This is a genomic window from Pseudomonas sp. RA_15y_Pfl2_54 (assembly GCF_963971015.1).
Lineage (GTDB): Bacteria > Pseudomonadota > Gammaproteobacteria > Pseudomonadales > Pseudomonadaceae > Aquipseudomonas > Aquipseudomonas baetica_A.
In genome coordinates this window covers 1-55,210 of the sequence record NZ_CAXAPN010000002.1, presented here as the reverse complement: position 1 = coordinate 55,210, position 55,210 = coordinate 1, and the positions used below count along the sequence as shown (strand labels likewise).

The following is a 55,210-nucleotide window of genomic DNA, read 5'->3' as shown; positions in this document are numbered from 1 at the left end:
TGGCGATCAGGGCGTTGACGATCATCACGCAGGTCGAGGTGGCGACGGCGATGTGCATGGCCGATTGGCCGACGGGGTCATCGGCGCCGTGGCTGGCGGTGAGCAGGCGATAGAGCAGCGGCACGACCACGAAGCCGCCGCCGAAGCCGAAGAGCACGGCGGTGATGCCGGTCAGGCAGCCGAATAGGGTCAATAAGAGATAGAGCATGGAGGCGTCGTCCGTTGGTGAGGAGCGGTCGACGATAGAGCGACAGGTCTTGGCCTGCCTCAGCAAGCCGGCCAATAATGTTTGCGTTTACGCCAATGGTTGAGATCCCTCAATGCGCAATGTTTCGATTAATCTGCTGGATGACACGCCGCGCCCGGTGGTGGCGATCGGTACGGATTATTCCCACGGTCATCTGTTGCCGTTTCATACGCATCGGCGCGCGCAATTGTTGTACGGCGCGACCGGGGTGATGCAGGTCAGCACCCATGACGGTAACTGGGTGGTGCCGCCGCAGCGCGCGGTGTGGATTGCGCCGGGGGTGGCGCACGAGGTGTTGATGCTCGGCGTGAGCACGCGCAGTTTGTACATCGAACCGGGCGCGGTGGACTTGGGTGGCCGCTGTCAGGTGGTCAGTGTGTCGCCGCTGATGCGGCATTTGCTGATGGAGGCGGTCGACGTGCCGCTGACCTATGACCTGAGCGGCCGCGACGGCGCGTTGATCGATCTGTTGCTGCATGAACTGACGCGCAGTGCGCCATTGCCCTTACACATTCCCTTGCCGACTGAGGGAAAACTGCTCGCGCTGTGTCAGAACTTTCTGCATCAACCGTACGCCCATCAATCACCAAAGGAATGGGCGGACCAGTTACACATAAGCTTGCGTACCTTCAACAGAATGTTTCGGCAACAGACCGGGTTGAGCTTCAGTCAATGGCGACAACAAGCCTGCGTGATACAGGCATTGGCGCGGCTGGCGTCGGGTGAAGCGGTCACGCGGATTGCCCTGGATTTTGGCTACCAGAGCCCGGCAGCGTTCTCGACGATGTTCCGGCGCATTCTCGGTCAGGCACCGTCCGTCTGGTTGGAGGCGGCTAATTGAGGCAAATCAAAAATTGCGTTTGATCCCGGCCAAAAACAACTGTACAAAAACACAGTGTATTTTCAATCAGCACTCTTGAGCCCGGAGCACACCATGGCCTCTCTTGCGATGAACCATATCCTCGAACGCATTGCCCTTTTCCAGTTCACCCCGACTCACTGCGTCCAGGCCCGAGCGATGCTGGGCTGGAGCGTGGAGCAGTTGTCGCTGGAAGCTGAAGTTTCGGTAGCCGACATTCAACGGTTCGAGGCGCAGCAAGAGCTCGCCGATGCGGCGCGCCTGGCGCTGGCGTATCGGTTTGAGGCGCAGGGGTTGGTGTTCTTCCCCGGGTTTGCGCCGGGGCGCAGTGCGAGTTTGGCGGGGATGGCTGTGGAATCGGCGGGGCGTGGGGGTTATGCGATGGCTGATTAAAAGTACACGTTGATTTTTATCCCCATATAGGTATATTCCGCATGAGTGCAAGGAAGCCGCTCTTGTGGGTCTGCAGTAGTAAAAAAGATCTCAAGCAGATGCCCACTGAGGTACAGGACGTTTTTGGTCATGCACTGGATTTAGCCCAAAGTGGCTTGAAGTACCCAGATGCAAAACCCCTGAAAGGTTTCGGAGGTGCGGGTGTCCTAGAGTTGATCGAAGACTACGACACCAACACTTACCGCGCCATTTACACAGTTCGTTTCGGCAGTGCCATTTACGTTTTGCACTGTTTTCAGAAGAAGTCGACAAGCGGAGTTAAAACCGCCCGGTCCGACATCGACCTGATCAGAAATAGACTTCGAGCCGCTCAGGATCATGCGAAAGGATCAGAAAATGATAGAAATTGAAGAAAGCAGCGGGAACGTCTATCAAGATCTGGAGTTGCCCAATGCCAGTGAAATGCAGGTTAAGTCGCAGCTCGCAGCAAAAATCGGCGAGATCATCAAGGCGCGCCATCTCACCCAAATTCAGGCTTCGGAGATTCTGGGGCTTTCACAACCCAAACTTTCAGAGATGCTGCGAGGAAAATTCCGCGGTATCAGTGAAGCGAAAATGATGGAATGCCTTTCACACTTGGGACGAGACGTACAGATCGTAGTGAAATCGGCCCCCCGTTCACGGAAAGAGGGACGTATTGAAGTGGTGTTCGCTTAACACGAACGCCTATCACGCATTCTGGACCATGGCCTCACGCTCCTCCTCAACCCCCAACCACCACGCATTCCCACGCTGCGGCTGAGCGATGTTAAACGCCTCGCCCATTTGCGGGGTGGTGATCGAAATACTGCGTTCCCAGGCCAGTGACAGGATGCGGTCGAAAGGTTCATGCCAGGCATGCATCGCCAAATCGAACGTGCCGTTGTGGATGGGAAACAGCCAGCGCCCCTTGAGGTCGATGTGCGCTTGCAGGGTTTGTTCCGGCTGCATGTGTACATGTGGCCATTCGACGTTGTAAGCACCGGTTTCCATCAGGGTCAGGTCGAACGGGCCGTACTGTTCGCCGATGCGCTTGAAGCCGTCGAAGTAACCGCTGTCGCCGCTGAAGAAGATCCGCGTGTCGGCGTCGATCATCACCCATGACGCCCACAGCGTGCTGTTGCCGTCGAACAGGCCACGGCCGGAGAAGTGCTGCGACGGCGTAGCGATGAAGCGGATGCCGGCGATTTCGGTGCCTTGCCACCAGTCGAACTGACGAACTTTGTTGGCATCAATGCCCCACTTGATCAGGGTATCGCCGACGCCCAACGGGGTCAGGAACAGGTTGGTTTTGGCGGCCAGCCTGAGTACCGCCTCGTAATCGAGGTGGTCGTAGTGGTTGTGGGACAGAATCACCGCTTCAATCGGCGGTAATTCGCTGATGCTGATCGGTGGCTGGTGAAAACGTTTCGGGCCAGCCCATTGCACCGGCGATGCGCGCTCGGCGAAGACCGGGTCAGTGATCCAGAATTTATCCTGCATCTTGAGCAGCAAGGTCGAGTGACCGAGGCGATAAATACTTTGGTTTGGTGCGGCCAGCAGGTCTTCACGGGTCAGCGGCTGTACCGGAATGGCAGCGGCGGGACGGGTGTTGTGCGGTTTGTGGAAGATCATATTCCATATAATCCGCAGCGTTTTACGAAAACCTTCGCGCTGCACCGGCGCATGATTGCGAAACAGCCCCTGATCCTGTCGAGAGGCGTCAGGCGTGGAATTTTTAGCCGGGAGCGAATCTGGATTGGCCATGACTGAATGACTCCAGAAAACCGCGTCATTCGCGGTTTTCCACGGTGGGACGATAAATGGCCAAGCTGCACGCCTAGGCCGAACTGTCTGGTTTTTAGGCTGCGTGGATTAACGCAACATTACACTGATCGGTGTAGTTTCTAGGTTGCATGAAAGCGCATGGCAAGTAAACTGCCAAGTGTAATTTCATCTCCTCCTTGCCGAAGCGTATCTATGACTGCTCCACAGCGCCTCACCGACCGTAAACGCGAAGCCATTATTCAAGCGGCGATTGCCGAATTCCGCGCCAACGGTTTCGAGATCACCAGCATGGACAAGATCGCCGCCACCGCAGGTGTGTCCAAGCGCACGGTGTACAACCATTTCCTCAGCAAAGAAGCGCTTTTCGCCGAAATTCTCAACCAGTTATGGGCACGAATCAGCGACGAGCCGTCGGTCATTTATCGCCCCGATCAGCCGTTGAGCGATCAGTTGCGGCAAATATTGCAGGCCAAGGTGCAGATGATGGCGGACGAGAACTTCCTCACGTTGGCGCGGGTGGCAATTGCCGCGACCGTTCATTCCCCGGAGCGCGCGCAAAACATGGTCGAGCGCATGGGTGAACACGAGGGAAGTCTGACTGTGTGGATTCGTGCCGCGCAGGCCGATGGCCGACTGAAACCGGTTGACCCGGAGTTCGCCACGCACCAGGTGCAGGGGCTGCTCAAAGCCTTTGGCTTCTGGCCACAAATGTCGATGGGCCGCGCTGCTCTCGATGCCGACATGCAGAACACCGTCGCCGAATCGGCACTGGAAATGTTTCTGGCCCGTTATCAACGCTGACTCATCTCTCGTCACCCATCCTGCGCTGTTGAGTGAGCCTGAGTATCGGTTTGACGCGGCCTAAAAACTTGTACAAGGTCGCCCGCAACTGAAAACGGATCCAAAAAAGCGCTAAACGCCTTTAAATTAAAGCTTCACAGCGCCATCAGCGTCGCCTTCACTTGCTTGAAAGCTTGCCACATTGCCCCTTAAAAACTTATACAAGATTGTATAAAAATTACTTTCTTGTACAAGTTTATGAAGTTTTGTATAAGTAGCGAGCTGTCAGTCATGGAATGCTGGCATTGAGCCGCCAACGCCGAATGCCGCCCGCGCATTCGGCCTGCCAGCGCGGGAATAAGGACTGAATCCTTGACCCAACCTATTTCCAGAGTACTGCGAGCATGTTTTTCAATCGCCAGAAGTCCGTCATCGACGATCTCCAGCAAACCCTCACCGAGCAAGCCGGCCTGCTCGATGCGATCAATCGCTCGATGGCGGTGATCGAATTCGACCTTGAGGGCGTGGTGTTGCGTGCCAACGACAACTTTCTCAAGACCATGGGTTACACGCCCGAGCAGGCTATCGGCCAGCCACATCGACGTTTCTGCACGCCGGAGTTCGGCCGCAGTGCTCAGTACACACAGATGTGGTCACAACTGAAGAACGGCCAGTTTCTGTCAGGCACCTTTGAACGGGTCGACAGCAAGGGCGAGCCCATCTGGCTCGAGGCCAGTTACAACCCGATCAAGGATGCTTCGGGACGTGTGGTGAAAGTGGTCAAGTACGCCATGGACGTGACCACCAAAATGCAGCAGGAAAGCGAGACCAACGCCAAGTTGCAGGCCATCGACCGGGCGATGGCGGTCATCGAGTTCAACCTTGACGGCAGTATTCTTACGGCCAATCAGAATTTTCTGACACGCATGGGTTACACACTCGCCGAACTCAAAGGTAAACATCACCGCTTGTTCTGTCCCCCGGAACGGGTCAACAGCAGTGCATACGAGGATTTCTGGCGTCGGTTGAACCAGGGCGAGTTTTTCCACGGACAGTTCGAACGCATTGATAAACGTGGGCAAACGGTATGGCTTGAGGCCAACTACAACCCGGTCTACGACGCGGCCGGGCGCTTGTGCAAAGTGGTGAAGTTTGCCTCGGACGTTACCGCCCGCGTGGTGCAGCACGAACAGGACGCGCGCAGCGCCAGCGCGGCTTATCACATCTCGGTGGAGACTCGAAAAGTCGCCGAGCAAGGCACACAGGTGATCCAGCAGGCCGCCAGCGAAATGCGCGAAATTGCCGAGGACATTGCCCAGTCTTCAACCTTGATTGCGCAACTGGGCGAACGCTCGGAGCAGATCACTGCCATCGTCAACACCATCCGTGCGATTGCCGATCAGACCAACTTGCTGGCGCTCAACGCGGCGATCGAAGCGGCGCGCGCCGGTGAGCAAGGTCGCGGTTTTGCGGTAGTGGCCGACGAGGTGCGACAACTGGCGGCGCGCACCAGCGGTTCGACGGCGGAGATTTCCGGCATGATCACCTTGATCCAGAACGAGACCCGGCAAGCGATCAAAAGTATGGACGGCACCCGAGGTCGCGCGGCGCAAGGCGTTGAACTGGCGAATCAGGCGGGCACGGTGATTTTGCAGATTCGCGACGGCGCCAGTGAAGCGGTGCAGGCGGTCAGCATGTTTGCCAACGAGCACGCGCCAGGCTGATATCTGTGCATCGCTGGTAGACCGAGTCGCGGCCATCGCGGACAAGCCCGCTCCCACAGAGATTGAGTCAACCACACAATTGGTGTACGACGACTTAACCTGTGCGCGCGGGCTGCCAAAACGCAGCGCTATAGTGACTGAACGTCCCAAGCCCTGCCGAGTGCATCATGACCACTGAAAAAGCTGAAACACCTGCCACCGACCACCTGCGCTTCCACCGCCCTCACGCCCACCTCGCCACAACCTTCGGCAACGACAAATTCGCGCTGCGGGCCGAGGCATTTGCGCGGTTCTTCGGCACGCCTCTGTTCCTTGGCGCACAAACATTGATTGTCGCGGTGTGGATCGGCCTCAACGTGTGGGGTGTGACGCAATTCGACGTCTACCCGTTCATCCTGCTGAACCTGGCGTTCAGCTTGCAGGCCGCTTATGCCGCGCCGTTGATCCTGCTGGCGCAAACCCGTCAGGCTGCACGCGACAAGGCGCAAGCCGACGCTGACGCGCAGCACCGTGAAGCCCTGGCGCAAGCCAACACCGAGCGCCAGGCCCAGGCCGCGAAGAACACCGCGCAATTGCTTGAACTGCTGGAACAAAACACCCGCCTCACCGAAATGACCAGAGACCTGAGCGAACGCATCGAAGGTCTGACCAAAGAGTTACACGCGCATGTGTGTCAGAACGCACTACGTTGATCAGGACAGACGCAGGGCTCGCCCGAGCTCATCAAACAGTGTGACCACCGAGCGCAACGCCCGGCAATCCGGGCGAGTCAGCAACCACAGGGCGGTGTCGTAGCCCTGCAACGGCTCGCTCAATGCCTGCAAACCGTCACTGATCAAGAAGTCCGGCAACGCCGCGACACCAAGGCCGGCGCGCACCAGTTCGGTGACGGACAGCATGCTGTTGCAGCGATAGCCCGGGGTCACGCCGGGCAAGTGCTGACGACGCCAGGCGACCGTCGGATGATCGGGCAGAAAGTCATCCGGGGCGATCCAGGTCAGCGCTGTCAGATCCGAAGCATCGACGCTGTCCAAGTAGCGCGCGCTGGCGCAGACCCGGTAGGAAATCTTCGCCAGTTGCCGTCCGACCAGATGTTGCGGCGGTGTGCGCGTCAGGCGCAGGGCAATGTCGGCGTCACGACGGCTAAGGTTGGCGAAATCGTTGGAGGTGCTCAATTCGAGGGTCAGCGCCGGGTAGTTGGGCATGAACTGCGCCAGCGCCGGCAGCAGCAAGCCTTGCAACACCGAGTCGGTACACGTCAGGCGCACCGTGCCGCTGATCACTTCGCCCCCCTGCTCCACGCCGATCCGCGCGGCGTCCAGTGCTTGCTCGGCACGTTCGGCCTGCTCGGCCAGCGTCTGTGCAAGCGTCGTCGGTAAATAGCCGGTGCGGCTTTTTTCAAACAATTCGCGGCCAAGGGCAGCCTCCAGACGGCGCACGGCGCGGAACACCGTCGACACGTCAACCTTCAGCAGCTGTGAGGCCCGGGCCAGAGAGCCGCCGCGCACCAAAGCGAGGATCAGGGCCAGATCCGGATAGTCGAGCCGATAGTGCGTCGGTGCATTGATCACTTGGATAAACGCCAATATTGAGTGCGTGAACGCCAATCTATAGTGGGCGCCATCAATCAACAAGCGCAGGGAACCCCCATGGAAAGCCGCGTCATCCGCATTGCCCTGATCGGCGATTACGACCCGCTAGTCACCGCCCATCAAGCCATCCCCGTGGCACTCGGTCTGGTCGCCGAACACCTCGGCCAACCTGTGCAATTGGACTGGTTGGCCACCGAACACATCCACGCCGATACACCACTGGAAGGCTTCGACGGTTTCTGGTGCGTGCCGGCCAGTCCTTACAAAAGTGAAGCTGGCGCACTGCGGGCGATCCGTTTTGCCCGCGAGCAGCAGCGCCCTTTCCTCGGCACTTGCGGCGGTTTTCAGCATGCCGTGCTGGAATTTTCCCGCCATGTGCTGGGCTGGGCCGACGCTGAGCATGGCGAAACCTCACCCGATTCAGAGCGAGCCGTGCTCACGCCTCTGATCTGCTCGCTGATCGACGCCGTGGACAGCATTCATCTGCTGCCCGGTTCGTTGATCGCCCAAGCGTACGAAACGTCGCAGATTCATGAAGGCTATCGCTGCCGCTACGGTGTGAATCCACACTACGCGAGTGACCTTCTCAAACATCAGCTCCAGGCGGTGGGGCATGATTCAGCGGGGGATTTGCGGGCATTCGAACTCAAGGATCATCGTTTTTTTGTCGCAACGTTGTTTCAACCGGAACGTGCGGCTCTCAAGGGCCAGATGCCGCCGTTGGTGCGAGCGTTTGTCGAGGCTTGCAAGGAGCAACGTTGATGAAGCCGACTACAGATTGTTTCGCGGTGATTTTCAATTCAACCCGCACCGAGGGCGACAACGGTTATGCCGAGGCGTCCGAGCGCATGATGGCGTTGGTGGGCGCACAGCCGGGGTTTCTTGGAATTGATTCGATTCGCGGGCCGGATGGTGTCGGGATCACGGTTTCGTACTGGGAGAGTGAGGCGGCGATTTTAGCGTGGCGACAAAATCCTGAGCATCGGGTGATCCAGGAACGAGGGCGCTCGATCTGGTATTCGGCGTTCCATACGCGGGTGTGCAGGGTTGAGCGTGAGTATCGGTTTGGGCAGTAGGTGCTGTGCCGTGCTTTAGGCCGCCTTCGCGAGCAAGCCCGCTCCCGCAGGTGATTGGTGAGCGCCACAGAGCCCGTATGGGAGCGGACTTGCTCGCGAAGAGGCACTCACCGTCACGAAAAACCCTCAGCCCCGCACCAGACTGCGCACCGCCACAATCTCTGGTACTTCGCGCTTGTGCATGTAAACGCGCAACGGCTCGGTGATGTTGAGGCGGTCATCGACATTCTGATCCAGCAACAACTGAATCAACTCGCGTTTAAGCGTCATGGTCTGCGGCGACGCGGGTGCCCAGACGAATTCACTGGCGGGAATAATGCCGTCGTCGGCCACGTCCATGCCGAACGAATCTTCGCTGAAACGCACGATGTACTGACCGGTTTTGCGGTTCAGGCCAACAAAGCCTTTGAGGTCGTCGGCGGCCTGGCAGATGAGTTGGGAGGTGATGTGCATGATAAACCTCACGAAAAATGATCGATGGTTTACACGCAGGGCATTGGACGGCGCGCTCTCTGCCGGAGCGTCTGCCGAGGGCAAGCGTACTGCAAACGGCGCCACAAAAGTGCAGGAAAAATCGCTTTTAATACGTTTATGTCGGTCTGGCGATGGCGGGCAATCGATTCAGTTGTTAAAAGGTACGTCTTTGAAACTGCCCTGCGAAAGGAACTCGAACATGCCCGCCACGTTCACCAAAAGCGCCCTCATGCTGAGCCTGCTGCTCGGCCTTGGTCAGGCGCATGCCGCCAGCCAGACTGATCCTGCTGCAGTCGCCGCCGCTCATGGCATTCCACATCCGGCGGTGATTGCCCACCGTGGCGCGTCCTTCGACGCCCCGGAATCCACCGCCGCTTCCTACAAACTGGCCCGTGATCTGGGTGCCGACTACCTGGAAATGGATTTGCAGCGCAGCAAGGACGGCGTGCTGTTCGCCCTGCACGACAACAACCTGCAACGCACCACCGACGTCGCGACCAAATTCCCGGATCGTAAAGACAGTCCGGCCAATGCCTTCACCATGGCCGAGCTGAAAACCCTCGACGCCGGTAGCTGGTACAACAAGGCGTACCCGGATCGCGCACGCCCGTCTTACGCGGGGCTGAAAATTCTGACCCTCGATGAAATCATCAATATTGCCCAGGCCAACCCAGCGCACAAACCTGGTCTGTATATCGAGACCAAAGAGCCGCAACTGTTCCCCGGGATCGAACACGATCTGAAAGAGAAACTGCAGGATCGCGGCTGGTTGAGCCGGGCAGGTTCGAAACTGGCGAAGAGCGAAACGAGCGTCGGTCAGGGTAAAGGCCGGGTGATCTTGCAAACGTTCGAGAAGAACAGCCTCGAACTGCTGCAAAAGGAAATGCCGCAAGTGCCGAAAATCCTGCTGCTGTGGGTGGGCGAAGGCGGCATGGAGCCGAAATCCAAGGTGACTTTTGCCGAGTCTGGCGAGAAGGACAAAAACGCGTTTTACGGTAAACAGGAACCGAAGTCCGATGCCGAGTTCAAGCAGTGGGTCGACTTCGCCAAGGCGCATGGTGCCATCGGTACCGGCCCTTCGGCGAAGCTGACCCATGGCGGCGACCAGAGCTACTCGGATCTGGTGCAGCCTTGGATGAACCAATACACCCACGATCAAGGCTTGCTGGTGCACGTCTACACCGCCGATGAGCCGGTGGACTTCGAGAAGGTCATGGCCGCAGGCGTCGATGGCATCTTCACCAACCGCGCCAGCGAACTGTTGAAGTTCTACAAACGCCCGGCAGCGGCCAGTGTTGATCAGGTGTTGAAGAACAACGGCTTTTGATCGGCCACCGGGGTGTCCGCATCGCGAGCCGGTTCGCTCCCACAAGAGCATTCTGCGGACGATGCGGTGTTTTAAGGGTGAATTAAGTTGCGGTGGTTAACCTGAGGCCACTTCAACAAACAACCCAAGGAATGACCCGATGAAAACGTTGACTGCCCTGTTTGCCGCCGCCGCTCTGACCCTCACCGCAGGCCTGGCCCAGGCTGATGTGCGTGTCGATCAGATCCCCGAACTGGTCAAATCCGGCAAGATCAAATCGCTGGAAAGCATGAACCAGGAAGCGCTGAAACTGCACCCGGGGGCGACCATCACCGACACCGATCTGGATAACCACTTCAACGGTTATGAGTACGAAGTCGAACTCAAAACTGCCGACGGCAAAGAGTACGACGTGGACTTTGATGCCACCACCGGCAAGGTGCTGAGCAACAAACTGGATAGCTGATACACCTTACACACCAAGCCGCTCGATCACTGGATCGCGCGGCTTTTTTGTGCCTGACAGCAAAGGTGCTGGCCGACGCCGTGGTGGAGGTGTCTTCACTGACTTCGCTGATCGACGTTTTGCGGGTCGCCGTGGCGAGGGTTTGATTGATCGATACAGAACTGAGGCCGACCATGGGAATGCTCCAATGCCGGTTATAGATAACCGGCCATCGATCATGCTCGCCGCCAATTGAGATTGACTGTGTACCGTCTCGGTATCCGATCCGGTACACAGCCAACGAGTCAGGCACTCAGGCGTGCGGTGACTTCGTTCAGTTGCCCGGACAGGCCGTGCAGGTTCTGGCTGGCGCTTTCGGTGCGCTGCACGTTGTCGAGGTTGGTGCTGGCAATCGAAGTGATCTCGGTCAGGTTGCGCGAGATGTCCTCGGCCACCGACGTCTGCTCTTCGGCCGCCGTGGCGATCTGGCGGTTCATGTCGCGGATCGCTTCGACGGCGTGGGTGATGCGCTCCAGCATCGCGCCGGCCTGAGTGACTTGCTCAACGCTTTCGTCGCTGCGGGCCTGACCGCTGTCAATGGCTTGCGCGGCGTCCACAGCACCGGTCTGCACGTTCTGGATGATCTGGTTAATCTCGATGATCGACTCCGCCGTGCGCTGTGCAAGGTTGCGCACTTCGTCAGCCACTACGGCAAAACCGCGCCCTGCCTCACCGGCCCGCGCCGCTTCGATTGCCGCGTTCAGCGCCAGCAGGTTGGTTTGCTCGGCGATGCCGCGAATCACTTCTAGCACTTTGCCGATACGGCCGCTGTCGGCTTCGAGACGACGGATCACCGTGGCGGTGTTGGTGATTTCGCTGCGCATCTGGGTGATGGAGTGAATGGTGCTCTGCATGACCTTTTCACCCTGTTGGGCAGACTGGTCGGCATCGTCGGCAGCACGCGCAGCGTCAGCCGCGTGACGCGCGACTTCCTGGGCGGTGGCGGACATTTCGTTCATTGCCGTGGCCACCTGATCGGTGCGGTTGAACTGCTCGTTGGTGCCGCCGGCCATGGTGGTGGCGATGGCGTTCAATTCGCCGCTGGCGCTGTCCAGATCGCTGGCGCTGCGTTGCAGGCGAGTGAAGGTTTCAGCAAGGAAATCACGCAGGGTGTTGGCGGCGGCCGCGAGGTTGCCCAACTCGTCCTGACGGTCGCTGACCACACGCTCGGCCAGTTTGCCGCGACTCAACTGGGTCACGTAATCAATCAGCTTGCGGATCGGCTCAACCAGGTTGCGGTTGACCAGCCACAGGCTCAACACACCGATCAACAGGCCCGACGCGAGCATCACCAACAGCCCAAGCCAGACGGTGCGATCAGCTTCGGCGCTGATCGATACCGACTGCTCGGTGCCCTGTTTGCGCAACTCGGCCACCAGTTCGCTCATTTGCTCGCTGGCGGCGCGGTCGACACCTTTGACGGCGTTGTCGCCAGCAACCGGATCGCCACCGGCGGCCACATAGGCATCGCGGCCCTTCTGATAAGCGGCACCGAGTTGGCGATGCTCGTCACGCAGACGTTCGATACGGGTTTTCAAACCGGGATCGATACTCTTCTGGCTGGCCAGTTCGCCGAGGATGTTCTGTACATCGCGCTGACGATCTTCGAACTGCCCCCAGTACTTGCTCAGATCCGCCGGTTGCTTGCCGCGCAGCAGGACGTTTTTCCATTCCTGCACCTGCACTTTGAATTGCAGGTTGGCTTCGTCGATCAGTTGCGAGGTGTGCAACGGACCGGCGATCAATCGGCTGTAGCTCTGCACGCCGTTGGACAGGAAATGAAAGCAGGCCAGTGCGATCAACAGCATCGCTAGCAGGCTGCCGCTCAGCAGGGCGAGAATTTGCGCTCTCAGGGATTTTTGCAGCATTGCAGGTACTCATGGCAGGGATGAGGCACGCCTGTTTCAGGCGTGAAAAAGTGGCCGGACTTCCCTGTCGGCGAACCGTGGCGTGGCCAACGGTGCGCAACCTAACGTACCCGTGATCGGCGCGCCAAAGCCGTTCTTGAGAGGTTCCCGACCGCCGGTAGCGCTTTGATTTGACGTCACTTTTTTGTCACGCAAACGTCATGTGACATTGCGATGATGCCCCTCAGGTGAACCTGTAACCCCTGCGCCAACCGCCCTCCTCGCAGCGAGCCTCCATGAACCACAGCCTCGATATCAGTCATCGCGACCCGGACTTGTTTGGCTTGCTCTACGGCTTCCGTTTTCTGCCGGGTGAGCGTGGTCGCGAAATCGATTCGGCCACCGCATTGCGCTGCCTGCAAGGTGACAGCGACAGCAATGAATTCCTCTGGCTGCACCTCAATCTGGCTCACGTCGCGTGCGAGCGCTGGATGAAAAGCCATCTGCAATTGCCTGAAGAATTTTTCGAAGCGTTGCATGAGGGCTCGCGTTCGACGCGCATCGAGCATGTCGACGCGGCGCTGTTGGCGGTGGTCAACGACGTGGTGTTCAACCTGAGCAGCATGGTGTCGTCGGATGTGTCGACGCTGTGGGTCTGCGTGCGCAGCAAACTGATTGTCAGCGCGCGCCTGCAACCGTTGCACTCGGTGGACAAACTGCGCTCGTCGGTGAAGGCCGGCGAACGCTTTCGCTCGCCCTCGGAATTGCTTGTACACCTGCTGCGCGATCAGGGCGAAGTGCTGACCCAGATCGTGCGCAAGACCAGCATGAGCGTCGATCAGGTCGAGGATCAATTGCTCTCCTCGCGGCTGTCGACCAACCGCGCCGAACTCGGCGCCAATCGCCGGGTGCTGGTGCGCTTGCAACGATTACTGGCGCTCGAACCCGGCTCTTTACTGCGCCTGCTCAACCGTCCGCCGCCGTGGTTGCAGAAGGAGGACGTGAAGGAGTTGCGCAAGTCCACCGAGGAGTTTGCGCTGATCATCAACGACCTCACCGCCCTTGGTGAGCGGATCAAGTTGCTGCAGGAAGAGATCGCCGCCAACCTCAACGAACAGAGCAACCGCACGCTGTTCACCTTGACCGTGGTGACGGTACTGGCGTTGCCGATCAACATCATTGCCGGTTTTTTCGGCATGAATGTGGGGGGCGTGCCGCTGTCGCAAGACCCGCAAGGGTTCTGGATTCTGGTGGCGCTGGTGGCGACGTTTACCGTGATTGCCGGGCGCTGGGCGTTTCGTAAACGTGGCGATTACTGATCCACTCTTTTTTGTGCCCATCACAGACAACGATGTGGGTCAGAGGGTTGAACGGATCACCTCACCGAGCCAATCCATGAACACCCGCACGCGTAGCGGTAAATGCCGCTGCCGCGCATACAGCAACGAAATCGCCATGGCTGGCGCGGTGTACTGCGCCAGCACCGTCACCAGTTCGCCGTTATCCAGATGCGGCTGCATGCCGGTGCGCGGCACCTGCACCAGACCAAAACCGCCCAGGCAGGCCGACTCGTAAGCATCGGTGCTGTTGACCGTCACGCTGCCAGCCATCGGCAAACGCCGGACCTGGCCGCCCTCCTCGTAGACAAAGCCTTCCGAACGCGCCCCCAAAACACCGACGTAATGCACCAGCCGATGCTGCGCCAGATCCTCCAGCGTTTGCGGCACGCCGTAGCGCGCCAGATAAGCGGGGCTGGCGCAGTTGATCATGGGAAAGTCGCCCAGATGCCGGGCTACCACCGATTGATCGGGCTGCGCGCCGATCCGCACCACACAGTCGAAACCCTCGCTGAGCAGATCGACCCGGCGGTCGGTGCTGCTGATTTCCAGTTCCAGATTGGGGTGGCGCGCCATGAACGACGGCAGGCGCGGCATCACCAGTCGCCGCGACAGGATGTTCGGCATGTCGACGCGAATCCGCCCCGTCAGCGAGGCCTCGTCCTGACGAAACAGGCCTTCGATCTCGTCCATGTGCGAAAGCAGATCCTTGCTCCGCTCGTACAACACCAAACCGTCCTGTGTTGCCTGCACTTTGCGCGTGGTGCGTTGCAGCAGCCGCGTGCCTAGCAACGTTTCCAGCGCCTGCACATGCTCGGACACGGTAGAACGCGGCAAGCCGAGGCTCTCCCCGGCGAGGGTGAAACTCGACAGTTCGCTGACCCGGACGAAGGTGCGCAGCAGTTCCAGTTTGTTCATCGGGGCACTCGCTGATTGTTCGGTTTATTCGACCAGTGATTCCGGTTTAGCTCTGTTTATCACCTAAGGGCGGATAAATAAACTTTGCTCCATCCACTCACCGCCATTGAGGAAGTCCCATGAATCGCAAAATCGCATTGATCACCGGCGCCAGCCGTGGCCTGGGCAAAAACGCCGCCCTGCACCTCGCCGCGCAGGGCATCGACATCATCGGCACTTACAACAGCCGCGCCGATGAAGCCCAAGCGCTGGTGACTGAACTGGAACAACTCGGCGCCAACGCCGTGATGCTGCAACTGGACGTGGGTCGCAGCGAAGGCTTTGCCGATTTCGCCGCGCAGGTCGAGCACGCGCTCAAACATTTTGAACGTCAGCGCTTTGATTTCCTGATCAACAATGCCGGCATCGGCGTGCACGCCCTGTTCACCGAAACCACACCGGAGCAGTTCGACCTGTTGATGAACATCCAGTTGAAAGGGCCGTTCTTCCTGACCCAGCAATTGCTGCCGCTGATCAACGATGGCGGGCGCATCATCAACATCTCCAGCGGCCTGACCCGCTTCAGCCTGCCGGGTTACGGCGCCTACGCCGCGATGAAAGGTGCGATGGAAGTGTTGACCCGTTATCAGGCCAAGGAGTTGGGTGCACGACAGATCGGCGTGAACATCCTTGCGCCGGGCGCCATCGAAACCGATTTTGGCGGCGGCGCAGTGCGCGACAACTCAGCAGTGAACGCCATGGTCGCCAGCAACACCGCGCTGGGCCGTGCCGGGCAGCCGAATGACATTGGTGGCGCGCTGGCGTTGCTGTTGTCACCGGGTGGGCAGTGGATCAATGGTCAACGGGTTGAGGCTTCGGGCGGCATGTTTCTCTGAGCCTCAAGACTGAGGCACAGATGACGTTTGCTGCTCAGACCGGGCGGGTCTTCAAGACCCGCTCGCGCACCACGTCATAACCCCAGTGATACACATAGGTGTACGGCAGAAAGAACAGCAACACGCCGATGTCGAGCAAAAACGCCTGCCACAAACTGACCGACAGCCACCCGGCAATCAGCGGCACACCCATCACGATCAAGCCTCCCTCGAACAACAAGGCGTGCACCATTCGCACCCAAGCGTTGCGCGCAATGTGCAGGCGCTCCAGCAGGCGGTCGAAGAAGCGGTTGAACACCACGTTCCAACCCAGCGCCAGCAACGCGATCAACACCGTCACCGCGCCCATGTCGAGCAATGGTTTTTGCATGATCCACGCCAGCAACGGTGTGCAGATCACAATGGCCAACAGTTCGAAACCGACAGCCTGCAAGATACGTTCAGTGATGGATTTGTTGGCAGTCATGACCTGACTCCTTGAGTGAAGGTGGTTGCCATGATCCAACACCGAACCGATACTTCATAACCAATAACCATCGATCAAGGCGATAGTTGATGATCTCGCAGGAAGTGTTGTTGGCGTTTGTTCAAGCGGCGACCCAAGGCTCGTTTTCGGCGGCGGCGCGCAAACTGGGGCGCAGTCAGTCGACCATCAGCGCAGCGGTGGCCAGCCTTGAGATCGATCTGGATTTGCAACTGTTCGATCGCAGCAGCCGCAAGCCGACCCTCACCCCGGCCGGCCATGTGATGCTGCAACGGGCCGAGGCGATTCTCACGGCCAGCAGCCGCCTGGAAATCACCGCTCGGCAATTGTCCCAAGGCGTGGAGCCAAAGCTGACCGTGGCGATTTCCGACACCTATCAATCAGCGCGTTTTGAAGCGGCATTGATCGGGTTCGAGCAGCGTTATCCGGATATGGAACTGGAGTGTTTGATTGCCGAGTGCGACGACTTGATCGAACTGGTGCAGCGCGGTCGGGCGCATTTGGCCTTCGCCGAGATGCAAGACAGCTACCCGCCGGATCTGTTGGCCTCCACCGTCGCCGAGCGCACCGATATCGCCCTGTTCGTCAGCCGCGAGCATGCACTGACGACGCTCAAGCACATCGACCAAGCGATCCTGGAACAACATCGCGAACTGCGCCTGGCGACGATCGTCAATCCATACGACAGTCGCGCCAAAGGCCGTGTGTGGTCGGCGCCCAGTTACCTGATGCTGATGGAAATGGCCGAAATGGGCTTCGGCTGGGCACCGCTGCCGCGCTGGCTGGTGGGGCGTTTCGGCAACGGCACGCTGGTGGAACTGAACGTGCGCGGCTGGCCGAAACCGGTGTTTGTCGATGCTTTGTGGTCGCGGCTGCATCCGCCGGGGCCAGCGGGGAGCTGGTTATTGAGCAAGATGCTGGAATAGCGTGGCGGCCATGCCAAAACTCCATGACCACCCCCAATCCCCTGTGGGAGCGGGCTTGCTCGCGAAGAGGCCGGTACGGCCAGCGCCCCGTTCGGATCAGTCCAACGCTAGCAACCGCGCTTCAATGAACCGCCGCTCCGGCGCTTGCCGCGTCAATTCCAGCGCCCGTGAATAAGCCACCCGCGCCTCTTCCACCCTGCCCAACTGCCGACAGAACTCCGCCCGCGCCGAATGTGCCAAGTGGTAATCCTGCAACTCGCCACGATCCAGAATCCCCTCGATCAAGTTCAACCCGGCCAAGGCCCCGTCACGCTGAGCCACCGCCACCGCCCGGTTCAACTCGATCACCGGCGACGGCAGCACCCGCAACAACACGTCATACAGCCCGACGATCTGCTGCCAATCCGTCTCCCCTGCCGATCCCGCCTCGGCATGCACCGCCGCTATTGCTGCTTGCAGACAATACGGCCCGAACCGCCGCGTAGTCAGCGCACGCTCCACCAGCGCACAGCCTTGGGCAATCAACCCGGCATCCCAACGCGAGCGATCCTGATCGCTCAGCAGCACCAACTCCCCGTTCGGCGAAGTGCGCGCCGGTCTGCGTGACTCGTGCAGTAACATCAGCGCCAGCAGTCCCATGACCTCGGGTTCCGGCAGCAACTCCATCAACAAGCGCCCAAGCCGAATGGCCTCACGGGTCAGGTCCTCGCGGATCAGTTCGGCGCCCATCGACGCCGAATAACCTTCGTTGAATACCAGATAAATCACCCGCAACACGCTGTCGAGGCGCTCAGGCAATTCGCTCAGACCGGGAACTTGATAAGGGATTTTTGCATCACGGATCTTCGCTTTGGCGCGGACGATGCGCTGGGCAATCGTTGCCGGCGCCGACAGGAATGCGCGAGCGATTTCTTCGGTAGTCAGGTCGCAGACCTCACGCAAAGTCAGCGGCACTTGCGCATCCGCCGCCAGCGCCGGGTGACAGCAGGTGAAGATCAGCCGCAAGCGATCGTCTTCCACATCTTCACCACTCCAGTCGGCCTGTTCCAACGCTTCGAGTTGCACCAGCAGCAGCGGCTGAGAAGCCTTGAAACGCGCGCGCCGGCGCAACACGTCAATCGCCTTGAAGCGCCCGGTGGACACCAGCCAGGTGCGCGGATTGTCCGGCACGCCGTCATGCTGCCAGCGCTCGACCGCGACAAAGAACGCCTCGTGCAAAGCTTCTTCGGCGAGGTCGAAATCGCCGAGCAGACGAATCAGCGTCGCCAGAATCCGCCGCGAGTCTTCGCGATAGACCTGTTCGACCCGCGCCCTGACCTCAGACATTCAACTGGCGCACGGGGCGTACTTCAACGCTGCCGACCCGCGCCGCCGGAATGTTACCGGCGACCTGGATCGCTTCGTTGAGATCCTTGGCGTCGATCAGGTAGAAACCGGCCAACTGCTCCTTGGTTTCGGCGAACGGGCCGTCGGTGATCGACAGCTTACCGTTGCGCATACGCACGGTGGTCGCAGTCTGTACCGACTCCAGGGCTTCGGCCGCGAGCATCCGCCCGCTGCCCTGGATCGACTCGGCATAGGCCCAGCACTCGGCGTCTTCCGGGCTGTCGGGCGACGAATGCAGCAAGCGCTCATCGCTGTAGACCAGGCATAAATACTTCATGGCGTTCTCCTGATTCGAACGGATCAACTATGGCTGAAGATCAGGGCTTCTGATGGTTCGATGGCGATTTCCTCGAACATGAAGATAGGCGAGCCGGGGCACCTATCCATCTTTTGTTGTGAAGACACCTTTAGTCGTTCGGCGAATCGGTAGATCGACAGACGAAACAAAAAATTTCCGAGGAGGGCAAAGTCGCTAGAATCCGGGCCTCATCTTTGTAGGAAAAAGGAAATTCCCGTGTCAGCCAAACTCGTGCCCTACGACAGCCTCAACGCCTTGCAGCGTCAGCAGGTCGAGGCCATTGAAATTCGCGCCGAGCAGATCAAGTTCTCCGGTGATATCCACGGTGCCTTGCACACTTTGCTGTCGAAACCGGCGCCCGGCGTGAAGGGTTTTGTGCTGTTGGCGGACGAAGTGCCAGTAGCGTTCCTGTTGCTCAAGCGCCCACCGGTTTTACCGGCCTGGGCCGATGAACACAGCGCCACGTTGCATGCATTGCAGGTCGATCATCGGGCACAGGGCAAGGGGTACGGCAAGGCATGCCTGCAAGCGTTGCCGGAGGTCGCGCGCCAGGCGTGGCCGGAAATCAAAGGCCTGGAATTGTCAGTGGACGCCGACAACGACGCCGCCATCGCGCTGTACGCCAAACACGGCTTCGTCGACAGCGGCGAAGCGTACAAGGGCCGGATCGGCTACGAGCGACGCATGGGGCTGTTCTTCTAAATCATCGAGGGGATGCACGATGATCGATTCAATCCACGCACTGGAAGCCATTTACGGATTGCCTCACGAGCGTTCAGTGCGCAAGCAGATCACTTTTCTCAACGAAGACTATCAGGCGATGGTGCGGGTCTCGCCGCTGGTGATCGTCAGCTCGGTGGGCACCGAAGGCCTCGACAATTCACCGCGCGGTGATGCGCCGGGGTTTGTGCGGATCATCGATGAGCGCACGCTGGCCCTGCCGGATCGCCCCGGCAACAACCGCATCGATACCTTGCGCAACGTGCTGCACGACCCGCGAGTGTCGCTGTTGTTCATCATTCCGGGGATTGGCGAGATGTTGCGGGTCAATGGCACGGCGCAGATCAGTGCTGAGCCGGAGCTATTGGATAGTTTTGCGGTAAATGGCAAACCGGCGAAAACCGTGTTGCTGGTGAACGTGCAAGCGGCGTACTTCCACTGTTCTAAAGCGCTTGTGCGTTCGGATGCGTGGAATCCTCAAACGCATCTACCGCGCTCTGCCCTACCGAGTGCGGGCGCCTTTCACAAGCGCCTGAGTGATGGCCAGTTCGACGCGGACAGCTACGACCGCGAAGCACCGAAGCGAGTGCGTGACACACTTTACTAAGCTCTCCCCCCCCCCTTGCCCCTGTGGGAGCGGGCTTGCTCGCGAATGCGGTGTGTCAGCCAAGTAGATATCGACTGAAACGGCACCTTCGCGAGCAAGCCCGCTTGTACACAGGGGGGTGCGCGTTTTTTAGAGGGTCAGGATCATCTCGTGCCACGCCATGCCGCCGTGATCGGACTCGGACGGTTTGATGTAGGCAAAGCCGAACCCGGCGTAAAGCGGAATGTGCTTTTCCTTGCACATCAGGTGAATCGTCGCCTTGTCCATCCCGCGCATGCGTTCGATGAACTCGGCCATCAGGCGCTTGGCCAGGCCCTGGCCCTGATAATCCGGGTGCACCACCACCGACATGATCACCACGTTCGGCCCCGCCGGATCGTGGCCGATCAGTTCCTTGAACGCCTCATCGGACATCTGCACATCAAACGCCGCACCCGCGTTGACGAAGCCTGCGACGACCCCGCCCACCTCGGCGACGATGAAGCCCTCCGGCCAGGTGGCGATGCGGGTGGCGATCTTCTCGCGGGTGGCGGCTTCGTCGCCTTCGTAGGCAACGGTTTCGATGGCGTAGCAGCAATCCAGGTCGGCGGCAGTGACGTTACGGATAAGGGTGTTCATGGCAGCTCGAAATCAGTGGAAACAAGGCTGCCAAGCATAAAGCACAAACACCGAGGCCGGTCAGTGAACGGCCTCGTGCATTGATATCAGGCCTTGAGCGGCAGCCAGATTTCCAGCGTGCCCGCATTGATCCTGGGGTTGAAATCTTCGCTGTATCGCTCGAATTCCGGCGCATCGGCGGCTTCGCGCCCCGATTGTGGCAGCCAGGTTTTCCAGATGTATTGAAAGGTCGCGGGCAACTGATCCAGTGAGCCTTTGTGCTCGAACACGGCATATTGCTGGGGCTGAATCTCGACCCAGCGATATTGCTCCGGCAGATCGTCAAGCTTGCTGATCTCAACGCCGGCAATGTACTCAAAACCACCCTGGCCATCAGGATTGCAGCAGATGCCGTAGGTCACTTCATTTTTCTGGCCCGGAATTTCGCCCAAGTGCGGGATGAATTTTTCCCAAAGCTGCGGGATGCCCTCGGTGGTGTCCTGAGTAAACCGTCCGCCCAGTCCGGCAATCAGCAGAAAGTGTCCATTTTCGAAGCGCGGTTGCGCCACTTCGACGCGTGTTTGCTCATCCATGATTCGACTCCGGAACAAAATAGGGGTTCGGCTGGTGAGTATAGGAAGCCCAAACCGATTCGCACGGTTACAGCGCGTGCAACTGCTCGACGGCGCCCGAACCGACAAACTCGTTATAGCCCGATACGATCACGTATACCGCGAAATAGCAGAAGATCGCTGCAGATGCCATGTATGAGTAGCGCAGCAATTTGTCGCCGAGCAGCTTGCCTCCGTGGCTTGCAGCGAAGCACAAACCGGCCGACCACAGCAGCCCGGCGCAGAGGAACCCGGCGAGAAACAGCGCCGAACTCAGCGGGCCACCGCCACCGGAACGGGCGATCAGCGTGCCGCCCACCGCCGCAAACCAGAGAATCGCGCTCGGCGACGACATGGCCAGAAAGATCCCGCGGAAGAATTCCTTGCGATGGGAGTTGTGCCCCACTTCAGCGGTTTGCGCGAGCAGCGCTTCGTGGTGAATTGCCGAATAAATCATCTTCGCCGCAAAGTAGATCAACAGCGCCGAACCGCCGATCCACAGGACCCAACGCACGGTTTCGTATTGCAGCAGCACGGTCATTCCGGCCAGTGCCAGCACCGCATAAACCAGGTCGCCGACGCAGGTGCCCAGGCCCAGTGCGAAGCCCTGAAAGTATCCGCGCTGCATCGCCAGGGTGATCATGGCGATGTTGGCCACGCCGATGTCCAGGCACAGCGAAAGACTCAGCAAGAAGCCGCTGGTGAATTCCATCAACCATTTTCCTTGGGCAAAAATTGTTAAAAAACGCGCTGGACAGTATGCCATCACTGACCTTATCTTCCGCCACAGGTCACCGCAGTGACCCGCGTCGCTCGGACGGTTCCGGGCGCTTACGTTATCCGAGGCAACAATGGCTGAACAAGGTTCGCCGCGCCGCTTTGCGCGCATTGATCGACTTCCCCCTTACGTTTTCAACATCACCGCCGAGCTGAAGATGGCCGCGCGGCGTCGTGGTGAAGACATCATCGACTTGAGCATGGGCAACCCCGACGGCGCCACGCCGCCGCACATTGTCGAAAAACTTGTGCAAGTCGCCCAGCGTGACGACACCCACGGTTACTCCACGTCCAAGGGCATTCCGCGCCTGCGCCGGGCGATTTCCAACTGGTACAAGCAACGCTACGAGGTCGATATCGATCCGGAAAGCGAAGCCATCGTCACCATCGGCTCCAAGGAAGGCCTGGCGCATTTGATGCTGGCCACACTGGATCAGGGCGACACAGTGCTGGTGCCGAACCCGAGCTACCCGATTCACATCTACGGCGCGGTGATTGCCGGCGCCCAGGTGCGTTCGGTGCCGCTGGTGCCCGGTGTGGACTTCTTCGCCGAACTGGAACGGGCCATTCGCGGCTCGATTCCGAAGCCGAAGATGATGATCCTCGGCTTTCCGTCCAACCCCACCGCGCAGTGCGTGGAGCTGGACTTCTTCGAGCGAGTCATCGCCCTCGCCAAGCAGTACGACGTGTTGGTGATCCACGATCTGGCTTACGCCGACATCGTCTACGACGGCTGGAAAGCGCCGTCGATCATGCAGGTGCCGGGCGCCAAGGACATCGCGGTGGAGTTTTTCACCCTGTCCAAGAGCTACAACATGGCCGGTTGGCGTATCGGTTTCATGGTCGGTAACCCGGAACTGGTCAACGCCTTGGCGCGGATCAAGAGCTACCACGACTACGGCACCTTCACGCCGCTGCAAGTGGCCGCGATTGCGGCGCTGGAAGGCGATCAACAGTGCGTGCTCGACATTGCCGAGCAATATCGTCAGCGGCGTAATGTGCTGGTCAAGGGCCTGCATGAACTGGGCTGGATGGTCGAGAACCCGAAAGCTTCGATGTATGTCTGGGCGAAGATTCCCCAGGCTTATGCACATCTGGGTTCGCTGGAATTCGCCAAGAAGCTGCTGGCCGAGGCCAAGGTTTGTGTCTCGCCGGGGGTCGGGTTTGGTGAGTACGGCGATGACCATGTGCGCTTTGCGCTGATCGAGAACCAGGACCGGATTCGTCAGGCGGTACGCGGGATTCGCGGGATGTTCAGAGCCGATGGTTTGGTCCCGAAAACCGGCGCCTGACACATTTCCCGCTCCCACACTGGTTTTGGGTGAACCATAAAATCCGCCCACAAAAAAACCGCATCGCTGCGGTTTTTTTGTGCCTGACGATATCGCTTAAACGAACAGCGACAACAGCAGGATAAAGCCCAACGCGACGATGGAGAGGATGGTTTCCATCGCCGTCCAGGTCTTGAATGTCTCGGCCACGGTCATGTTGAAGTATTGCTTCACCAGCCAGAAACCGGCGTCATTGACGTGGGACAGGATCAACGAACCGGCACCGGTGGCAAGCACCAGCAGTTCACGGTTGACACCCGGAATCATCCCGACCACTGGCACCACGATGCCTGCACCGGTGATGGTCGCCACGGTAGCCGAACCGGTAGCGACACGAATCACCGCCGCCACCAGCCACGCCAGCAGGATCGGCGAGATCTGTGCGCTGACCGCCATGTGACCGATCACATCACCCACACCGCTGGTGACCAGCATCTGCTTGAAGCCACCGCCGGCACCAATGATCAGGATGATCGCAGCCGTGGGTGCCAGGCTCGAATCCAGCCATTTGAGAATCTGCTGGGAGCCGATGCCTTGCTTGTGACCGAAGGTGTACAGCGACAGCAGCAACGCCAGCAGCAACGCCGAGATCGGGTGGCCGATCATGTCCATCCAGGTACGGAAGAAATGGCCGTCCGGCAGCGCCACGTCTGCGAAGGTTTTGAGCAGCATCAGGAACACCGGCAGCAGCACGGTGATCAGGGTGATGCTGAAGCTCGGCAGCTTGGTCGAATCGGTTTCACGGGCCAGTTGATCGACCAGTTCCTGATTCGGGTGACCCGGAATGTGCTTGGCGATGAACGTACCGAAGATCGGGCCGGCAATGATTGCCGTCGGCAGCGCGACGATCAGACCGTAAAGAATGGTCTTGCCGATGTCAGCGCCGAACACGCCGATGGCCAGCAGCGGGCCGGGGTGCGGTGGCACCAGACCGTGCACGGCGGAAAGGCCGGCGAGCAGAGGGATGCCGATCTTGATGATCGACACGCCGGTACGACGGGCAACGATGAACACCAGCGGAATCAGCAGCACGAAGCCGATTTCGAAGAACAGCGGGATGCCCACCAGGAACGCGGCAAACATCATGGCCCACTGAACCTTGTCCTTGCCGAACGCGCGAATCAGGGTCTGGGCGATCTGATCCGCCCCGCCCGACTCGGCCATCATTTTGCCGAGCATGGTGCCCAGCGCGAGGATGATGCCGACAAAACCGAGCACGCCACCGAAACCGTCCTGGAACGCCTTGATGATGGTGCCGATCGGCATGCCGGAGGTCAGGCCGAGGAAGGCGGCGGCGATGGTCAGGGAAATGAACGGGTGAATTTTGAACTTGGTGATCAGGATAATCAGGCCGATTACCGTGACCACTGCATCGAGCAGCAGGAACGAGTCGTGGGACATGCCAAACATTAGGGGTGTCTCCTGGTTGTTGTTGTTATTAAAGCGGGTTGATCAGAAGTCGTGAGGACAGCGCTATCTGCTTGAACACACTCATACCGCCGGTTTCAGACCGTGGGCCTGCCACCAGACGTGAGCCTGTTCGGCCAGTTCTTCAACGCTGTGGATCGAAGCATTCAACGCCAGGGTCAACGGCTCGCCGACCGGCGATTGGAGGGTGGCGAACTGGCTTTCGATCAACGTGGCCGGCATGAAGTGGCCCGGGCGGTGGGAGACACGCTCGGCGGCGACTTCAGGGGTCAGTTCAAGAAACACGAAACCCAGGCCCGGCAAGGCACTGCGCAGCACTTCGCGGTAACTGTGTTTAAGCGCCGAACAGGTCAGCACCGGGCGCTGGCCTTGTGCATCGACGCGACGCAGTTCATCGCACAGGCTGTCGAGCCAGCCGGCGCGGTCTTCGTCGTTCAGGGGGATCCCCGCGCTCATCTTTTCGATGTTGGCGGCCGGATGAAAAGTATCGCCTTCAATGGCAGTGGCGCCGCTCAATTGGCACAGGGCCTCGCTGACGCACGTCTTGCCGCAACCGGCAACGCCCATGATGACCAGGGCGGTGATGGGATGACTCATATAACACCTCAGCGCGCAGACAGCGCTACCTTTGCTAGCTATGACTCTAGTGCACAGGCAGAAGTTGCCGACGCCTTCTTGTCGTTTTTTTGGGTTGCAGCAGGTTTGTTCCCGATACCAAAAAGCGAGGATCAGGCAGGATCTCGCTCACGCATTTGCAGCTGCATCAGGACAGCGCTACCTTAGTGCCTTGATTTTTGTTTGGCAAGCCGCCCGATGACCACCCCTAAAAACGATAAAAATACCCGCACCACCGGCCGTCCCACCCTCAATGAAGTTGCCCGCCTGGCCGGCGTGAGCCCGATTACCGCCTCCCGCGCGTTGCGTGGGGTCAGCACCGTGGCCACCGAACTGGTCGAAAAAGTCCAGAAAGCCGCGCTCGAACTCAACTACGTCGTCAACCCCGCCGCCCGTGCACTGGCCTCGGCCCAGAGCCATTCAGTGGTGGTGCTGGTGCCGTCGCTGTCCAACCTGCTGTTCATCGATACGCTGGAAGCCATTCATCGGGTGCTGACGCCCAAGGGCTTCGAAGTGCTGATCGGCAACTTCCACTATTCCCGTGATGAAGAAGAGAACCTGCTGCGCAACTACATGGCTTATCGGCCACGCGGTTTGCTGCTGACCGGGTTTGATCGCACTGAAAGTTCACGGCGGATGATCGAAGCCAGCAACATTCCCTGCGTGTACATGATGGAACTGGACAGCGCCGCCGGGGTGAATTGCGTCGGGTTCTCCCAGCTCAGCGCGGGCGAGACGGCGGCCAAACATTTGTTGTCCCGTGGGCGCAAGCGTCTGGCTTACATCGGCGCGCAACTCGATCAGCGCACCTTGTTGCGCGGTGAAGGTTTTCGCAAAGCCTTGCAGAAGGCCGGGAGGTACGACCCGGATCTGGAAGTGCTGACCCCCCGTGCGTCGTCCGTGGGGTTGGGCGGCGAGTTGTTTGTGCAATTGCTGGCGGCGCACCCGGATGTCGATGCGATCTTCTTCGGTAACGACGACCTGGCGCAGGGCGCTTTGCTTGAGGCGCTACGCAATGGCATCAGGATTCCCGAGCAAGTGGCGATTCTGGGCTTCAACGACTTGCCGATGTCCGAGCACATGGTGCCGCGCCTGAGCAGCATCAATACCCCGCGTGAAGCGATTGGCCGGCGGGCGGCGGAACAGATGCTGACGTTGATGGCGGGTAACAGCGTGGCGCGTCCAGTCGAGGACATGGGCTTCGAACTGAAAATCCGCGAAAGCACATAACACCGCTCCCACACTGGATTGGCGCAACACTCTAGTGACCGAGGCGCTCAACCAGTGCCAACGCACCCTTCTGCAGCGGTTGGCTCTTGAGCCACACCGCATGCACCGGCAGCACCAGACCGTTTTCGATGTTGCGAAAGTTCAGCCGTTTCAAGCGCCCCGAGTCCAGCCGCGACTGCACCACCGACAACGGAAAATTGCCCCAGCCCAATCCTGCCTCGACCATCTCCATTGCCGTCTCAAGGTTGTCGGTGCGCCAATACGATTGCGCCACCAACGGTCGTGTCTCGCTGATCGGCAAGTCACGACTGGCCAAAACGATCTGGCGCACCTGCACCAAATCCTCCAAGAACAGATCCTGCCCCTGCAACAACGGGCTGTTCGCCGCCAGTGTGGCGATCATGCGTTCACTGCCAACAAACTGAAAGCGCTCCAGCACGTTCACACTCAGCCCGGCGAATGCGATACACACATTGACGCGGCCACTGTGGAGCATCGCCAGCACGTCATCCTGGGGCGCGGTCAGCACTTCGATGTCGAGCAGCGGGTGACGCTCGGCAATTACCCCGATCGCCGCCAGCAAACGATGGCGATCGATGTCCGCCGCCACGCCAATCGACAGTTTGCTCTCCAGCCCCAAGGACAACTCCACCGCGTGCACTTGCAGTTGTTTGAGCTGTTCGGCAATAAGCCGTGCATGGGGCACCAGTGACAGGGCCATTGCCGTCGGTTGCGGTTCGCGATGACGGCGGTCGAACAACGAATAGCCGAGTTCAGCCTCAAGGTTGCCAATGCCCATGCTCACCGCCGACGGGACTTTGCCTAACGCCCGAGCGGCGGCGGAAAACGAACCGCGTTCGATCACGGCAAGGAACAGTTCGATGCTGTCACTGTTGAAATTCAACTTGGCTTACCTATCAATAGAACTGAAAGCTGCTGACTTTTTCTGTCAGCCCTATTGAAGCTATCTTTCGCCGCCTTCGCCAGCCCCGCTGGCTAACAAGTGGCAAGAAAGAGGCAACTCCATGCAAGGCGTCAAACGCAAACTGGTCTATGTGTCGCTTTACGAAGTGATCGGCATGACCTTCTCCGCCCTCGGTCTGGCGCTGTTGTCCGGCACCTCGCCGGGCAGCACCGGGCCGCTGGCCGTGATCATCACCACCATCGCCGTGACCTGGAATTTCATCTACACCTCGATGTTCGAACACTGGGAAAGCCGTCAGCCATCACGCACCCGCACGGTCAAGCGACGCATCGTCCATGCCGTTGGTTTTCAACTGACGTTGATCGTGTTTCTGATTCCGTTGATCGCGTGGTGGATGAACATCAGCCTGATGCAGGCGTTTCTACTGGATCTGGCGCTGATCATCTTCATCCCGTGCTACACGTTTGCGTTCAACTGGTTGTTTGACCGGGTGTTTGGTTTGCCGGCCTCGGCGCTGCCGGAATCTGACGCTGGAGCACATTGCCCGACGCTGACAGATTGCGGTGATCCACTGCCGCCAACCGGCAAGGGATCACCGTTTTTTCGATCGACTGAATCAAACAACCCCATGAAGTAAAAGGCTTTATTGATCGGGCATGGTAATTGCTCCTCTATGGCGGTCAGTCATTACCTACAGGTCAATTCATCATGTTGGTCAGTGCCAAACAAATGGAAATTCTGCCGCTGCCCAAGCGGCTGGCAGAAGACGCGACCGCCACGGCGGCCGCCGGTCTGCAAGGCGGCCTGCACGGCGCGATGCTGCAAGCGCTGCAAAACCAGGTGCAGACGCAAAACAGCGAAGCCACCGCCAAGGTGCAAGCTTCGGCCACGCAGATTGCCACTCAGCAAGTCAGCGCTGCCGCACGCCTGAGCGATAACGTCGACGAAGCCTTCGCCAAGACCCGCGTCGGCCTGCAAACCACCGACACTTCGCACGCAACCAAAACCACCGGTTCCGCCACCGACGAGTTCAAGGACTACATGAGCAAGACGCCTGAACAGCGTCTGCGCGACAGTATTCTCAAGGACATGGGCATCACCGAAGACGACATCAAGAACATGCCGCCGGAGAAACAACTGGCCATCGGCAAAGAGATCGCCCAGCGTTTGCAGGACAAGATGCAACTGGCGCAATCGGAGAAAGAAAACGTCAATGACGTCAAGGACAGCGACAAGATGGCGAATACGTTTCTGGCTGCGCTCTGAGCTCAAGCCAGCATGAAACCTGATGTGGGAGCGAGCAAGCCCGCTCCCACAGGGGTGGTATGGTCAGTTCAACTGCAACGTCTCATTGAACTGGCTGATCGCATCCACCACATGCCGTGAGCCCTGCTGAATCTCCAGAATCACCTCCCCCGCCTCATTGGCCAATTCGACGCCAAGGCCCGTTCGGTTCAGGCTCGATTGCATGCTCGACACCGCGCTCAACGACAAGTCGTGGTTTTTGCGCACCACGTCGACAATTTCCAGGGTCGCCTGACTGGTGCGTGCCGCCAGGCTTCGAACTTCATCGGCGACCACGGCAAAACCGCGTCCATGTTCGCCGGCCCGCGCCGCTTCAATGGCGGCATTGAGCGCCAGCAGGTTGGTCTGATCGGCGATGCCGCGAATGGTCTGGACGATGGTGCCGATGATGTCCGATTGTTTGCTCACCGCATCGATGCTCACCGCAGCTTCGTTGAGGTCGTGGGAAATGTCCTGAATGATCTGCACCGTTTGCTGCACGACTTGTGAGCCTTTTTGCGCACAGGCGTCGTTTTGTACGGAAGTGCTGTGGGCTGATTCCGCAGCGTTCTGCAGGGTGGTCATCTGTTGGGTGATGTCGCTGGCGAACTTCACCACTTTGTACAGCCGCCCTTTGGCATCGAACAACGGGTTGTATGAGGCCTCCAGATAAACCATTTGCCCGGATTTGTTCTTGCGCTCGAAACGGTGCGAGTGATACTCGCCGCGATTGAGCGAAGCCCAGAACGCCTTGTATTGCGCAGACTCGGCTTCGGCGCGATGGCAAAACAGGCTGTGGTGATGGCCGACGATTTCGCTGAGCGAGTACTGCATGGTCTTGAGAAAATTTTCGTTGGCGGTAATCACATTGCCCTCAGGGGTGAACTCGATCACTGCCATGGAGCGACCGATCGCCGCCAGCATGCTTTCCTCTTCATGCTCCTTGTTGATCCGCGCGGTAATGTCCGCCGCCACCTTGATCACACTTCTGACTTGCTTGTCCTGGCCATACACCGGCATGTAACTGGCTTCGAGCCAGACTTCCTCGCCGCGCTTGTTCAAGCGTTGGAAAGTGCCGCTGATCGGCTCACCACGGGCCAGGTCGCGCCACAAACTGGCGTACTCTTCGCTGCGATAAAACGCTTCTTCACAAAAGATCCGATGATGTTTGCCACGCACTTCCTCGGCGCCATAGCCCATGGTCTTGCAGAAATTTTCGTTGGCATCCAGAACGATACCTTCAGGGCTGAACTCAATCATCGCCATCGAGCGGCTGATCGCGTCCAACTTGGCGCTGGCTTCGGTCAGGGCACAACTGAAGCGTTCGATTTCCTGCAGGTCAGCCTTGTGATGTAGGTTGAACATGTTTGTATCACCTTTCGCGCGGACTTTTGATTTGATGAAAGTTCAGGTCTTTCAAGATCCATCACTACGTTCCACAGAACAGGCACACGCACTCCTCCACGGGAGGAAGTTGTCAGGTGATAAATGATGATCAATCGGAGTGTCCATGCAGCGACGCTCTAATCAAGACATCCTTCTCTTGATAGCCCGCCTGCGGGCCAGCCCTAACGCGTTGAAGAACTTCCATTTAAATGACGCTCCTTGTTGGTTCAGTGTCGGTGCCTTGGAATGCGCACTCTGGCAGCGTGAAATCACGGACTAACCCGTACGATCCACAAGGTTAGTTAAGTGTCAGCATAGACAGCGAAAAGCCTTGCGCAAGGCCACTAGTCGGCCAGTATCTGGCACTTTTTGCACAAGAATCGGTTCAGCGAAGGGATAGGTCGGCGGATCGAAGGCCATCACGCGGGGTGGGCGGCGTCGAAATGATCGGGACATGGCGTTGACCGGAACGGGAATCCTCCCCTCTGTGCAGCCGCGGTGAATGAATTTTGCAGATCACTTGCGAATTCAGCCAGGAGCCCGAGAACCGGGCTCCGGAGAGGCGTGATCAATGACCGAAGATGTCGACTTTCTTCGCTTTTTTCTCGGCGCGTTTTTCAATCGCGGTCTTGGCCGGCTTCTTCTTCGCGGCTTTCTTTGAATCCATACCTTTGGACATGATGCGTACTCCACTCACAGGGGATGTGAGATCAGGTATACACCTATCCCGCCGCGCGCGTTCTTTTATAATCGCCGCTTTGCCCACCGACAGTCCGAACCCATGCCTGACACCCAATACAGCCTGCTCGACGAGTCTCTTTGGCCGTTGATGAACAAGTTTTACCGCCGCCACCAATCCTCGATGAAAGCCGTGCGCGAGGCGCATTTGTGGGTGGCACGCCGGGGAGAGATTGTCGCTGCGTTGTGTTTACGGCCAGTGTCGGGCGGCCAATGGTTGACCGGGTTGTTCGTCGATCCCGGATGTCGTGAGCAGGGGATTGCGGCCAAGCTTATGGACGCCGCGCTAGAGGACGTGACGCAGCCCGTGTGGCTGTTCTGCCATCCGGATTTGCGTGGTTTTTATGAGCGACGCGGGTTCAGTTTCGACCCGCCCCTGCCCCAGGCGATGGCTGAGCGGTTGAGCCGCTATGCGCGCAGCAAGCCAATGATTGCGATGGGGCTGAATCAATAGAGATCCAATAGGGGCGATTGTGCCGGACTCGGATCAATCGTCTGCGGCGGGATCGAGATCCGGGAACATCACCTCGGTGAAGCCGAACTTGCTGAAATCAGTGATGCGCGACGGGTACAGCCGACCGATCAGATGATCGCACTCGTGTTGCACCACTCGCGCGTGGAAACCTGAAGCGATACGCACGATCGGCTCGCCCTTCGGATCAAAGCCCTCATAACGAATCTGCTGATAACGATCCACCGCGCCACGCAAACCCGGCACCGACAGACAGCCTTCAAAGCCCTCTTCGGTGAATGGGCTCAGTGGTGTGATCAGCGGGTTGATCAGGATCGTCTGTGGCACCGCTTCAGCGTCCGGGTACCGTTCGCTGTGCTCGAAACCGAAGATCACCAGTTGCAGGTCGATACCGATCTGCGGTGCAGCCAGGCCGACGCCGCCGACGCTTTCCATGGTCTGGAACATGTCGTCGATCAGTTGCCACAACTCGGCGCTGTCGAACATTTCGGCCGGTACCGGCGGGGCGATGCGCAGCAGGCGCTCGTCGCCCATTTTGAGGATTTCACGGATCATGATCAGGCTTCGTCAGTGTCCGGCTTGAGCGAATGATCGCGGCCCAGGCCCGAGACATGTTGTTTGGGATGTTCGTCGAGTTCGCCGGGGACTTTCTCGCCCGAGTCCTTGCCCTCGTGGGACATGTGTTCGATCACCGCATTCATCTCCGCGCCGAGCAACAGCACCGCCGAGGAAATGTAGAAGTACAGCAACAGCACGATGATCGCCCCGATGCTGCCATACATTGCGTTGTAGTTGGCGAAGGTTTTCACATAAAACGCGAAGCCCAGTGAGGCAATGATCCACACCACGACTGCCAATACCGAACCCGGAGTGATGAAGCGGAATTCCTGTTTGACGTCCGGCATCACGTAGTAGATCAGTGCCACGGCAACCATCATCAGAATCACGATGACCGGCCAGCGCGCGATGGTCCAGACGGTGACGATGACTTCTTCCAGGCCAACCTGCGCGGCGATCCAGCCCATCACTTGCGGCCCGAGCACCATCAGCGCGGCGGCGGCCAGCAACATGCCGGCAATGCCGACGGTGTAGAAAATCGACAGTGGAAAACGCTTCCAGACCGGCCGGCCTTCGACCACATCGTAGGCGGCATTCATCGCGCTCATCATCAGGCGCACGCCGGCAGATGCGGTGTACAGGGCAATCACGATACCGACCGAAAGCAGCCCCCCCTTGGACTGCTGTAACTGATCAATCACCGGGTTGACCTGTTCCAGCGCCTGCGGTGGCAGCACCAGTTCCGATTGCAGACGCAGCCAGGTAAAGAAGTCCGGCAGGTGCAGGAAACCGATCAGCGCAATCAGGAACAGAATGAACGGGAACAGCGAAAACAGCATCTGGTAGGCCAGTGCCGAGGCGTACGTCGACATCTCGTCGTCGATGAATTCAGTTACGGTGCGTACCATCACCCGGTGCAGGGGCAAACCTTTCATGTCCGGAAATATCATTCGCGTCTCCTTTCGCCGCATTACAGGTTGAAGTCGTGGCGACTCAGGGGCCGTTTTTTACATCACGTTAGCCTACTTGGCGAGCCTCGGTGGGTCAGCGCCTGTTGAGGATACAAAAACGGCCATCCTTGGATGGCCGTTCGTGTCTTTCGTTCAAGGCCCGATTACGCCTTGTCGACGCCCTTCTTGATGGCGTCTTTGGCTTTGCCGACCGCTTGCTGGGCTTCGCCCTTTTTCTCTTGCAGGGTGCCTTCGGCTTGCAGTTTGGTGTTGTCAGTGGCTTTACCCACACCTTGCTTGACGTTGCCGACCGCTTCATTGGCCATGCCTTTTACTTTATCGCCTGTGCTACTCATGGTGTTTCTCCTTGATGCATTAACGAGGAAAAGTCATTACGTAAGGATTGACCGACCCCGTTTGCGCCAAGTTTCATTTTTTTCAGGGGTTCATTTCGTCGCAGCATGCAGGTTGGGCTTTATGTTTGCCGGCGTTGCCTTGAGAATGCGCTCCATATGGGCGCCAAGCGCCAGGAACCGACCCCGCAGGAATGTTATGAAACTCGATAAAAAGCAGGCCATTGCCCGTCGAAACCAGGAACTGGGCGGCGCTGTGCTCGGCACCAACAACTGCCACTTCGCCGAACTGAACCGCAACCGCAACATCTGGTGGTTCGACCTGCCGGTAACGCGCCTGGCCGTGGGTCAGTACGAGTGGATTCACCTGCTGATGCACACGCCGGCCACCGACGAACTGCTGCACCTGAAAGTGCCGACGGTGTTCCTGCGCGAGAAGCTGGAAGGGCTGGTGATTCGCAACGAGGGCAAGCGCAAAGCGGCGCTGAGCCTGGAATTGAGTGCGGACAAGGATTCGTATCTGCAGGACATGCGTCCGGCAGGAACCAATGTGAATTTCGCGCCATTTCGCCAGTAACCGCGAAAACGGCCTCACAGGCACAGAATTTCTCCCGACCAAAAGCAAAAAGCCCTGCATCTGCAGGGCTTTTTGCTTTACGCGGCGTTCTTCGCCTTGATCTTCTTCAGCTCTTCATCACGCAACTCGCGGCGCAGGATCTTGCCGACGTTGGTGGTTGGCAGCGTATCGCGGAACTCCACTGAACGCGGCACCTTGTAGCCGGTGACGTTGGCGCGCATGTGCTCCATTACCTGCTCTTTGGTCAGTGTTACGCCTGGCTTGGCAACGATGAAGATCTTGATCGCCTCGCCCGATTTCTCGTCCGGCACGCCGATAGCCGCGCACTGCAGCACGCCCGGCAGAGTCGCCAGCACGTCTTCCAACTCGTTCGGGTAGACGTTGAAACCGGAGACCAGAATCATGTCTTTCTTGCGATCGACAATGCGCATGTAGCCATCCGGCTGGATCAGCGCGATATCACCGGTCTTCAACCAGCCGTCGCTGTCGAGCATTTCATCGGTGGCGTCCTGGCGCTGCCAGTAGCCTTTCATCACCTGCGGGCCCTTGATGCACAGTTCGCCGATTTCACCCAGTGGCTGCTCGACACCGGCATCGTCGATGACTTTACACAGCGTCGATGGCACCGGAATACCGATGGTGCCGATCTGAATGTTCTGGATCGGGTTGACCGTCGCCACCGGGCTGGTTTCGGTCATGCCGTAACCTTCGCAGATGGCGCAGCCGGTCACGGCTTTCCAGCGCTCGGCGGCGGCCAGTTGCAGGGCCATGCCGCCGGACAGGGTGACTTTCAGCGCGGAGAAATCCAGCTTGCGGAAGCCTTCGTTGTTGCACAGCGCCACGAACAGCGTGTTAAGGCCAACGAAACCACTGAACTTCCACTTCGACAGTTCCTTGACCATTGCCGGCAGGTCACGCGGGTTGCTGATCAGGATGTTGTGGTTGCCGATCAGCATCATCGCCATGCAATGAAAGGTGAACGCGTAGATGTGGTACAGCGGCAGCGGCGTGATCAGGATTTCGCAACCTTCATTAAGATTGGAGCCCATCAGCGCTTTGCATTGCAGCATGTTGGCCACGAGGTTGCGATGAGTCAGCATCGCGCCTTTGGCAACGCCGGTGGTGCCGCCGGTGTATTGCAGCACCGCAACATCACCGCTGTCCGGGTTGGCTTCAGCCACTGGCTGGCCCTGCCCCTTGCTCAGCACGTCGTTGAACTTGACGGCTTTAGGCAGGTGATAAGCCGGAACCATCTTCTTCACGTACTTGATGACGCTGTTGATCAGCAGGCGCTTGAGCGGTGGCAACAGATCGGCGACTTCAGTGACGATGACGTGTTTGACGCCGGTTTTCGGCACCACGGCTTCAGCCAGGTGCGCCATGTTCGCCAGGCACACCAGCGCTTTGGCACCGGAGTCGTTGAACTGGTGTTCCATTTCCCGCGCGGTGTACAGCGGGTTGGTGTTGACCACAATCAGCCCGGCGCGGATGGCACCGAAGACAGCCACCGGGTACTGCAGAACGTTGGGCAGTTGCACGGCGATTCGATCACCGGGCTGCAAATCGGTATGCTGTTGCAGATACGCGGCAAACGCACCGGACAATTCGTACAACTCACCGTAGGTGATTGTCTTGCCCAGGTTGCTGAAAGCCGGTTTGTTGGCGAAGCGTTGGCAGGATTGCTTCAACACTGCCTGAATGTTCGGATACTCGTCTGGATTGATGTCGGCAGCAATTCCAGCCGGGTATTTATCCTTCCAAAAGTCTTCGATCATGGAAGCCCACTCCTCAGCAACGCGAATTCTTCACCGCATTTGATGCGATTATTATTGGTGTGTGTTTTGTATTGGTGAATCTGGCTTCTGGATAGGCCGAGACGTCACAAAGCGCGCCGAGAGTAGCAGCTTTGCCGAGGGTCGACTAGAGCCAAAAGCGGCCCCTACAGTCACATTGATGACTCAAGACTCTCTAGCGGTCATTTTAGAGCAAAAATCCTATAACACCCTGAAAGCCCCGTAATTCGGGCTATTCCTCCAAAAAGCATCGCGGGCAAGCCTGCATCCACAAGATCTGCATAGATACCTGTGGGTGCGTGGCTTGCCCGCGATCCGCGCAAAGCGCGGCTATTTATCGATCAGGCGATATCGCGCAACTCACGTCGCAGAATTTTCCCTACAGGCGTCATCGGCAACGACTCACGCAAGACAATGTGTTTCGGCACTTTGTAGGCGGTGAAATTCTCTTTGCAGTAAGCCTTGAGCTCTTCAAGACTTACACCGCTTTCGCGCGCCACCACAAACAGCTTAACCGCCTCGCCCGAACGCTCGTCCGGTACACCGATCACCGCGCAGTTGGCGACTTTCGGATGGGCCATGACCACATCTTCGATCTCGTTCGGGTAAACGTTGAAACCGGAGACGATGATCATGTCCTTCTTGCGATCGACGATGCGCACAAAGCCGTCCGGGTCGATCACGGCGATGTCGCCAGACTTGAACCAGCCCTCGGCATCCAGCACTTCAGCGGTGGCTTCAGGTTTGTGCCAGTAGCCTTTCATGATTTGCGGGCCTTTGATGCACAACTCGCCACGCTCGCCCATCGGCTGTTCGACGCCGTCATCGTTGATGACTTTCAACAGCGTACCCGGCACCGGCAGGCCAACCGTACCCAGACGCGACTGGTCGCCGTAGGGGTTGGTACAGGCCACCGGCGAGGTTTCGGTCAGGCCGTAACCTTCGGTGATGCGGCAACCGGTGAGCTGCTCCCAGCGTTCGGCCGTGGCTTTGACCAGCGCGGTGCCGCCGGAGTTGGTCAGTTTAAGGCTGGAGAAATCCAGCGTCTTGAAATCCGGGTGTTCCATCAGCGCAACGAACAATGTGTTCAAACCCAGCAGCGCCGAGAAACGCCAGTTTTTCAGTTCCTTGATAAACCCGGCAATGTCGCGCGGGTTGGTGATCAGCACGTTGTGATTGCCGGACACCATCATGCACATGCAATTCGCGGTGAAAGCATAGATGTGATAAAGCGGCAGCGGCGCGACCATCACTTCCTGGCCCTCGCGCAGCAGTGGCTGCCCGTCAGGGCCCAGTTGCGCGAGACAGGCCCGCACCTGCTGCATGTTCGCCACCAGATTGCCGTGGGTCAGCATTGCACCCTTGGCCAGCCCCGTGGTGCCGCCGGTGTATTGCAGCACGGCGATGTCGTCGAGGCTGGCCTTCAGGGGTTTGATGCCCAGCCCACGCCCCATGCGCAATGCGCTTTTGAAGGAGATCGCCTGGGGCAGCGAATACGCCGGCACCATTTTCTTCACTTTGCTGACCACGGTGTTGACCAGCCAGCCTTTGGCTGTGGGCATCAGGTCGCCCATCTTCGCTTCGATCAGGTATTGAATGTCGGTGTCGGCCAGCACTTCCTGAACTTTCTGGCCGAACATGTTCAGGTACACCAGCGCTCGAGCGCCGGAATCCTTGAACTGATGCCGCATCTCCCGCGCGGTGTACAGCGGGTTGGTGTTGACCACGATCAGCCCGGCGCGCAAGGCGCCGAACACGGCAATCGGGTAATGCAGGACATTGGGCATCTGCACCGCGATGCGGTCCCCGGGCGCAAGATCGGTATGCGCTTGCAGATACCCTGCGAAGGCAGCGCTTTGGCGCTCAAGTTCTGCGTAGGTCAAGGTCACGCCCATATTGCTGAAGGCCGGGCGATCGGCGAACTTCTTGCAGGAACGCTCAAACACCTCGATCACCGACTTGAATTCACCCATGTCGATGTCCAGCGGTACGCCGGCCGGGCGTTTGTCATTCCAGAAATCAGGTTGCATTGTTCTTGTCCTCTTTACCTGAGCTGATCCGGGGCCGCGTTTCTGTCATTTCTCGTTCATCCCTTGAAAGCAGAAAGCAAAAAGCGGAGCTTCACGGACACTAGCAGTTATGGCCAATCAGGCAAATACGGGCAAAGCCGTCATTGATCGTATGAATCTTCCTGCCGTCGTGTGGGCTGATCAGACGAAGAACAACGACTGCGCTATACACTGTTTCGACTCTGAGCAAAGGAATCGCCATGATCCACGACACTTTATGGCTGGACGCGAGTGACCGCAGCCGCCTCTTCGTCAATCTGTGGTTGCCCAAGACTCCGCTGAAAGCGTTGATCCTGCTGGCCCATGGCATGGCCGAGCACAGCGGGCGCTACCAACGGCTGGCTGAAAGGTTCTGCGCCCAGGGCTACGGCGTGTACGCCCCGGACCTGCGTGGACATGGCAAAACCGCCGAAAACGGCACCCTGGGGCATTTCGCAGAGAGCGATGGCTGGTGCAAAGTCGTCGGTGATCTGGCCAGCCTCAATCAGTACATCGGCCAGCAACATCCCGGCGTACCGATCATTCTGCTCGGGCACAGCATGGGCAGCTACCTGGCCCAAGGATACCTGCTGCACCACAGCGCCAGCCTGCACGGGGCGATTCTCAGCGGCTCGAACTTTCAACCGGTAGCGCTGTACGGCGCCGCGCGGCAGATCGCCCGCCTGGAAAAACTGCGTCAGGGCGCCAAGGGTCGCAGTGCGCTGATCGAGTGGTTGTCGTTCGGCTCGTTCAACAAAAAATTCAAACCGGTGCGCACACCGTTCGACTGGCTCAGCCGCGATCCGGCCGAAGTCGACAAGTACGCTGCCGACCCGCTGTGCGGCTTTCGCTGCACCAATCAGCTGTGGATCGACTTGCTCGGCGGCTTGCAGCAAATCAGCAAAGCGTCCACTCTCGCCCAGATCGACCCGGGCCTGCCGCTGCTGGTGATCGGCGGCGAATGTGATCCGGTCAGTGAAGGCAAGCGTCTGACAGATCTGGCCAATGCCTTGCGCACGGCCGGCAGCCACAACCTGCAACTGAAGATCTATCCGCAGGCGCGGCACGAATTGTTCAACGAAACCAATCGCGACGAAGTGATCGCCGATGTGCTGACCTGGATCAATCAGGCCCTGAGCCATCCGCGCCCTCATCGCAGCGAATAATTTTTTGTGGATTCATTTAATCCGTCACAGGAACCCAGACCGATGACCCAGGTTACCAACACCCCTTACGAAGCCCTCGAAGTCGGCCAGACTGCCAGCTACAGCAAGACTGTCGAAGAGCGCGACATTCAGTTGTTCGCCGCCATGTCCGGCGACCACAACCCGGTACACCTGGACGCCGAATTTGCCGCCGCCAGCATGTTCAAGGAACGCATCGCCCACGGCATGTTCAGCGGTGCGCTGATCAGTGCAGCCGTTGCCTGCGAATTGCCTGGGCCGGGGACTATTTATATCGGTCAGCAGATGAGTTTTCAGAAGCCGGTAAAGATTGGCGACACACTGACCGTGCGCCTGGAAATCCTTGAGAAGCTGCCGAAGTTTCGCGTGCGGATCGCCACTCGCGTGTTCAACCAGCGTGATGAATTAGTCGTCGATGGCGAAGCTGAGATTCTGGCGCCGCGCAAACAACAGACCGTAACCCTGCCAACCTTGCCGGCGATCAGCATCGGCTGATTGGCTGCACAACACAAAGTGGGAGCGGGCTGGCTCGCGAAGAGGTCGTGTCAGCAACATCATCGTTGCATGACACACCGCATTCGAGAGCAAGCCCGCTCCCACCGTTTTTTCAGCGTGGCTTACGAACGAGCGCGAGCCTGGTTACGCAGGGCTTTCACCTGGTCGTGGTTGCGTTGCGCACCATGGTACTGGCGTTCAACCAGGTCGCGAATACCGACCAGATTGTGCTTGTTGATTTTCTCCATGGCTTCACGATAAGCCTTCAGCGCATGGTCTTCACCGCGCTCGGCTTCGTTAAGCACAGCTTCTTCGTCCTTGCCGGTAAACATCGCTTTGACGTCAACCCAACGGCGATGCAGGTCACCGCTGACGCTGGTGGACGTTTCCGGATCACCGCCCAGTTTGCGCACTTCAGCTTGCAGTTCCGCAGCGGCGGTAGCGCAATCGGCAGAGCGGGTGGTGAACAGCGTTTTGAGTTCAGGATGCTTGATGTCTTCAGCGCAAGTCTTGAACCCTTCCTGACCGTCTTTGCTGGTTTCAATCAGGTCATTGAGTACAGAGATGGCTTCTTTATTCATGTCAGTCATTTTTTCAATTCCTTGCGGTTGGTTGAAGATGCAAGGGATATTGCAGTGTGCGTGCCAGTTTCTATAAATAAAAAAATCTTTATATATCAATGCTTTAAATGTAAATGAACTATCTGTATCAAGGATATTTGCATGATCTGTCATTTGGCCTGCATGCAGAATGCCTGTATTTTCCACTCTGATTTGAAGCCAGACGATCTCACTGATGAATCCCGAAAAACTCGAACTGTTGATCACCCGCGAAATGCCCTTTGGCAAATACAAGGGCCGGATCATTGCCGACCTGCCGGGGCCTTATCTCAACTGGTTCGCCCGCGAAGGCTTCCCCCACGGTGAACTCGGTGGCTTGCTGGCCTTGATGCAGGAAATCGACCACAACGGCCTCTCTGACTTGCTCGAACCGCTACGCGCAAAACACGGCAAACCTGCCCCGCGCCACTGACGCGCCCTCCTCTACAGAGCTTGCCAACCATGCCCGACAACACCCGCCGCGCCCGTGACGAAGCCTTCTGGCAGACGTTCGCCGATCGTTATGACGCTCAACCCGGCCCCGTGAACCTGGAAAACGGTTACTTCGGGCGCATGTCGCGCACGGTGATCGAGGAGTACCAGCGCAACATCGAGCGGATCAACAACAGCAACTCGGTGTATGTGCGCCAACGCTTCGAACAGCACGACAACCTCGACATTCGCGCGCAACTGGCCGAGTTGATGGGCGTACGCGCGCAAAGCGTTGCCTTCACACGAAACGCCACCGAAGGCCTGCAATCGCTGATCCGCAACTACAACCGCCTGCAACCGGGCGATCAAGTGCTGATCTGTGACCTGGAATACGACACGGTAAAAGGCGCCATGCGTTGGCTGGCAAAACATCGCGGTGTAGAGGTGATCGAGATTGCCCACGCGCACCCGGCGAGTTTCGACAGTTTGCTGCAGGCCTACCGTGAGGTGTTCATCCGCCACCCGAAACTCAAGCTGATGGCGTTGACGCATGTCACCCATCGCACCGGCCTGGTGATGCCGGTGCAGGCTATTGCCGCGCTGGCCAAGGAGCACGGCGTCGACATCATCCTCGACGGAGCCCATGCCCTGGGCCAGATCGAGTTCGATCTGGAAGCAATGGGCATCGCATTCGCCGGCTACAACCTGCACAAATGGATCGGCGCGCCCCTGACCCTTGGCTTTCTCTATATCGCTCCGCAGCGCCTGGCCGACATCGATCCGGACATGGGCGAGATGCACTATCCGGTCAACGATATCCGCAGCCGCACTTCCTACAGCACGCCCAATATTCCAGCGCTGATGAGCCTCCCGTTGGTATTCGAGGAGCACCGTTCGCTCGGCGGCGCACCGGCCAAAGGTGCACGCCTCAATTACCTGCGCAATCTTTGGGTCAGCGCCGTGCGGCACTTGCCGGGCATTGAAGTCATGACCCCGGACGATCCACGGCTGTTTTGCGGGATCACTTCTATGCGTTTCACCCGCCACGACGATCAACAGGCGATGGCTGAGCGACTGCTCAACGACTACAACCTGTTTACCGTTGTGCGCACTGGCGCAGCCTGTGGACCGTGCATTCGCATCACGCCGGGGCTGACCACCACGTCTGCCGACATGCAGTTGTTGACCCGTGCGCTCAACGAGCTGCGTTAACGCGGCTATACGGTGTACTTGTCGAAGTCCTCGGGCCTGATCTGCGTCGACACCGCAAAGGTGTCGATGCCGAGGGTGAGGTGGCCGAAATAGCCGTCCTCGTGGGAGTCGCGACCGATCGGCCAGACAGCGAGGGTCGAGGCTTCGCCGCCCATACCGGCGTAAATACTGTCCTGGCCGTTGTCCAGCGGCAACGATGCCCGCCCCCGATATGCTTTGGCATTGAGCACCGAGCGTGAAACGACCTCGGGAAAGTACAACTGCCCCACCCACGCCACACAACGCTCATCAAGGTATTCACTGCCGGCAACCATACGCACCGCGACATGAATGTGCAGCGTGCGACCGGCATAGAATCCCGGATAGATCGTCGTGAAACGTACCCTGCCCTTTTGATCGCAAAACTGGCTGCCACGCAGGTAGGTGTGGTCGTCGGTGCGCGGGATCGAGCCGATATCTTCAACCTCGACTTCGAGATCGGGATTGATCCGGCTCCAGCCCGAATAGGCCCCTCGCGCATTGCAATGCCAGATGTCCACGAGGGCGCCACTGACCGGCTCACCGGTCATTGCATCGACAATGGTCAGGCGCAGGATCAACGGCAGGCCTTCAGCACCTTCGCTGATGTTGCGACGCAACAGTTTGGGATTGCGAAAATACGGCCCGGCGATTTGCTCGGGGGCCAGTTGATATACAGGTTGCGGTGATGGGGATGCGGGATCTCGATCCATGACAGGTGCTCTCTTCCATAAGAAGAGCGCAGATTAGCGTCGTGCGCAAAACTCGGTGCGGTAACTATGTATCGAGCAATGTATCTGCGACTTTTTCAGGGCAAAAAAAAACGGTGCACCGACCAAGCGCACCGTAAAGCCGTAGAACACACAACGAAGTGTCAGGTAAAGCTGTCAATCCACAAGCATCAGTCCAGCAGCGCCAATGCCTCGGCGGTGCATTCCTGAATGCGTGCCCAGTCGCCGTTCTTGATCCACTCCGGATCCAGCATCCAGCTACCGCCTACACACATGACGTTTTTCAGCGCCATGTAGCTCTTGATGTTGGCAGGGCCCACGCCGCCGGTCGGGCAGAATTTCACTTCACCGAACGGGCCGCCAAGGGCCTTGATTGCCGCCACGCCACCGCTCACTTCAGCCGGGAACAGCTTGAAGCGGCGATAGCCCAAACCGTAGCCTTCCATGATGCCGGAGGCGTTGCTGATGCCCGGCAACAGCGGAATCGGGCTGTCGACGCTGGCTTCCAGCAGGTCGCGGGTGATGCCTGGGGTGACGATGAATTGCGAACCCGCCGCTTCGGCCGCCGCAAGCATGTTGCGATCAAGCACGGTGCCGGCACCGGTCATCAGTTCCGGACGCTGTTCGCGCAGGATCTGGATGGCCTTGAGACCGAACTGCGAACGCAGGGTCACTTCCAGCGCGGTGAGGCCACCTGCGGCCAGGGCGTCGGCCAGTGGCAGCACGTCCTGTTCACGAGCGATGGTGATCACCGGCAGGATCCGCGCCTTGGCGCAGAGGCTGTCGATCAGGGCAACTTTGTCCGCCATGGAAACGGTCGGGGATGGGTTTTTCATAGCGGCTGTTCCTTGGCTCATGGGCACCAGTAAATCTCTAACGTGGGTTGCAGAAACGCGCGAACCGGCATGGAAGCGACATCGTCGGATGCCAGCGCGGCATTCAGGGTGGTCAGTTTCGATTGACCGGAAATCGACAGAATCTTGTGCTTCGCCGACGCCAGCAGCGCACGGCTCATGCTCAGACGCTGATGCGGCACGGTGGGCGCCAGCATCGGCCAGCAACGGCGGGTGCCGTCGACCTGCAACGCCTCAGTGAGGTTCGGGCTATCGGGAAACAGCGACGCGGTATGACCGTCGTCGCCCATGCCCAGCACCAACACGTCAATCGCCGGCAATTCGGCGAGCAGACGGTCAGCCTGCTCGGCGGCTTGTTCGACATTCGCCGCAGCGCTGTAAAGGCTCAGAAATTGCGCCTTGGCGGCGGGGCCTTTGAGCAGGTACTGCTTGAGCAGACCGGCATTGCTGTCGGCGTGTTCGACCGGCACCCAGCGTTCGTCGGCGAGGGTCACGACGACCTTCGACCAGTCCAGTGCCTGCTTGGCCAGGTGCTGGAAAAACGCCACCGGGCTACGACCGCCGGACACCACCAGCACAGCGTTGCCGCGTGCAGCAATGGCATCTGTCAGTTGCTTGGCAACGTTAAGCGCCAAGCCTTCGGCCAGCGTCGCCGGGCTCTTGAATTCATGGGCGTTCACGCCCTCGGGCAGTTTCACATCAGATATCGCCATACCACGACCTCCCGTCCCGCGTGATCAATGCAATGGAGCTCATCGGCCCCCACGACCCGGCCGCGTACGGCTTGGGCGCGTCACCGGATTTTTTCCATCCGGCGATCAGCTGGTCACACCACTTCCACGCGGCTTCGATTTCATCTTTACGGACAAACAGGTTCTGATTGCCGTTCATCACTTCCAGCAACAGCCGCTCGTAGGCATCGGGGATCCGCGCGCTACGCCAGGTGTCGGAGAAATTCAGTTGCAACGGGCCGCTGCGCAGTTGCATGCCTTTGTCCAGGCCCTGCTCTTTGGTCATCACGCGCAAGGAAATGCCTTCGTCCGGTTGCAGGCGGATGATCAGTTTGTTGCTGATCTGCAAGCGCTGCTCGGGGGCGAAGATGTAGTGCGAGGGTTCCTTGAAGTGGATGACGATCTGCGACAGCTTTTGCGGCATGCGCTTGCCGGTTCGCAGGTAGAACGGCACGCCGGCCCAGCGCCAGTTGCGGATGTCGGCACGCAGGGCGACGAAGGTTTCGGTGTCGCTCTGGGTATTGGAATTCGGCTCTTCGAGGTAGCCCGGTACGGACTTGCCTTCACTGTGACCGGCGATGTACTGGCCGCGCACCACTTGAGTGGTCAGGCCTTCCGGGCTGATCGGCGCGAGCGCCTTGAGCACTTTTACTTTTTCGTCACGGATGCTGTCGGCGGACAGATCGGCCGGTGGATCCATGGCGATCAGGCAGAGCAGTTGCAACAGGTGATTCTGGATCATGTCGCGCAGCTGACCGGCCTTGTCGAAGTAACCCCAACGGCCTTCGATGCCGACCTTCTCGGCCACCGTGATTTCCACATGGGAAATGTAGTTCTGGTTCCACTGGGTTTCGAACAGGCTGTTGGCAAAACGCAAGGCGATCAGGTTTTGAACGGTCTCTTTGCCCAGGTAGTGGTCGATACGATAAGTGCGGTTCTCCGGGAAGAACTGCGCCACGGCATCGTTCACTTTGCGCGAGGATTCGAGATCGGAGCCAATCGGCTTTTCCAGTACCACGCGGGTGTTTTGCGCCAGACCGACGTTCGCCAGGTTCTCGCAGATAGCGCCGTACACCGCCGCCGGCGTGGCGAAATAGGCAATCATGCGCTGCGAACTGCCCGCCAGCTCGGCCAGCGCTACATAATCTTCAGCCTTGAGAAAGTCGACGTGCAGGTAGGTCAGGCGCGCCAGAAAGCGCTCGGCGACGGCCTCGTCCAACTCCTTGCCGACGTAGCGGCGCAGTTCATCGGCGATGAACGCCATGTGCTGCTGCTCGGAGCCGGCTTCACGGGCCAGCGCGATAATGCGCGTGTCCTCGTGCAACAGGTCGGCGCCATCGAGGTGATAAAGGGCAGGAAACAGCTTGCGCAGGGCCAGATCGCCAAGAGCGCCGAACAAGGCAAAGGTGCACGGTTCAACCGTAATCGAAGGCATGATGTTTGTTCTTTTATCAAGTTAAGCTACAAATACCTTTTTTCAAGGCATCACTCAAGGGAAAATGTAGTAATAACCACAACATTTTCACAGAATACAGATTCCGAGTGGTGGTCGGTCGGAGCCATCAGTAGGATAGGCCACCGTTACGGGCCATATCAAAGGCCCAATTTGCATAGCCCGGCGCACCTTTGCGCAGGTGAATTAGGAATTCCATATGGACCGCGTGCGAAATTTACTGGAACAGATCCAGAGTCGCCTTGAAGACCTGAACAAGGCCGAACGCAAAGTCGCCGAGGTGATCCTGCTCAACCCGCAGCAGGCCACCCGCTTCAGCATCGCCGCCCTCGCCCAGGCCGCGTCGGTGAGCGAGCCGACGGTCAACCGTTTCTGCCGTTCGTTCGGCGTCAGCGGCTACCCCGAACTCAAGCTGCAACTGGCCCAGAGCCTGGCCAGCGGCGCGGCCTATGTCAGCCGTGCGGTGGAAGCCGATGACAATCCCGAAGCCTATACGCAGAAGATTTTCGGCAGTGCCATTGCGTCACTGGACAGCGCTTGCCAGGCGCTGGACCCGAACCTGATCAGCCGCGCCGTCGACCTGTTGATTCAGGCGCGGCAAATCCACTTCTTCGGCCTCGGTGCGTCAGCGCCAGTGGCGCTGGATGCGCAGCACAAGTTCTTTCGGTTCAACCTGGCGGTGACGGCGCATGCCGATGTGCTGATGCAGCGGATGATCGCTTCGGTGGCTCACACCGGCGAACTGTTCGTGATCATTTCCTACACCGGCCGCACCCGTGAACTGGTGGAAGTGGCGCGCATTGCCCGGGAGAACGGCGCCTCGGTGCTGGGTCTGACCGCCGAGAACTCGCCGCTGGCCAAGGCCAGTACGCTGAGCCTGAACATTCCGCTGCCGGAAGACACCGACATCTACATGCCGATGACCTCGCGGATCATTCAGTTGACCGTGCTGGATGTGCTGGCGACCGGTATGACCTTGCGTCGCGGGGTCGATTTCCAGCCGCATCTGCGCAAGATCAAAGAGAGCTTGAATGCGAGCCGGTATCCGGTGGGTGACGAGTTCAACTGATCCAAAATCTCGGCTGATTGATCCGGCCTCTTCGCGAGCAAGCCCGCTCCCACAGGGGATCTGTTTTGAACACAAATCCTGTGTTCATTGAAGGTCCAATGTGGGAGCGGGTTTGCTCGCGAAACCGTCAGGCGACTCACCACAAATTCAGGCCGCAGCCCACGCCTGCAAACTCAAATGCGCCTTAACCCCCGGCGCCAGATGCAGGCTGTCCGTCCCGCCCGTCGCCGCTTCAACACAAACAAACTCCGAGATCTCATCCCAACTCACGCCCAACAGCGGCCGTGAGCCTGGATGCCAGACCACCGTGTCCGCCGTGTCACCGGTGTCAATGCACAACTCGCGCTGCCAGGCGTGATCCTTGAGCTGTAACTCGCCGTCGTGCTGGAACACCCGCTGGCAGCCACCCTCGACCCGCAACTCGCCTTCCTGCTGGCAAACCTGACGGTTCAACTGGTCATAACCCTGCGCGCCTTCGAGGCCGGACAGCGCTATCTCACCGACATCACCAATACGCCAGTAAGCGTGCAACGCCTGGCTCAACTGACACGGCATGTCGTCCTGATGCTCGGTACTCAGACGCAACTCCATGCGCTCGCCCAAGTGCGCGTGTAGATCGACCTGCCAATCGCACAGTTGCAATTGCCAGTGCAGGCGCACGCCATCCTCGGCGCTGCTGCTGTCGAGCAATTTCCAGTCGAGCAGCCGCGCCCAGCCATGGGACGGCCACGCGTTTTCGCTCGGATGGCGGCCGTACCACGGCCAGCACACCGGCACCCCACCGCGAATGGCACCGACATGCGGCCATTTCGCCGCACACCACAACCACGGCTTTTGCCCGCGTGGCTGAAAATGCAGCAACTGCGCGCCCTGACGACTGAACACCGCCTGACACAGCGGATGATCGATCACCAACACGTCGCGCATCTGATAGCGCTCCCAGGCGAACACCGGCTGTTCGCGCAAGGATCTGAAAAAGCGTTGCAGCGGATGCTCATGCATTGGCCACGGTCCTGAACTCGTCTTTCATAGGGGTGCGCCTGCCCCCAAAAAAAAGCGGACAGCCTTGGCTGTCCGCAAATATGCGCACATAGAGAGGAGCTTATCGCAGACGCGTTAGAACACCGACTGAATTTTCAGACCGGCGACCAAAGCGTTGTCCACTGCGTCCACTCCACCTGGATGAGTGATGTATTGCAGGTTAGGACGTACGGTCAGCCAGTTAGTGACGTGGAAGCCGTAGTTGATCTCGTAGTTGTATTCGGTTTCACGAATCGGCGAGAACACCGGGTTGTCGTAATCCGAAACACCGTTGGATGCATTGAGCAGTTCGGCGTTTTTCTTCACGTCATCGTTGACGTGAATACGCGCCGCGCCGATACCGATGTCATCTTTTGGACGCGCGTCGAACGGGCCTTTGTAGACAAACATCACCGACTGATAGTTGTCGATGAAGTTGGTGTCCTTGTCGTGGAACGTGGCGTTGGCGGCGATGTTCAGACCGCGGGTCGCGTCACCGTTGTGGCTGGTGAGTTGCTGTTGCGCCACGAACCAGTAGCCGTGCTTGCTGCTGTGGGTGCGGTAGGCGTTACCGGTGGTTGCAGCGTCGTTGCCGTTGATGTCTTCGCGGACATCGCTGGCATCAGCGGTGCTCTTGTAGTAACCGACGCGGTATTCGCCCGGCAGGCTGTTGACCTTCGGCGACCAGACCAGTTCGACCGGCAGAACAGTACCTTTGGTGCCGCTGCCGCTGAGCTTGAAGCCGTTGCCGTGTTCCAGTTGCGACGGGTTCTGGTTGTACGCACCGATCTGCGCGTAGAGCTCGTCGTTGATGTTGTACTTCACGCGGATCGCGGCCTGGCTGACGGGCCAGTTGTACCAGATGTTGGTCGCCCAGTTACCCACCTGGGAGCCGCAGAACGCCAGGTTCTGGAACTCGCACGGGAAGGTGTTGAAGTCTTCGCCTTCACCGAAGTAACCGGCCTTGACGTCGAGCTTGTTGTCGAAGAACTGGTGCTGAATCCACAGCTGGGTCAGACGCACCATGTGGCCACGGCCGTAAACTTCTTGAGACGAGCTCAAGGTGCCGGCACGCGGGTCGCCCACGCGGTCGTTGGAGATGTTTTGACCGTTACGGTTGGTCAGTTGAATCTTGGCCTGAGTGTTGTCCCAGCCCCACAGTTTTTGCAGATCCAGTGCCACGCCCAAACCGAACTGGTCGCTGTAGCGGCCGGTCTTGTCGTCGTTGTAGCCACCGTGCAGGTTGCCACCGACTTCCCCAACGTAATCGGCCTTGATGTCGATACCCTGCTCGATCAGCTTGGTCCGCTCACCACCCCAGTCGCCCGTCATCCATTTGGAATCGGAGCTGAACGCATCGGCGGCCATGGCATTGCCGGCCAGCACCAAGGCTGCCGCTGCTGACACTTGGCAGATCAACCGGGCATTGACGTGTTTCTTTTTCATCCCTACATCCTCGTCTTTATTGTTATTAACTGTTTTTATCTAACGCGGTTTACATAAAGTGCGATGGATTACAGGCAATCCACCGCGTGCTCCCACATTTTGTTCTTCAGCGGCCTTTGAACTGGGCCACGTTGGCAGACCGCGCTTCGGACTGCGCCTGACCGGCAACACCCAACCGCTCGCCAGTCTTGGCATCGAACAGCAGCACTTTCGACGGATCGAATTGCAGCGTCAGGTTCTCGCCCACCTGCGGCGCCACGTCCGGTGCCAGACGGCAGCAGACCTTGGTGTCGTTGAGGTTGACGAATACCAGCGTGTCCGGGCCGGTCGGCTCGGTCACCTGCACTTCGGCGCGAATGCTCGGCAGGCCATTGCCCTCGTCGCTGGCCAGAACAATCTGCTCCGGGCGCAGGCCGAGGATCACTTCGCGATCTTCAAGACCGGCGTCCTGCATGCCCATCGGCAACTCGCAACGCGCCTGGCCACTGTCGAGCAGTGCCAGCAGACGACCGTCCTTGCGCTGCAAACGCAGCGGGATGAAGTTCATCGGCGGCGAACCGATGAAGCTCGCCACGAACAGGTTGGCCGGGTCGTTGTAGATCTCTTTTGGCGTACCGAACTGCTGGATGATGCCGTCCTTCATCACCGCCACTTTGTCGCCCAGCGTCATCGCTTCGATCTGATCGTGGGTCACGTAAACCGTGGTGGTTTTCAGGCGCTGATGCATCAGTTTCATTTCGGTACGCATCTCGACGCGCAGCTTGGCGTCGAGGTTAGACAGCGGTTCGTCGAACAGATAGATCTTCGGCCGACGCGCCAGTGCACGGCCCATCGCCACACGCTGTTGCTGACCACCGGAAAGCTGACCGGGCTTGCGGTTGAGCAAGTGTTCGATCTGCAACAGCTTGGCCACGCGAGCGACTTCTTCATCGATCGCCGACTGCGCCATCTTGCGGATCTTCAGACCGAACTCGATGTTCTCGCGCACGCTCATGGTCGGGTACAACGCGTAGGACTGGAACACCATGGCAATGTCGCGATCCTTTGGGCTCATGCCGCTGACGTCCTGGTCGCCAATCATGATCGCGCCGCCGGTGATGGTTTCCAGGCCGGCGATGCAGTTCATCAGGGTCGACTTGCCGCAGCCCGACGGGCCGACCAGGATCAGGAACTCACCGTCCTTGATCGACAGTTCGATGTTCTTCAAGGTGTCCGGCAGGCCGGCACCATAGGTCTTGTTTACGTTACGAAGTTCGAGCGTAGCCATGATTACCCCTTGACTGCGCCGGCCGTCAGCCCGCGCACGAAATACTTGCCTGCGACCACATAGACCAGCAGGGTCGGCAGGCCGGCGATCATCGCCGCTGCCATGTCCACGTTGTATTCCTTGGCCCCGGTGCTGGTGTTGACCAGGTTGTTGAGCGCCACCGTGATCGGTTGCGAATCACCGCTGGAGAACACCACACCGAACAGGAAGTCGTTCCAGATCTGCGTGAACTGCCAGATCAGGCAAACCATGATGATCGGCGTCGACATCGGCAGAATGATCCGCCGAAAAATGGTGAAGAAGCCTGCGCCATCAAGGCGTGCAGCTTTGACCAGCGCGTCGGGAATGCTCACGTAGTAGTTACGGAAGAACAGCGTGGTGAACGCCAGCCCGTAAACGACGTGGATGAACACCAGCCCGGTGGTGGTGCTCGCCAGGCCCATCTTGCCGAGGGTGAACGAGGCCGGCAGCAGCACGGTCTGGAACGGCAGGAAGCAGCCGAACAGCAGCAGACCGAAGAACAACTGCGAACCGCGAAAGCGCCACATCGACAGGACATAACCGTTCAACGCACCGATGGCCGTAGAGATGATCACGGCCGGAACCGTGATCTTGATCGAGTTCCAGAAGTAACCATCAACCGTGGCCCAGGCCTTGACCCAGCCAATACCGCTGACCACGGTCGGCCAGCTCAGCAGGTTGCCGGTACTGATGTCTTCCGGGGTCTTGAAACTGGTCAACAGCATGACCACCAGCGGAATCAGATAAAGGAACACGGCGAGGATCAGCACCGCGTAGATCGCAATGCGGCTCAGGCTGATCGCAGGTTTGGCAGCGAGACTAGTCATGACGCTTGGTCCTCAGCTCGGAGTACAGGTAAGGCACGATGATCGCCAGAATCGCACCGAGCATCAGAATCGCACTGGCCGAGCCCATGCCCATCTGGCCGCGACTGAAGGTGAAGGAATACATGAACATCGCTGGCAGGTCGGAGGAGTAACCCGGGCCACCGGCCGTCATCGCTGCAACCAGGTCGAAGCTCTTGATCGCGATGTGCGCCAGAATCATCACCGCACTGAAGAACACCGGACGCAGGCTTGGCAGTACCACTTTCCAGTAGATGGTCGGCATGCTCGCGCCGTCGATCTGTGCAGCACGAATGATCGACTGATCAACGCCACGCAGGCCGGCGAGGAACATCGCCATGATAAAGCCCGAGGCCTGCCAGACCGCCGCGATCACCAGGCAATACACCACGCGATGCGGGTCGATCAGCCAGTCGAGACGGAAGCCTTCCCAGCCCCAGTCACGCAACAATTTGTCCAGCCCCATGCCCGGGTTGAGCAGCCATTTCCACGCGGTACCGGTGACGATCATCGAGAGCGCCATCGGGTACAGGTAAATGGTGCGAATGAAACCTTCGCGGCGAATACGCTGGTCGAGGAACACCGCCAGCAACACGCCGATCACCAGTGTGATGCCGATGAACATGCCACCGAACACCGCGAGGTTCTTGCTTGCGACCCACCAACGGTCGTTCTCGAACAACCGCGCGTATTGCGCCAGACCGGCCCACTTGTAGTTGGGCAGGAACGTCGAAGTGGTGAACGACAGCACGAACGTCCACAGGATGTAGCCATAGAAGCCCACCAGCACGATGAACATGCTCGGCGCCAGCACCAGTTTGGGTAGCCAGCGTTGCAATGCATCGAACGGCGAGGCCTTGCTGAACACAGCAACAGAACTCATGGGGAAATCCAGTACAGGGAATAAAAACTACAGTGAGATCCCTTGTGAGAGCGGGCTTGCTCGCGAAGGCGGTGTGTCAGTCGACGGATGGAGCAACTGACACGACGCCTTCGCGAGCAAGCCCGCTCCCACAGGAGGGGCCTGTGCTAACGACGCTTATTTGGCCGACTTGATCGCTGCGCCGAGTTTCTTGGCGGTATCGGCCGGATCGGCTTTCGGGTCGTTGATGAAGTTGGTCACGACATCAAAGAACGCACCCTGCACCGCCAGCGTGGTCGCCATGTTGTGCGCCATGCTCGGCTGCAAGCCGCCGGACTTGGCGTCTGCCAGGAAGTCTTTGGCTGCAGTTTGTGCGCAGGAGTCGAAACCGAGCTTCTCCATGTTGTTCAACATGTCGTTACGCACCGGGATCGAGCCTTTGTTGATGCTGAAGACCTTCTGGAAGTTCTCACCCAGCACGACTTTGGCAATGTCCTTCTGACCCGCGGCAGTGCCGGCGTCTTTCTGCTTGAACACCGCCAGGGAGTCGATGTTGTAGGTGAACGCCTTGTCGGTGCCCGGGAAGGCTACGCACTCGTAATCCTTGCCAGCGACTTTCTTGGCGGCGGTCCACTCGGACTTGGCCCAGTCACCCATGATCTGCATGCCGGCCTTGCCGTTGATGACCTTGGCCGCTTCCAGGTTCCAGTCCTGACCTTTGCCGTCGACGTCCATGTAGGTCGCGACTTTCTTCAGTTCAGTCAGGGCCTTGACCATTTCCGGGCCGGTCAGCGCAGCGTTGTCCAGATCAACCAGGGCTTTTTTGTAACCATCAACACCCATGACCGAGAGCACAACGGCTTCGAACACGGTGCTGTCCTGCCAAGGCTGACCGCCGTGGGCCAGCGCAATGAAACCGGCTGCCTTGAGCTTGTCACCGGCGGCGTAGAATTCTTCGAGGGTGGTCGGGTTCTTGGTGATACCGGCTTTCTTGAAGACTTGCGGGTTGATCCACAGCCAGTTGACGCGGTGAATGTTCACCGGAACGGCCACGTAATCACCGTCGTACTTCACGGTATCGGAGACTTTCTTGTCGAGCAGGCTGTCCCACTTCTCTTCTTTGGCGACGTCCTTGAGCACGTCAGTGTCGAGCAGACCGGTCGACGCCCATTCCTGGATGTCCGGGCCTTTGATCTGGGCAACGCCTGGAGGGTTGCCAGCGACAGCACGGCTTTTCAGTACGGTCATGGCAGTCGCACCGCCACCACCGGCAACAGCGCCGTCTTTCCAGGTGAAACCGTCTTTTTCGACTTGGGCCTTGAGTACATCAACAGCGGCTTTTTCACCACCGGACGTCCACCAATGCACGACTTCCACCGAACCTTTGGATTCGGCAGCGGACACACTGAGGGGCAGAATTGCGAGCGGGAACAGGGAGGCGACAGAAATGACAGTAGCGAGGCGAGAAATCGCATTCATCTGAGATGTACCTTTCTTGTTGTTATGCGTTGCAAGTCTGGTGCTTGCGCTGCACAGGAGTTTAAACAGGACGTTTCGCTTCGCAGGTAACGAAGGGACGCGCGAATGTCACGACATGGTTACATGACTGATTACATAGCAGCGCTCTGGGACAACTGCGCCAGCGCACTCGCCATACTCGGCGACAAGGGTAGACGAGGGATCAGTACGGCTTGCCAGGCGTGATACAGATCGGGTTTGCCCGGCCAGATATCGGCACTTGGGCGGTTCTGTGAGTCGAGTTCGTGGTGCCAACTGCCGTTGCAGCGGTCAATGAAATGGCTTTCACAAAAATCCCAAAACAGCCGATACCAGGTTTCGTACTGCGCCTCGCCCGTGCGTTTGAGCAAGGCACTGGCCGCGGCGCTGGCTTCGGCATGCGTCCAGTGCAGGCGATGGCGGACCACGGCTTTGTTGTCCCAGTCGAGGGTGTAAACAATGCCCGGCGCACCATCGACATCCCAACCGTGACGGCAGTTGTTTTCGAACAGTTTCTGCGCGTCGGTCGCCAGCCAGCCGGGTGTGAGCATACCGGCCTGCACCCGCGCGGCCTCAAGATGCAGCAGCAGCCGCGCCCACTCAAAACCGTGGCCTGGAGTGGTGCCGTAAGGGCGAAAACCGTCGGCACGATTGTCTTGGTTGTACTCGCGCAGCGGTTGCCAGTCGCGGTCAAAGTGCTCGATGACCATGTAGCCATTGGCGCCAGCATGGCCGTGGATCACGCGTTCAACGATGCGCTGGGCGCGCACCAGCCAGCGCGGATCTTCCGTGACGTCGGCCAGCGCGAGGAAAGCTTCGGTGGCGTGCATGTTGCTGTTGGCGCCGCGATAGGCTTCTTCTTCGCTCCAGTCGCGATTGAAGCATTCGCGCATGGCGCCCTCTTCTTCGCTCCAGAAATACGTGTCGATGATGTCGATCGCGTCATCGAGTAAAGCTTGCGCGCCGGGGCGCTGCGCGACCACCGCAGAACTCGCCGCCAGGGCGACGAAGGCGTGCAGATAAGCGTTCTTGCCCGTGTTGCCATCGCGGTGTTCGGCGACCGCGAACCAGCCACCGTGCAGCGCGTCGCGCAACGGCCCGCGCAGGGCCGCGATGCCGTGATCGACCAGCTCGGCGAACCCTGGCAGGCCCTGAATATGGGCCATGGCGAAACTGTGAGTCATGCGTGCGGTGTTCATGGTTTCGGCCTGCGCGTTTGCAGGCAACTGGCCGCGCTCGTCGAGATTGCCAAAACCTTCGGGCAGTTTTGCCGCCTTGGCGAAATCCAGCAGGCGCAGGCCTTCGGCGGCGAGCCATTGCTGATGGGCAGGGGCGTTCAGCCAACTGCTGAAGCCTGGGTGAAAGAGATCCATGGGTGGCCTTTTTTGTTGTTATGACGGCGGGCAGTCTAAACAACGGGCCGGGGCAGGCTTGTAACGAAGGGGACAGGTTTTGTCACCAACCTGTGACATGGATATCGATGTTGAATGGGCCGACGCCTTCGCGAGCAAGCTCGCTTGTATGGTAGGACTTGAAGGGAGGAGGAGGGACAAGGCTCGATTCTGACTGTTAGCGCAGTACAGACCGTGGGAGATTTCACCCTCCTCCTTTCACCCAAGCGCCGATAAAGAATGCATCTGG

General features: G+C 58.9%; 58 protein-coding genes and 3 pseudogenes (1 of these 61 cut by a window edge). 27 read left to right on the top strand and 34 right to left on the bottom strand.

Annotated elements, in window-relative coordinates; genetic code table 11:
• On the bottom strand, positions 1-208 hold the 5' portion of the coding sequence (locus AACY50_RS01785; RefSeq protein ID WP_339538078.1) for a sulfite exporter TauE/SafE family protein. It extends 608 nt beyond the left edge of the window; the window shows 208 of its 816 coding nt (coding positions 1-208); the start codon lies at positions 206-208; the stop codon falls past the left edge of the window.
• A 112-nt stretch (positions 209-320) separates the two neighbouring features.
• Between AACY50_RS01785 and AACY50_RS01780 the strand changes: the two genes are divergently transcribed.
• The 4 genes from AACY50_RS01780 (at position 321) to AACY50_RS01765 (ending at position 2,216) form a co-directional block, all read left to right on the top strand.
• Complete coding sequence (locus AACY50_RS01780; protein WP_339430900.1) at positions 321-1,088, top strand: AraC family transcriptional regulator; 768 nt, start codon at positions 321-323, stop codon at positions 1,086-1,088.
• Positions 1,089-1,181: 93 nt separating this feature from the next.
• Positions 1,182-1,499 carry an XRE family transcriptional regulator gene (locus tag AACY50_RS01775; protein ID WP_339430901.1) on the top strand — a complete coding sequence of 106 codons (318 nt, stop codon included), beginning with the start codon at positions 1,182-1,184 and terminating at the stop codon, positions 1,497-1,499.
• Positions 1,500-1,540: 41 nt separating this feature from the next.
• The gene (locus tag AACY50_RS01770) at positions 1,541-1,909 is read left to right on the top strand and encodes a type II toxin-antitoxin system RelE/ParE family toxin (RefSeq protein WP_339464043.1); all 369 of its coding nucleotides are present in this window, start codon (positions 1,541-1,543) and stop codon (positions 1,907-1,909) included.
• Complete coding sequence (locus AACY50_RS01765) at positions 1,896-2,216, top strand: helix-turn-helix domain-containing protein (protein ID WP_339430903.1); 321 nt, start codon at positions 1,896-1,898, stop codon at positions 2,214-2,216. Before AACY50_RS01770 ends, AACY50_RS01765 begins: the two co-directional genes overlap by 14 nt.
• A 12-nt stretch (positions 2,217-2,228) precedes the next feature.
• On the opposite strand, the gene AACY50_RS01760 is transcribed toward AACY50_RS01765, so the two are convergent.
• Positions 2,229-3,284: an MBL fold metallo-hydrolase gene (locus AACY50_RS01760; RefSeq protein WP_339430904.1), complete on the bottom strand. Its 1,056-nt coding sequence runs from the start codon at positions 3,282-3,284 to the stop codon at positions 2,229-2,231.
• A gap of 213 nt (positions 3,285-3,497) precedes the next feature.
• Between AACY50_RS01760 and AACY50_RS01755 the strand changes: the two genes are divergently transcribed.
• From AACY50_RS01755 to AACY50_RS01745, 3 genes are all read left to right on the top strand, one after another.
• Positions 3,498-4,106, top strand: coding sequence for a TetR/AcrR family transcriptional regulator (locus AACY50_RS01755; protein ID WP_339507696.1), 609 nt, complete (start codon positions 3,498-3,500; stop codon positions 4,104-4,106).
• A gap of 383 nt (positions 4,107-4,489) precedes the next feature.
• Positions 4,490-5,809, top strand: a complete 1,320-nt coding sequence (locus tag AACY50_RS01750) for a methyl-accepting chemotaxis protein (protein ID WP_339430906.1) — start codon at positions 4,490-4,492, stop codon at positions 5,807-5,809.
• Positions 5,810-5,976: 167 nt separating this feature from the next.
• Complete coding sequence (locus AACY50_RS01745) at positions 5,977-6,501, top strand: DUF1003 domain-containing protein (RefSeq protein ID WP_339430907.1); 525 nt, start codon at positions 5,977-5,979, stop codon at positions 6,499-6,501.
• On the opposite strand, the gene AACY50_RS01740 is transcribed toward AACY50_RS01745, so the two are convergent.
• Positions 6,502-7,443, bottom strand: coding sequence for a LysR family transcriptional regulator (locus tag AACY50_RS01740; RefSeq protein WP_339538077.1), 942 nt, complete (start codon positions 7,441-7,443; stop codon positions 6,502-6,504).
• Positions 7,444-7,458: 15 nt separating this feature from the next.
• Between AACY50_RS01740 and AACY50_RS01735 the strand changes: the two genes are divergently transcribed.
• A complete protein-coding gene (locus tag AACY50_RS01735) occupies positions 7,459-8,163 on the top strand; it encodes a CTP synthase C-terminal region-related (seleno)protein (RefSeq protein ID WP_339430909.1) in 705 nt (234 codons plus the stop codon).
• Positions 8,163-8,477: an antibiotic biosynthesis monooxygenase family protein gene (locus tag AACY50_RS01730; RefSeq protein ID WP_339430910.1), complete on the top strand. Its 315-nt coding sequence runs from the start codon at positions 8,163-8,165 to the stop codon at positions 8,475-8,477. The genes AACY50_RS01735 and AACY50_RS01730 overlap by 1 nt, the downstream gene beginning before the upstream one ends.
• A gap of 126 nt (positions 8,478-8,603) precedes the next feature.
• Here AACY50_RS01730 and AACY50_RS01725 read toward each other — a convergent pair whose 3' ends face one another.
• Entirely contained in the window at positions 8,604-8,930 is a 327-nt protein-coding gene (locus AACY50_RS01725; protein WP_339430911.1) for a DUF2025 family protein, read from the bottom strand.
• Between the two features lie 220 nt (positions 8,931-9,150).
• Here AACY50_RS01725 and AACY50_RS01720 point away from each other — a divergent pair, with 220 nt between their 5' ends.
• Together AACY50_RS01720 and AACY50_RS01715 are read left to right on the top strand one after the other, a co-directional pair.
• Positions 9,151-10,278, top strand: a complete 1,128-nt coding sequence (locus tag AACY50_RS01720) for a glycerophosphodiester phosphodiesterase (RefSeq protein WP_339464039.1) — start codon at positions 9,151-9,153, stop codon at positions 10,276-10,278.
• 139 nt (positions 10,279-10,417) lie between these two features.
• The gene (locus tag AACY50_RS01715; RefSeq protein WP_339538076.1) at positions 10,418-10,723 is read left to right on the top strand and encodes a PepSY domain-containing protein; all 306 of its coding nucleotides are present in this window, start codon (positions 10,418-10,420) and stop codon (positions 10,721-10,723) included.
• A gap of 284 nt (positions 10,724-11,007) precedes the next feature.
• Here AACY50_RS01715 and AACY50_RS01710 read toward each other — a convergent pair whose 3' ends face one another.
• The gene (locus tag AACY50_RS01710) at positions 11,008-12,630 is read right to left on the bottom strand and encodes a methyl-accepting chemotaxis protein (RefSeq protein ID WP_339430914.1); all 1,623 of its coding nucleotides are present in this window, start codon (positions 12,628-12,630) and stop codon (positions 11,008-11,010) included.
• A 275-nt stretch (positions 12,631-12,905) separates the two neighbouring features.
• Between AACY50_RS01710 and AACY50_RS01705 the strand changes: the two genes are divergently transcribed.
• Positions 12,906-13,928 (top strand): transporter, encoded by a 1,023-nt coding sequence (locus AACY50_RS01705; protein ID WP_339538075.1) that lies wholly within the window; start codon positions 12,906-12,908, stop codon positions 13,926-13,928.
• A gap of 39 nt (positions 13,929-13,967) precedes the next feature.
• Here AACY50_RS01705 and AACY50_RS01700 read toward each other — a convergent pair whose 3' ends face one another.
• Positions 13,968-14,864, bottom strand: a complete 897-nt coding sequence (locus AACY50_RS01700) for a LysR family transcriptional regulator (RefSeq protein ID WP_339495409.1) — start codon at positions 14,862-14,864, stop codon at positions 13,968-13,970.
• 119 nt (positions 14,865-14,983) lie between these two features.
• Here AACY50_RS01700 and AACY50_RS01695 point away from each other — a divergent pair, with 119 nt between their 5' ends.
• A complete protein-coding gene (locus AACY50_RS01695; protein WP_339430917.1) occupies positions 14,984-15,739 on the top strand; it encodes an SDR family NAD(P)-dependent oxidoreductase in 756 nt (251 codons plus the stop codon).
• A gap of 34 nt (positions 15,740-15,773) precedes the next feature.
• On the opposite strand, the gene AACY50_RS01690 is transcribed toward AACY50_RS01695, so the two are convergent.
• Positions 15,774-16,205, bottom strand: a complete 432-nt coding sequence (locus AACY50_RS01690) for a multidrug/biocide efflux PACE transporter (protein ID WP_339464037.1) — start codon at positions 16,203-16,205, stop codon at positions 15,774-15,776.
• A gap of 89 nt (positions 16,206-16,294) precedes the next feature.
• Between AACY50_RS01690 and AACY50_RS01685 the strand changes: the two genes are divergently transcribed.
• A complete protein-coding gene (locus tag AACY50_RS01685; protein WP_339430919.1) occupies positions 16,295-17,149 on the top strand; it encodes a LysR family transcriptional regulator in 855 nt (284 codons plus the stop codon).
• 96 nt (positions 17,150-17,245) lie between these two features.
• Here the strand turns inward: AACY50_RS01685 and AACY50_RS01680 are convergent, their stop codons facing one another.
• Positions 17,246-18,475, bottom strand: coding sequence for an RNA polymerase sigma factor (locus AACY50_RS01680; RefSeq protein ID WP_339538074.1), 1,230 nt, complete (start codon positions 18,473-18,475; stop codon positions 17,246-17,248).
• On the bottom strand, positions 18,468-18,812 hold the full coding sequence (locus tag AACY50_RS01675) for a YciI family protein (protein WP_047599621.1): 345 nt from the start codon (positions 18,810-18,812) through the stop codon (positions 18,468-18,470). Before AACY50_RS01675 ends, AACY50_RS01680 begins: the two co-directional genes overlap by 8 nt.
• A 237-nt stretch (positions 18,813-19,049) precedes the next feature.
• On the opposite strand from AACY50_RS01675, the gene AACY50_RS01670 reads away from it, so the two are divergent.
• Positions 19,050-19,535, top strand: a complete 486-nt coding sequence (locus AACY50_RS01670; RefSeq protein WP_339464033.1) for a GNAT family N-acetyltransferase — start codon at positions 19,050-19,052, stop codon at positions 19,533-19,535.
• A gap of 19 nt (positions 19,536-19,554) precedes the next feature.
• Positions 19,555-20,160, top strand: a complete 606-nt coding sequence (locus AACY50_RS01665) for a pyridoxamine 5'-phosphate oxidase family protein (RefSeq protein ID WP_339430922.1) — start codon at positions 19,555-19,557, stop codon at positions 20,158-20,160.
• A 129-nt stretch (positions 20,161-20,289) separates the two neighbouring features.
• On the opposite strand, the gene AACY50_RS01660 is transcribed toward AACY50_RS01665, so the two are convergent.
• The 3 genes from AACY50_RS01660 to AACY50_RS01650 form a co-directional block, all read right to left on the bottom strand.
• Positions 20,290-20,778 carry a GNAT family N-acetyltransferase gene (locus AACY50_RS01660; RefSeq protein ID WP_339430923.1) on the bottom strand — a complete coding sequence of 163 codons (489 nt, stop codon included), beginning with the start codon at positions 20,776-20,778 and terminating at the stop codon, positions 20,290-20,292.
• A gap of 86 nt (positions 20,779-20,864) precedes the next feature.
• Positions 20,865-21,350, bottom strand: a complete 486-nt coding sequence (locus AACY50_RS01655; protein WP_339430924.1) for a GyrI-like domain-containing protein — start codon at positions 21,348-21,350, stop codon at positions 20,865-20,867.
• A 67-nt stretch (positions 21,351-21,417) separates the two neighbouring features.
• Positions 21,418-22,080 carry a LysE family translocator gene (locus AACY50_RS01650; RefSeq protein ID WP_339430925.1) on the bottom strand — a complete coding sequence of 221 codons (663 nt, stop codon included), beginning with the start codon at positions 22,078-22,080 and terminating at the stop codon, positions 21,418-21,420.
• Positions 22,081-22,219: 139 nt separating this feature from the next.
• Between AACY50_RS01650 and alaC the strand changes: the two genes are divergently transcribed.
• The gene (alaC, locus tag AACY50_RS01645) at positions 22,220-23,437 is read left to right on the top strand and encodes an alanine transaminase (protein WP_339464029.1); all 1,218 of its coding nucleotides are present in this window, start codon (positions 22,220-22,222) and stop codon (positions 23,435-23,437) included.
• Positions 23,438-23,533: 96 nt separating this feature from the next.
• On the opposite strand, the gene AACY50_RS01640 is transcribed toward alaC, so the two are convergent.
• Together AACY50_RS01640 and AACY50_RS01635 are read right to left on the bottom strand one after the other, a co-directional pair.
• Positions 23,534-24,886 (bottom strand): GntP family permease, encoded by a 1,353-nt coding sequence (locus tag AACY50_RS01640; RefSeq protein WP_339430927.1) that lies wholly within the window; start codon positions 24,884-24,886, stop codon positions 23,534-23,536.
• Between the two features lie 81 nt (positions 24,887-24,967).
• Entirely contained in the window at positions 24,968-25,501 is a 534-nt protein-coding gene (locus tag AACY50_RS01635; RefSeq protein ID WP_221730740.1) for a gluconokinase, read from the bottom strand.
• Positions 25,502-25,717: 216 nt separating this feature from the next.
• On the opposite strand from AACY50_RS01635, the gene AACY50_RS01630 reads away from it, so the two are divergent.
• Positions 25,718-26,749: a LacI family DNA-binding transcriptional regulator gene (locus AACY50_RS01630; protein WP_339430928.1), complete on the top strand. Its 1,032-nt coding sequence runs from the start codon at positions 25,718-25,720 to the stop codon at positions 26,747-26,749.
• 31 nt (positions 26,750-26,780) lie between these two features.
• Here the strand turns inward: AACY50_RS01630 and AACY50_RS01625 are convergent, their stop codons facing one another.
• The gene (locus AACY50_RS01625; RefSeq protein ID WP_339538072.1) at positions 26,781-27,653 is read right to left on the bottom strand and encodes a LysR family transcriptional regulator; all 873 of its coding nucleotides are present in this window, start codon (positions 27,651-27,653) and stop codon (positions 26,781-26,783) included.
• Between the two features lie 121 nt (positions 27,654-27,774).
• On the opposite strand from AACY50_RS01625, the pseudogene AACY50_RS01620 reads away from it, so the two are divergent.
• Together AACY50_RS01620 and AACY50_RS01615 are read left to right on the top strand one after the other, a co-directional pair.
• Positions 27,775-28,212: pseudogene (locus AACY50_RS01620) on the top strand (PACE efflux transporter); the annotation flags it as partial.
• A 170-nt stretch (positions 28,213-28,382) separates the two neighbouring features.
• Complete coding sequence (locus AACY50_RS01615) at positions 28,383-28,940, top strand: hypothetical protein (protein WP_339464026.1); 558 nt, start codon at positions 28,383-28,385, stop codon at positions 28,938-28,940.
• 63 nt (positions 28,941-29,003) lie between these two features.
• On the opposite strand, the pseudogene AACY50_RS28635 reads toward AACY50_RS01615, so the two are convergent.
• Positions 29,004-29,435: pseudogene (locus AACY50_RS28635) on the bottom strand (methyl-accepting chemotaxis protein); the annotation flags it as partial.
• A 111-nt stretch (positions 29,436-29,546) separates the two neighbouring features.
• Positions 29,547-30,224, bottom strand: a pseudogene (locus AACY50_RS28630) (PAS domain-containing protein); the annotation flags it as partial.
• A 901-nt stretch (positions 30,225-31,125) separates the two neighbouring features.
• Between AACY50_RS28630 and AACY50_RS01605 the strand changes: the two are divergent.
• The gene (locus AACY50_RS01605) at positions 31,126-31,536 is read left to right on the top strand and encodes a GNAT family N-acetyltransferase (RefSeq protein WP_339538070.1); all 411 of its coding nucleotides are present in this window, start codon (positions 31,126-31,128) and stop codon (positions 31,534-31,536) included.
• A gap of 33 nt (positions 31,537-31,569) precedes the next feature.
• Here AACY50_RS01605 and def read toward each other — a convergent pair whose 3' ends face one another.
• The 3 genes from def to AACY50_RS01590 all read right to left on the bottom strand — a co-directional run bounded on the left by def (position 31,570) and on the right by AACY50_RS01590 (position 33,418).
• A complete protein-coding gene (gene def, locus AACY50_RS01600) occupies positions 31,570-32,109 on the bottom strand; it encodes a peptide deformylase (protein WP_339430934.1) in 540 nt (179 codons plus the stop codon).
• A gap of 2 nt (positions 32,110-32,111) precedes the next feature.
• Positions 32,112-33,062, bottom strand: a complete 951-nt coding sequence (locus AACY50_RS01595; protein ID WP_339430935.1) for a YihY/virulence factor BrkB family protein — start codon at positions 33,060-33,062, stop codon at positions 32,112-32,114.
• 164 nt (positions 33,063-33,226) lie between these two features.
• Positions 33,227-33,418, bottom strand: a complete 192-nt coding sequence (locus AACY50_RS01590; RefSeq protein ID WP_339430936.1) for a CsbD family protein — start codon at positions 33,416-33,418, stop codon at positions 33,227-33,229.
• Between the two features lie 196 nt (positions 33,419-33,614).
• On the opposite strand from AACY50_RS01590, the gene AACY50_RS01585 reads away from it, so the two are divergent.
• Positions 33,615-33,992, top strand: a complete 378-nt coding sequence (locus tag AACY50_RS01585) for a hypothetical protein (RefSeq protein WP_007969330.1) — start codon at positions 33,615-33,617, stop codon at positions 33,990-33,992.
• 77 nt (positions 33,993-34,069) lie between these two features.
• On the opposite strand, the gene fadD1 is transcribed toward AACY50_RS01585, so the two are convergent.
• The gene (fadD1, locus tag AACY50_RS01580) at positions 34,070-35,767 is read right to left on the bottom strand and encodes a long-chain-fatty-acid--CoA ligase FadD1 (RefSeq protein WP_339430937.1); all 1,698 of its coding nucleotides are present in this window, start codon (positions 35,765-35,767) and stop codon (positions 34,070-34,072) included.
• Between the two features lie 359 nt (positions 35,768-36,126).
• The gene (gene fadD2, locus AACY50_RS01575) at positions 36,127-37,815 is read right to left on the bottom strand and encodes a long-chain-fatty-acid--CoA ligase FadD2 (RefSeq protein ID WP_221730730.1); all 1,689 of its coding nucleotides are present in this window, start codon (positions 37,813-37,815) and stop codon (positions 36,127-36,129) included.
• A gap of 239 nt (positions 37,816-38,054) precedes the next feature.
• Here fadD2 and AACY50_RS01570 point away from each other — a divergent pair, with 239 nt between their 5' ends.
• Entirely contained in the window at positions 38,055-38,999 is a 945-nt protein-coding gene (locus AACY50_RS01570; protein WP_339430939.1) for an alpha/beta hydrolase, read from the top strand.
• Positions 39,000-39,041: 42 nt separating this feature from the next.
• The gene (locus AACY50_RS01565) at positions 39,042-39,512 is read left to right on the top strand and encodes a MaoC family dehydratase (protein ID WP_071553717.1); all 471 of its coding nucleotides are present in this window, start codon (positions 39,042-39,044) and stop codon (positions 39,510-39,512) included.
• A 122-nt stretch (positions 39,513-39,634) separates the two neighbouring features.
• On the opposite strand, the gene AACY50_RS01560 is transcribed toward AACY50_RS01565, so the two are convergent.
• Positions 39,635-40,102: a ferritin-like domain-containing protein gene (locus AACY50_RS01560; protein WP_339430940.1), complete on the bottom strand. Its 468-nt coding sequence runs from the start codon at positions 40,100-40,102 to the stop codon at positions 39,635-39,637.
• A gap of 205 nt (positions 40,103-40,307) precedes the next feature.
• On the opposite strand from AACY50_RS01560, the gene AACY50_RS01555 reads away from it, so the two are divergent.
• Complete coding sequence (locus tag AACY50_RS01555; protein WP_003227425.1) at positions 40,308-40,544, top strand: DUF3820 family protein; 237 nt, start codon at positions 40,308-40,310, stop codon at positions 40,542-40,544.
• Positions 40,545-40,573: 29 nt separating this feature from the next.
• On the top strand, positions 40,574-41,755 hold the full coding sequence (locus tag AACY50_RS01550) for an aminotransferase class V-fold PLP-dependent enzyme (RefSeq protein WP_339538069.1): 1,182 nt from the start codon (positions 40,574-40,576) through the stop codon (positions 41,753-41,755).
• Between the two features lie 5 nt (positions 41,756-41,760).
• Here AACY50_RS01550 and AACY50_RS01545 read toward each other — a convergent pair whose 3' ends face one another.
• The 4 genes from AACY50_RS01545 to zwf form a co-directional block, all read right to left on the bottom strand.
• Positions 41,761-42,486, bottom strand: a complete 726-nt coding sequence (locus tag AACY50_RS01545) for an intradiol ring-cleavage dioxygenase (protein ID WP_339430942.1) — start codon at positions 42,484-42,486, stop codon at positions 41,761-41,763.
• Between the two features lie 188 nt (positions 42,487-42,674).
• Positions 42,675-43,340 (bottom strand): bifunctional 4-hydroxy-2-oxoglutarate aldolase/2-dehydro-3-deoxy-phosphogluconate aldolase, encoded by a 666-nt coding sequence (locus AACY50_RS01540; protein ID WP_075945403.1) that lies wholly within the window; start codon positions 43,338-43,340, stop codon positions 42,675-42,677.
• Between the two features lie 17 nt (positions 43,341-43,357).
• Positions 43,358-44,071, bottom strand: a complete 714-nt coding sequence (pgl, locus tag AACY50_RS01535) for a 6-phosphogluconolactonase (RefSeq protein ID WP_339538068.1) — start codon at positions 44,069-44,071, stop codon at positions 43,358-43,360.
• Positions 44,058-45,524: a glucose-6-phosphate dehydrogenase gene (gene zwf, locus AACY50_RS01530; protein ID WP_339430944.1), complete on the bottom strand. Its 1,467-nt coding sequence runs from the start codon at positions 45,522-45,524 to the stop codon at positions 44,058-44,060. Before zwf ends, pgl begins: the two co-directional genes overlap by 14 nt.
• A 226-nt stretch (positions 45,525-45,750) precedes the next feature.
• Here zwf and AACY50_RS01525 point away from each other — a divergent pair, with 226 nt between their 5' ends.
• Entirely contained in the window at positions 45,751-46,611 is an 861-nt protein-coding gene (locus AACY50_RS01525; RefSeq protein WP_171057240.1) for a MurR/RpiR family transcriptional regulator, read from the top strand.
• A 147-nt stretch (positions 46,612-46,758) separates the two neighbouring features.
• Here AACY50_RS01525 and AACY50_RS01520 read toward each other — a convergent pair whose 3' ends face one another.
• The 7 genes from AACY50_RS01520 to AACY50_RS01490 all read right to left on the bottom strand — a co-directional run bounded on the left by AACY50_RS01520 (position 46,759) and on the right by AACY50_RS01490 (position 54,942).
• Positions 46,759-47,613, bottom strand: a complete 855-nt coding sequence (locus AACY50_RS01520; protein WP_339430945.1) for a D-hexose-6-phosphate mutarotase — start codon at positions 47,611-47,613, stop codon at positions 46,759-46,761.
• 114 nt (positions 47,614-47,727) lie between these two features.
• Positions 47,728-49,077 (bottom strand): carbohydrate porin, encoded by a 1,350-nt coding sequence (locus AACY50_RS01515; protein ID WP_221730722.1) that lies wholly within the window; start codon positions 49,075-49,077, stop codon positions 47,728-47,730.
• 106 nt (positions 49,078-49,183) lie between these two features.
• Entirely contained in the window at positions 49,184-50,344 is a 1,161-nt protein-coding gene (locus AACY50_RS01510) for an ABC transporter ATP-binding protein (protein WP_339430946.1), read from the bottom strand.
• A gap of 2 nt (positions 50,345-50,346) precedes the next feature.
• Positions 50,347-51,192 (bottom strand): carbohydrate ABC transporter permease, encoded by an 846-nt coding sequence (locus AACY50_RS01505; RefSeq protein WP_221730720.1) that lies wholly within the window; start codon positions 51,190-51,192, stop codon positions 50,347-50,349.
• Positions 51,185-52,093 carry a carbohydrate ABC transporter permease gene (locus tag AACY50_RS01500; protein ID WP_339430947.1) on the bottom strand — a complete coding sequence of 303 codons (909 nt, stop codon included), beginning with the start codon at positions 52,091-52,093 and terminating at the stop codon, positions 51,185-51,187. Before AACY50_RS01500 ends, AACY50_RS01505 begins: the two co-directional genes overlap by 8 nt.
• A 156-nt stretch (positions 52,094-52,249) precedes the next feature.
• Positions 52,250-53,551 carry an ABC transporter substrate-binding protein gene (locus tag AACY50_RS01495; RefSeq protein WP_339430948.1) on the bottom strand — a complete coding sequence of 434 codons (1,302 nt, stop codon included), beginning with the start codon at positions 53,549-53,551 and terminating at the stop codon, positions 52,250-52,252.
• Positions 53,552-53,682: 131 nt separating this feature from the next.
• Complete coding sequence (locus AACY50_RS01490; protein WP_339538067.1) at positions 53,683-54,942, bottom strand: D-mannose isomerase; 1,260 nt, start codon at positions 54,940-54,942, stop codon at positions 53,683-53,685.
• Positions 54,943-55,210 lie beyond the last annotated feature (268 nt).

Coding starts and splice junctions, on each gene's coding strand:
- fadD2 (WP_221730730.1), bottom strand. CDS start 37,815: ATGCAACCTGATTTCTGGAATGACAAACGCCCGGCCGGCGTACCGCTG.
- zwf (WP_339430944.1), bottom strand. CDS start 45,524: ATGCCTTCGATTACGGTTGAACCGTGCACCTTTGCCTTGTTCGGCGCT.
- AACY50_RS01725 (WP_339430911.1), bottom strand. CDS start 8,930: ATGCACATCACCTCCCAACTCATCTGCCAGGCCGCCGACGACCTCAAA.
- AACY50_RS01705 (WP_339538075.1), top strand. CDS start 12,906: ATGAACCACAGCCTCGATATCAGTCATCGCGACCCGGACTTGTTTGGC.
- AACY50_RS01745 (WP_339430907.1), top strand. CDS start 5,977: ATGACCACTGAAAAAGCTGAAACACCTGCCACCGACCACCTGCGCTTC.
- AACY50_RS01700 (WP_339495409.1), bottom strand. CDS start 14,864: ATGAACAAACTGGAACTGCTGCGCACCTTCGTCCGGGTCAGCGAACTG.
- AACY50_RS01760 (WP_339430904.1), bottom strand. CDS start 3,284: ATGGCCAATCCAGATTCGCTCCCGGCTAAAAATTCCACGCCTGACGCC.
- AACY50_RS01695 (WP_339430917.1), top strand. CDS start 14,984: ATGAATCGCAAAATCGCATTGATCACCGGCGCCAGCCGTGGCCTGGGC.
- AACY50_RS01510 (WP_339430946.1), bottom strand. CDS start 50,344: ATGGCTACGCTCGAACTTCGTAACGTAAACAAGACCTATGGTGCCGGC.
- AACY50_RS01500 (WP_339430947.1), bottom strand. CDS start 52,093: ATGAGTTCTGTTGCTGTGTTCAGCAAGGCCTCGCCGTTCGATGCATTG.
- fadD1 (WP_339430937.1), bottom strand. CDS start 35,767: ATGATCGAAGACTTTTGGAAGGATAAATACCCGGCTGGAATTGCTGCC.
- AACY50_RS01780 (WP_339430900.1), top strand. CDS start 321: ATGCGCAATGTTTCGATTAATCTGCTGGATGACACGCCGCGCCCGGTG.
- AACY50_RS01545 (WP_339430942.1), bottom strand. CDS start 42,486: ATGGATCGAGATCCCGCATCCCCATCACCGCAACCTGTATATCAACTG.
- AACY50_RS01585 (WP_007969330.1), top strand. CDS start 33,615: ATGAAACTCGATAAAAAGCAGGCCATTGCCCGTCGAAACCAGGAACTG.
- alaC (WP_339464029.1), top strand. CDS start 22,220: ATGGCTGAACAAGGTTCGCCGCGCCGCTTTGCGCGCATTGATCGACTT.
- AACY50_RS01595 (WP_339430935.1), bottom strand. CDS start 33,062: ATGATATTTCCGGACATGAAAGGTTTGCCCCTGCACCGGGTGATGGTA.
- AACY50_RS01730 (WP_339430910.1), top strand. CDS start 8,163: ATGAAGCCGACTACAGATTGTTTCGCGGTGATTTTCAATTCAACCCGC.
- AACY50_RS01635 (WP_221730740.1), bottom strand. CDS start 25,501: ATGAGTCATCCCATCACCGCCCTGGTCATCATGGGCGTTGCCGGTTGC.
- AACY50_RS01630 (WP_339430928.1), top strand. CDS start 25,718: ATGACCACCCCTAAAAACGATAAAAATACCCGCACCACCGGCCGTCCC.
- AACY50_RS01520 (WP_339430945.1), bottom strand. CDS start 47,613: ATGCATGAGCATCCGCTGCAACGCTTTTTCAGATCCTTGCGCGAACAG.
- AACY50_RS01660 (WP_339430923.1), bottom strand. CDS start 20,778: ATGAACACCCTTATCCGTAACGTCACTGCCGCCGACCTGGATTGCTGC.
- AACY50_RS01675 (WP_047599621.1), bottom strand. CDS start 18,812: ATGAAGTATTTATGCCTGGTCTACAGCGATGAGCGCTTGCTGCATTCG.
- AACY50_RS01655 (WP_339430924.1), bottom strand. CDS start 21,350: ATGGATGAGCAAACACGCGTCGAAGTGGCGCAACCGCGCTTCGAAAAT.
- AACY50_RS01665 (WP_339430922.1), top strand. CDS start 19,555: ATGATCGATTCAATCCACGCACTGGAAGCCATTTACGGATTGCCTCAC.
- AACY50_RS01550 (WP_339538069.1), top strand. CDS start 40,574: ATGCCCGACAACACCCGCCGCGCCCGTGACGAAGCCTTCTGGCAGACG.
- AACY50_RS01590 (WP_339430936.1), bottom strand. CDS start 33,418: ATGAGTAGCACAGGCGATAAAGTAAAAGGCATGGCCAATGAAGCGGTC.
- AACY50_RS01515 (WP_221730722.1), bottom strand. CDS start 49,077: ATGAAAAAGAAACACGTCAATGCCCGGTTGATCTGCCAAGTGTCAGCA.
- AACY50_RS01640 (WP_339430927.1), bottom strand. CDS start 24,886: ATGTTTGGCATGTCCCACGACTCGTTCCTGCTGCTCGATGCAGTGGTC.
- AACY50_RS01505 (WP_221730720.1), bottom strand. CDS start 51,192: ATGACTAGTCTCGCTGCCAAACCTGCGATCAGCCTGAGCCGCATTGCG.
- AACY50_RS01560 (WP_339430940.1), bottom strand. CDS start 40,102: ATGACTGACATGAATAAAGAAGCCATCTCTGTACTCAATGACCTGATT.
- AACY50_RS01565 (WP_071553717.1), top strand. CDS start 39,042: ATGACCCAGGTTACCAACACCCCTTACGAAGCCCTCGAAGTCGGCCAG.
- AACY50_RS01605 (WP_339538070.1), top strand. CDS start 31,126: ATGCCTGACACCCAATACAGCCTGCTCGACGAGTCTCTTTGGCCGTTG.
- AACY50_RS01765 (WP_339430903.1), top strand. CDS start 1,896: ATGATAGAAATTGAAGAAAGCAGCGGGAACGTCTATCAAGATCTGGAG.
- AACY50_RS01715 (WP_339538076.1), top strand. CDS start 10,418: ATGAAAACGTTGACTGCCCTGTTTGCCGCCGCCGCTCTGACCCTCACC.
- AACY50_RS01690 (WP_339464037.1), bottom strand. CDS start 16,205: ATGACTGCCAACAAATCCATCACTGAACGTATCTTGCAGGCTGTCGGT.
- AACY50_RS01685 (WP_339430919.1), top strand. CDS start 16,295: ATGATCTCGCAGGAAGTGTTGTTGGCGTTTGTTCAAGCGGCGACCCAA.
- AACY50_RS01555 (WP_003227425.1), top strand. CDS start 40,308: ATGAATCCCGAAAAACTCGAACTGTTGATCACCCGCGAAATGCCCTTT.
- AACY50_RS01495 (WP_339430948.1), bottom strand. CDS start 53,551: ATGAATGCGATTTCTCGCCTCGCTACTGTCATTTCTGTCGCCTCCCTG.
- def (WP_339430934.1), bottom strand. CDS start 32,109: ATGATCCGTGAAATCCTCAAAATGGGCGACGAGCGCCTGCTGCGCATC.
- AACY50_RS01680 (WP_339538074.1), bottom strand. CDS start 18,475: ATGTCTGAGGTCAGGGCGCGGGTCGAACAGGTCTATCGCGAAGACTCG.
- pgl (WP_339538068.1), bottom strand. CDS start 44,071: ATGGCGATATCTGATGTGAAACTGCCCGAGGGCGTGAACGCCCATGAA.
- AACY50_RS01755 (WP_339507696.1), top strand. CDS start 3,498: ATGACTGCTCCACAGCGCCTCACCGACCGTAAACGCGAAGCCATTATT.
- AACY50_RS01770 (WP_339464043.1), top strand. CDS start 1,541: ATGAGTGCAAGGAAGCCGCTCTTGTGGGTCTGCAGTAGTAAAAAAGAT.
- AACY50_RS01540 (WP_075945403.1), bottom strand. CDS start 43,340: ATGAAAAACCCATCCCCGACCGTTTCCATGGCGGACAAAGTTGCCCTG.
- AACY50_RS01720 (WP_339464039.1), top strand. CDS start 9,151: ATGCCCGCCACGTTCACCAAAAGCGCCCTCATGCTGAGCCTGCTGCTC.
- AACY50_RS01570 (WP_339430939.1), top strand. CDS start 38,055: ATGATCCACGACACTTTATGGCTGGACGCGAGTGACCGCAGCCGCCTC.
- AACY50_RS01615 (WP_339464026.1), top strand. CDS start 28,383: ATGTTGGTCAGTGCCAAACAAATGGAAATTCTGCCGCTGCCCAAGCGG.
- AACY50_RS01710 (WP_339430914.1), bottom strand. CDS start 12,630: ATGCTGCAAAAATCCCTGAGAGCGCAAATTCTCGCCCTGCTGAGCGGC.
- AACY50_RS01735 (WP_339430909.1), top strand. CDS start 7,459: ATGGAAAGCCGCGTCATCCGCATTGCCCTGATCGGCGATTACGACCCG.
- AACY50_RS01650 (WP_339430925.1), bottom strand. CDS start 22,080: ATGGAATTCACCAGCGGCTTCTTGCTGAGTCTTTCGCTGTGCCTGGAC.
- AACY50_RS01490 (WP_339538067.1), bottom strand. CDS start 54,942: ATGGATCTCTTTCACCCAGGCTTCAGCAGTTGGCTGAACGCCCCTGCC.
- AACY50_RS01750 (WP_339430906.1), top strand. CDS start 4,490: ATGTTTTTCAATCGCCAGAAGTCCGTCATCGACGATCTCCAGCAAACC.
- AACY50_RS01775 (WP_339430901.1), top strand. CDS start 1,182: ATGGCCTCTCTTGCGATGAACCATATCCTCGAACGCATTGCCCTTTTC.